General features: G+C 63.9%; 39 protein-coding genes, 1 tRNA gene and 1 rRNA gene. 26 read left to right on the top strand and 15 right to left on the bottom strand.

Annotation, left to right across the window (positions count from 1 at the left end):
* The first annotated feature begins 425 nt into the window (after window positions 1–425).
* The 3 genes from ACIQ3B_RS08660 (at window position 426) to ACIQ3B_RS08670 (ending at window position 2,292) form a co-directional block, all read left to right on the top strand.
* Window positions 426–1,028, top strand: a complete 603-nt coding sequence (locus tag ACIQ3B_RS08660; protein WP_397401609.1) for a hypothetical protein — start codon at window positions 426–428, stop codon at window positions 1,026–1,028.
* A 10-nt stretch (window positions 1,029–1,038) separates the two neighbouring features.
* Window positions 1,039–1,563 (top strand): hypothetical protein, encoded by a 525-nt coding sequence (locus ACIQ3B_RS08665; RefSeq protein ID WP_397401611.1) that lies wholly within the window; start codon window positions 1,039–1,041, stop codon window positions 1,561–1,563.
* Window positions 1,564–1,686: 123 nt separating this feature from the next.
* On the top strand, window positions 1,687–2,292 hold the full coding sequence (locus ACIQ3B_RS08670; protein ID WP_397401613.1) for a hypothetical protein: 606 nt from the start codon (window positions 1,687–1,689) through the stop codon (window positions 2,290–2,292).
* A gap of 137 nt (window positions 2,293–2,429) precedes the next feature.
* Here the strand turns inward: ACIQ3B_RS08670 and ACIQ3B_RS08675 are convergent.
* Window positions 2,430–2,504, bottom strand: a tRNA-Val gene (locus tag ACIQ3B_RS08675).
* Between the two features lie 20 nt (window positions 2,505–2,524).
* On the bottom strand, window positions 2,525–3,238 hold the full coding sequence (gph, locus tag ACIQ3B_RS08680; RefSeq protein WP_397401615.1) for a phosphoglycolate phosphatase: 714 nt from the start codon (window positions 3,236–3,238) through the stop codon (window positions 2,525–2,527).
* Window positions 3,239–3,347: 109 nt separating this feature from the next.
* On the opposite strand from gph, the gene glmU reads away from it, so the two are divergent.
* The 5 genes from glmU (at window position 3,348) to ACIQ3B_RS08705 (ending at window position 9,477) form a co-directional block, all read left to right on the top strand.
* Window positions 3,348–4,703, top strand: coding sequence for a bifunctional UDP-N-acetylglucosamine diphosphorylase/glucosamine-1-phosphate N-acetyltransferase GlmU (glmU, locus tag ACIQ3B_RS08685; RefSeq protein WP_397401617.1), 1,356 nt, complete (start codon window positions 3,348–3,350; stop codon window positions 4,701–4,703).
* Window positions 4,703–5,386 (top strand): ribose-5-phosphate isomerase RpiA, encoded by a 684-nt coding sequence (gene rpiA, locus ACIQ3B_RS08690; protein ID WP_397401684.1) that lies wholly within the window; start codon window positions 4,703–4,705, stop codon window positions 5,384–5,386. The genes glmU and rpiA overlap by 1 nt, the downstream gene beginning before the upstream one ends.
* Window positions 5,387–5,395: 9 nt before the next feature.
* A complete protein-coding gene (gene gor, locus ACIQ3B_RS08695; protein WP_397401619.1) occupies window positions 5,396–6,778 on the top strand; it encodes a glutathione-disulfide reductase in 1,383 nt (460 codons plus the stop codon).
* Window positions 6,779–6,812: 34 nt separating this feature from the next.
* Window positions 6,813–8,009 (top strand): O-antigen ligase family protein, encoded by a 1,197-nt coding sequence (locus tag ACIQ3B_RS08700; RefSeq protein ID WP_397401621.1) that lies wholly within the window; start codon window positions 6,813–6,815, stop codon window positions 8,007–8,009.
* Window positions 8,010–8,091: 82 nt separating this feature from the next.
* A complete protein-coding gene (locus tag ACIQ3B_RS08705) occupies window positions 8,092–9,477 on the top strand; it encodes a class II 3-deoxy-7-phosphoheptulonate synthase (protein ID WP_397401623.1) in 1,386 nt (461 codons plus the stop codon).
* Here ACIQ3B_RS08705 and ACIQ3B_RS08710 read toward each other — a convergent pair.
* Window positions 9,474–9,953: a DUF4188 domain-containing protein gene (locus ACIQ3B_RS08710; RefSeq protein WP_397401625.1), complete on the bottom strand. Its 480-nt coding sequence runs from the start codon at window positions 9,951–9,953 to the stop codon at window positions 9,474–9,476. The genes ACIQ3B_RS08705 and ACIQ3B_RS08710 overlap by 4 nt on opposite strands.
* A 156-nt stretch (window positions 9,954–10,109) precedes the next feature.
* Between ACIQ3B_RS08710 and ACIQ3B_RS08715 the strand changes: the two genes are divergently transcribed.
* The gene (locus tag ACIQ3B_RS08715; protein WP_397401627.1) at window positions 10,110–11,486 is read left to right on the top strand and encodes an MATE family efflux transporter; all 1,377 of its coding nucleotides are present in this window, start codon (window positions 10,110–10,112) and stop codon (window positions 11,484–11,486) included.
* Here ACIQ3B_RS08715 and ACIQ3B_RS08720 read toward each other — a convergent pair.
* Both ACIQ3B_RS08720 and ACIQ3B_RS08725 read right to left on the bottom strand, forming a co-directional pair.
* The gene (locus tag ACIQ3B_RS08720) at window positions 11,483–12,385 is read right to left on the bottom strand and encodes a cobalamin biosynthesis protein CbiG (RefSeq protein ID WP_397401629.1); all 903 of its coding nucleotides are present in this window, start codon (window positions 12,383–12,385) and stop codon (window positions 11,483–11,485) included. The genes ACIQ3B_RS08715 and ACIQ3B_RS08720 overlap by 4 nt on opposite strands.
* A gap of 178 nt (window positions 12,386–12,563) precedes the next feature.
* A complete protein-coding gene (locus ACIQ3B_RS08725) occupies window positions 12,564–13,565 on the bottom strand; it encodes an NADP-dependent oxidoreductase (protein WP_397401631.1) in 1,002 nt (333 codons plus the stop codon).
* 105 nt (window positions 13,566–13,670) lie between these two features.
* Here ACIQ3B_RS08725 and ACIQ3B_RS08730 point away from each other — a divergent pair, with 105 nt between their 5' ends.
* Both ACIQ3B_RS08730 and ACIQ3B_RS08735 read left to right on the top strand, forming a co-directional pair.
* A complete protein-coding gene (locus ACIQ3B_RS08730) occupies window positions 13,671–14,594 on the top strand; it encodes a Gfo/Idh/MocA family protein (protein WP_397401633.1) in 924 nt (307 codons plus the stop codon).
* A 40-nt stretch (window positions 14,595–14,634) separates the two neighbouring features.
* On the top strand, window positions 14,635–15,111 hold the full coding sequence (locus tag ACIQ3B_RS08735) for a glutathione peroxidase (protein ID WP_397401635.1): 477 nt from the start codon (window positions 14,635–14,637) through the stop codon (window positions 15,109–15,111).
* Between the two features lie 9 nt (window positions 15,112–15,120).
* Here the strand turns inward: ACIQ3B_RS08735 and ACIQ3B_RS08740 are convergent, their stop codons facing one another.
* Both ACIQ3B_RS08740 and ACIQ3B_RS08745 read right to left on the bottom strand, forming a co-directional pair.
* Window positions 15,121–16,116 carry an MDR family oxidoreductase gene (locus ACIQ3B_RS08740; RefSeq protein ID WP_397401637.1) on the bottom strand — a complete coding sequence of 332 codons (996 nt, stop codon included), beginning with the start codon at window positions 16,114–16,116 and terminating at the stop codon, window positions 15,121–15,123.
* 3 nt (window positions 16,117–16,119) lie between these two features.
* Window positions 16,120–16,959, bottom strand: a complete 840-nt coding sequence (locus ACIQ3B_RS08745; RefSeq protein ID WP_397401639.1) for an enoyl-CoA hydratase-related protein — start codon at window positions 16,957–16,959, stop codon at window positions 16,120–16,122.
* 68 nt (window positions 16,960–17,027) lie between these two features.
* Here ACIQ3B_RS08745 and ACIQ3B_RS08750 point away from each other — a divergent pair, with 68 nt between their 5' ends.
* On the top strand, window positions 17,028–17,420 hold the full coding sequence (locus ACIQ3B_RS08750; protein WP_397401641.1) for a globin: 393 nt from the start codon (window positions 17,028–17,030) through the stop codon (window positions 17,418–17,420).
* Window positions 17,421–17,481: 61 nt separating this feature from the next.
* On the opposite strand, the gene ACIQ3B_RS08755 is transcribed toward ACIQ3B_RS08750, so the two are convergent.
* Both ACIQ3B_RS08755 and ACIQ3B_RS08760 read right to left on the bottom strand, forming a co-directional pair.
* Entirely contained in the window at window positions 17,482–20,307 is a 2,826-nt protein-coding gene (locus ACIQ3B_RS08755) for a TonB-dependent receptor (protein ID WP_397401643.1), read from the bottom strand.
* 212 nt (window positions 20,308–20,519) lie between these two features.
* Window positions 20,520–23,264 carry a TonB-dependent receptor gene (locus ACIQ3B_RS08760; RefSeq protein WP_397401645.1) on the bottom strand — a complete coding sequence of 915 codons (2,745 nt, stop codon included), beginning with the start codon at window positions 23,262–23,264 and terminating at the stop codon, window positions 20,520–20,522.
* Window positions 23,265–23,770: 506 nt separating this feature from the next.
* On the opposite strand from ACIQ3B_RS08760, the gene ilvD reads away from it, so the two are divergent.
* Both ilvD and ACIQ3B_RS08770 read left to right on the top strand, forming a co-directional pair.
* On the top strand, window positions 23,771–25,513 hold the full coding sequence (gene ilvD / locus ACIQ3B_RS08765) for a dihydroxy-acid dehydratase (RefSeq protein WP_397401647.1): 1,743 nt from the start codon (window positions 23,771–23,773) through the stop codon (window positions 25,511–25,513).
* Entirely contained in the window at window positions 25,513–26,202 is a 690-nt protein-coding gene (locus ACIQ3B_RS08770) for an aspartate/glutamate racemase family protein (protein WP_397401649.1), read from the top strand. The genes ilvD and ACIQ3B_RS08770 overlap by 1 nt, the downstream gene beginning before the upstream one ends.
* On the opposite strand, the gene ACIQ3B_RS08775 is transcribed toward ACIQ3B_RS08770, so the two are convergent.
* From ACIQ3B_RS08775 to ACIQ3B_RS08790, 4 genes are read right to left on the bottom strand one after another with little or no spacing between them, the layout of a single operon-like run.
* On the bottom strand, window positions 26,199–26,891 hold the full coding sequence (locus ACIQ3B_RS08775) for an NnrU family protein (protein WP_397401651.1): 693 nt from the start codon (window positions 26,889–26,891) through the stop codon (window positions 26,199–26,201). The genes ACIQ3B_RS08770 and ACIQ3B_RS08775 overlap by 4 nt on opposite strands.
* Before the next feature lie 45 nt (window positions 26,892–26,936).
* A complete protein-coding gene (locus tag ACIQ3B_RS08780) occupies window positions 26,937–27,617 on the bottom strand; it encodes a hypothetical protein (RefSeq protein WP_397401652.1) in 681 nt (226 codons plus the stop codon).
* A 37-nt stretch (window positions 27,618–27,654) separates the two neighbouring features.
* Complete coding sequence (gene xth, locus ACIQ3B_RS08785; protein WP_397401654.1) at window positions 27,655–28,434, bottom strand: exodeoxyribonuclease III; 780 nt, start codon at window positions 28,432–28,434, stop codon at window positions 27,655–27,657.
* Window positions 28,435–28,460: 26 nt separating this feature from the next.
* Window positions 28,461–28,595, bottom strand: a complete 135-nt coding sequence (locus tag ACIQ3B_RS08790; RefSeq protein WP_397401656.1) for a hypothetical protein — start codon at window positions 28,593–28,595, stop codon at window positions 28,461–28,463.
* On the opposite strand from ACIQ3B_RS08790, the gene ACIQ3B_RS08795 reads away from it, so the two are divergent.
* A complete protein-coding gene (locus tag ACIQ3B_RS08795) occupies window positions 28,594–29,157 on the top strand; it encodes a hypothetical protein (RefSeq protein WP_397401658.1) in 564 nt (187 codons plus the stop codon). The two genes, ACIQ3B_RS08790 and ACIQ3B_RS08795, sit on opposite strands and share 2 nt — an antisense overlap.
* Entirely contained in the window at window positions 29,154–29,846 is a 693-nt protein-coding gene (locus ACIQ3B_RS08800) for a hypothetical protein (protein ID WP_397401660.1), read from the top strand. The genes ACIQ3B_RS08795 and ACIQ3B_RS08800 overlap by 4 nt, the downstream gene beginning before the upstream one ends.
* A gap of 47 nt (window positions 29,847–29,893) precedes the next feature.
* Here the strand turns inward: ACIQ3B_RS08800 and ACIQ3B_RS08805 are convergent, their stop codons facing one another.
* Window positions 29,894–30,658, bottom strand: coding sequence for a PhoH family protein (locus ACIQ3B_RS08805; protein WP_397401662.1), 765 nt, complete (start codon window positions 30,656–30,658; stop codon window positions 29,894–29,896).
* Between the two features lie 325 nt (window positions 30,659–30,983).
* Between ACIQ3B_RS08805 and ACIQ3B_RS08810 the strand changes: the two genes are divergently transcribed.
* From ACIQ3B_RS08810 to ACIQ3B_RS08840, 7 genes are all read left to right on the top strand, one after another.
* Window positions 30,984–31,514 (top strand): gamma carbonic anhydrase family protein, encoded by a 531-nt coding sequence (locus ACIQ3B_RS08810; protein ID WP_397401664.1) that lies wholly within the window; start codon window positions 30,984–30,986, stop codon window positions 31,512–31,514.
* 48 nt (window positions 31,515–31,562) lie between these two features.
* Window positions 31,563–32,345, top strand: a complete 783-nt coding sequence (locus ACIQ3B_RS08815; protein WP_397401666.1) for an enoyl-CoA hydratase-related protein — start codon at window positions 31,563–31,565, stop codon at window positions 32,343–32,345.
* 92 nt (window positions 32,346–32,437) lie between these two features.
* Window positions 32,438–32,989 (top strand): DUF805 domain-containing protein, encoded by a 552-nt coding sequence (locus tag ACIQ3B_RS08820; RefSeq protein ID WP_397401668.1) that lies wholly within the window; start codon window positions 32,438–32,440, stop codon window positions 32,987–32,989.
* Between the two features lie 63 nt (window positions 32,990–33,052).
* Window positions 33,053–34,120 carry a DUF3667 domain-containing protein gene (locus ACIQ3B_RS08825; protein WP_397401670.1) on the top strand — a complete coding sequence of 356 codons (1,068 nt, stop codon included), beginning with the start codon at window positions 33,053–33,055 and terminating at the stop codon, window positions 34,118–34,120.
* Window positions 34,121–34,205: 85 nt separating this feature from the next.
* Window positions 34,206–35,870: a choline dehydrogenase gene (locus ACIQ3B_RS08830; protein ID WP_397401672.1), complete on the top strand. Its 1,665-nt coding sequence runs from the start codon at window positions 34,206–34,208 to the stop codon at window positions 35,868–35,870.
* A gap of 141 nt (window positions 35,871–36,011) precedes the next feature.
* Window positions 36,012–36,449 carry a DUF2141 domain-containing protein gene (locus ACIQ3B_RS08835; RefSeq protein WP_397401674.1) on the top strand — a complete coding sequence of 146 codons (438 nt, stop codon included), beginning with the start codon at window positions 36,012–36,014 and terminating at the stop codon, window positions 36,447–36,449.
* A 14-nt stretch (window positions 36,450–36,463) separates the two neighbouring features.
* The gene (locus ACIQ3B_RS08840) at window positions 36,464–37,939 is read left to right on the top strand and encodes a carotenoid oxygenase family protein (RefSeq protein ID WP_397401676.1); all 1,476 of its coding nucleotides are present in this window, start codon (window positions 36,464–36,466) and stop codon (window positions 37,937–37,939) included.
* On the opposite strand, the gene ACIQ3B_RS08845 is transcribed toward ACIQ3B_RS08840, so the two are convergent.
* Complete coding sequence (locus ACIQ3B_RS08845) at window positions 37,908–40,799, bottom strand: M16 family metallopeptidase (protein ID WP_397401678.1); 2,892 nt, start codon at window positions 40,797–40,799, stop codon at window positions 37,908–37,910. The genes ACIQ3B_RS08840 and ACIQ3B_RS08845 overlap by 32 nt on opposite strands.
* A 120-nt stretch (window positions 40,800–40,919) precedes the next feature.
* Here ACIQ3B_RS08845 and ACIQ3B_RS08850 point away from each other — a divergent pair, with 120 nt between their 5' ends.
* The 3 genes from ACIQ3B_RS08850 to ACIQ3B_RS08860 all read left to right on the top strand — a co-directional run.
* Entirely contained in the window at window positions 40,920–41,630 is a 711-nt protein-coding gene (locus ACIQ3B_RS08850) for a rhomboid family intramembrane serine protease (RefSeq protein WP_397401680.1), read from the top strand.
* Window positions 41,631–41,729: 99 nt separating this feature from the next.
* A complete protein-coding gene (locus ACIQ3B_RS08855) occupies window positions 41,730–42,158 on the top strand; it encodes a CBS domain-containing protein (protein WP_397401682.1) in 429 nt (142 codons plus the stop codon).
* A 779-nt stretch (window positions 42,159–42,937) separates the two neighbouring features.
* Window positions 42,938–43,709, top strand: a 16S ribosomal RNA gene (locus tag ACIQ3B_RS08860); the annotation flags it as partial.

Raw genomic sequence — 43,709 nt, forward strand, 5'->3', positions numbered from 1 at the left:
AATCCTCGACTTCATGACCCCGAACGAAGTCTTCCAACAGCTCATCAACAGCACCAACACCCACGAAAAGCCCGTCGCACTTCAACATTGACACCGCCCACACCATCACCGAAATTCCGGCTCTGAGGCGCTGCTGTGCCAAGCTGCTCTCAACTGGGTTATCTCAGCCCGGAAGAGTAGAACGCAGAGTGGTTTAGTCCCGCCCACATTTCGGGGGGTGGGGGGGATAGGCAGCTCAACAAGTTGGAAAGTCGCCTGCGGAGCGTAGGCCCTGCGCCGTCCAATGGCCTTTGAAGTCTCCGGAGAACGCCCTAGCGTGGCTCCAGGAGGAGCCAATGCCGTCCATAACGCTCGAAGTCCAATCAGCTAAACTGACGTCAAGATTTGGCTCGATCTACGGAGCGCTACACGCGGGAAAGTGGACGTTGAACCTGAAGGTTCGGCTTCCATTCCCTGAAAGCCTCGAACTCGGCACGGGCGAGACGCCGAACGAGCGTGAGATGCACCTGACCATCCGAGAGACGGCGCCAGAGTTCCGAAAATCGATTGCCGAGCGAACCAAAGGAGTCAAAGACTCATTGAAGAGCAAGGATGACCTGCCGTTTGGTATGATGATCTACAGCCCTGAGTGGGCTGATAGCGACGGCTTGCACAGCGGACCTGCCTCGATCTTTTTCGAAGTATACGCGCCCGCCGAGGTGATGGCGTCGCTTGTTCGGTTTGCTGAGAATGGCCTCTTTCCGAAGCGTGTTCAGCTTGAGGTTCGCGGCCTCCATTATGGCTATGGCGGGGACGGCCGCGAGAAGCGTTGGCCCGACAATAAGGACACGTCGATGCTGCCAATCGTCAACATGGACTACGACCTACCGCTGAAAGATGAGCCTGAGGATTTATTACCGGGTGAGCCAACCACGCCGGTCGGAGCCGATCTTGCGCCCATCCTTCAGGAAACGCTCAAGTGGCTTAAAGGCGGAGTGTTGCTGCTCGCCGCAATCGCTGGAGCGGTGGTGTTCGCCAACTGGCGCTGAAGGACGACCTATGATTCGGATGATAGGCGCGGTGGCCCGGGCGGTTTGGAATGGCCCGTTTTTCATCGGCAAATTGACACGACCAGTCTCGCTCGGCGATGTGGCGATGAAGCTGCTTGAGACGACGTGGCGCAGCGTAATCCTGCTGGCCGTAGTCGTCGGAGGCATCGCCGCTGCGGCTGTCGTATGGGAGTCACGTCCGCCGCCGCCGTCCCTGCCTGATCAAATAGCCGGAACCGCTACCCTCGGAAGCCCGGATTGCGACGCGGCTCTTCCCCTGCACGTAGCGTTGAAGAATAACTCCCAGGAGCGGGTCGGGAGCGTCAGTTTCAAAGTGGCGGCGTATGAGCCGGGTAGGACTACCAATCTCGCCGTCTCAGGCTCGGACATGTTCGTCACGGATGTCATCATCCCAGCGACCAAGACGCTGAGCATGTGTTGGCAGGGACCATTGCTGAACGAAGAACGTGCCTTCGCAGGCTTAAGATTTGTGGTGACAGTCACTGACGCTCAGGCGACCAAGCTCGCGCCCTAAATGTCGCCGATTGTTGCCCAGGTATCCGTGGGCGGATCAAGAAGGGCGACCTCGCCGACGCCTGAGTTGACTCCCTGTAGGCAGGGGTGTGACCTTCACCAAGGGAAACGGGACGGGTGGGCGTTGAACGTCAGGCTAGGCTTTGCGCGACTGGCTAGGGTTACGGCCATACTCTATGGCGTCGCGTCTATCGTTGCTGTTGGTACCGTCTTGAAGATGGGATGGGACGAGCGAGAGAAACAACTTCATCCGAAAGTCTATACTGTCACGTCCCCTCGTGGCCTGGTCTTCGTCACCCAAGGGCGCGAAGAATGGGAGGCTATGGCAGCGGTCGTTGCCTACAATAATGACAAGCTGATTGTTAAGCCGGATGAGGAGCCTTCTTCGTACCTCGCGAAATGGACGGACCAACAACTCCTCGCGACCCGGAATGATAGATACGTCGCACAACTCGGTGGAACACTTGTCCCGCTGACCGCCGCTGAGGGGATGATTTCTAGAGAGGGCTTTGCAGGGGATCCGCTGAGGCAGAAGCCTGCCCAGACTCCAATCCGTGCACCTTCAGCAAAGTACGACAACCCAATGAGCCTTGCGACAGCCTTCAGAGCTGGCGTTGCGCTCACTTTGTCGCTCGGAGTTCTGTACGCGGTGCTCTGGGCGATGTTCCGCGGACTTCGCTGGGTGGCGCTCGGGTTTATGGACGCGAAGGCGGCGGAGCCTTCGGACTGACCGTTGTTACCGCCTTCGGCGCGGTCAGGCGAGGTCTTCAGTCGCGCTCTTCCTGAAATGGCGCTGACACTCGCCGCTCACCTGCTTAGACGGTAGCGGCTTGGGGGATGGATAACCCTAAAGGTTTAGGAGAAAAGTGGTGGATGCGACAGGGATTGAACCTGTGACCCCCTCGGTGTGAACGAGGTGCTCTCCCGCTGAGCTACGCATCCGCTGCAGGGCAGGGCGGGGGCTATAGCGTTTCGGCCTTCGGGTCGCAAGCGCCGAGGAGGCGGGCGCAGGCCATGGGCAATTCCTCGAAGTGGTCGATCAGGATGTCGGGGTTGAGCTCGGCGACCGGGATTTCTGTGTAGCCGAAGCTGACCAGGACGAGATGCGCACCGGCGTTGCGCGCCGCGCCGGCGTCGGTGGCGGCGTCGCCGACCATGATGGTGCGGGCCATGTCGCCGCCCACGGCGTCCACGGCGGCCTGGAGATGTCGGGCGTCGGGCTTGATGGCGGGGGCGGCGTCGGCGCCGATGACGGCCTCGAAGCGGCGGGCCAGGCCCAGGGCCTTGAGCAACGCCACAGACAGGTCAGTGCGCTTGTTGGTGCAGACCACGAGCCTTGCGCCCCTGGCCTTCAGGTGATCGAGGGCGGCCTCGCAACCGGGAAACGGCCGGCTCTCATCGGCGATGCGGCTCAGGTAACGGGCGATGAAGCGGTCGAATAGCGCCGGGACGCGGTCCGGGTGCAGCGGCGCACCCGCCGCCTCGAACCCGGTCTCGATCATCCAGCGTGCGCCGCGACCGATGAAGGGTCTGGCCCTGGCGATCGGGAAAGGCGGCAGGCCTTCCTGCTCCAGCAGCACGTTCAGCGTGCCGATGAGATCGGGCGCGGTGTCGACCAGGGTACCGTCGAGGTCGAAGGCGATGGTGGCGCCGGCGAGGGAGGCGCGCGTTGTCATGAATTTCCCCCGGGAACGTAGCGGAGAGGCTAGCTGTTTCTCGCGCGTCGCCACAAGGCTTGCTAAGCCCATATTCCAGAAAGACTCAGTTCGCCCGGGGGAACACCGAATGACCGCACGCGCTGCCGTGATCATGGCCGCCGGCCAGGGCACGCGGATGAAGTCGCCGATCCCCAAGGTCCTGCACAAGGTGGGCGGGCGCAGCTTGCTGGACCGGGTGATCGACACGGTGCAGGCGGCTGGCTGCGACCGGATCCATGTAGTGGTGGGCAACCATAGTCCGGAGGTGCGGGCGCGCGCCGTGGAACGACTGGGTGAAGGCGCGCCTGTGCTGCAGGACCCGCCGCTCGGCACCGGCCATGCGGTGCTGGCGGCGCGCGATGTGCTGGCTGACTTCGAGGGCGATGTCCTGGTGGTGAACGGCGACTGCCCGCTGCTCTCGCCCCAGGACCTGGAATATCTGTTCACGCTTCGCACGAAAGGCGCGGCCCTGGCCATCATGGGCTTCGAGCCGCACGATCCGTTGCTGTATGGCCGGGTGCTGCGGGGTGCGGATGGTCATGTGATCCGGATTGTCGAGCCGAGCCAGGCCACGGAAGAGATCCGCTCGGTCAAGCTTTGCAACGGCGGCATGTATGTCGCTCATGCCAGGGACCTCTTCCGCTGGCTGGGTCGGGTGAAGAACGACAACCCCAAGGGCGAGTACTTCATCACCGATATCGTGTCTGAAGCGACCCACGAGGAGGCCGTGGTTCGGGCCAACATCGCCCCGGAGTCGGCGGTGATGGGGGCCGACACCCAGGCGCAGCTGGCGCAGGCCGAGGCGATCTTCCAGCGCCGGCGCCGCGAGCAGTTTCTGGCGCAGGGCGTGGCCATGCCGGCGCCCGAGACGGTGCATTTTTCCTGGGACACGGATCTGGCGCCCGGCGCCACGGTTGAGCCCTACGTCGTGTTCGCCCCCGGCGTCAGGGTGGAGACCGGTGCGGTGATCCGGGCCTTCAGCCATCTGGAGGGCGCGATCGTGCGCGCGGGCGCGCTGGTCGGCCCCTATGCGCGGCTACGTCCTGGCGCCGACATCGGCGAGGAGGCCCACATCGGCAACTTCGTGGAGGTGAAGAAGGTCACGGTCGGAAAGGGCGCCAAGGCCAATCACCTGAGCTACCTCGGCGACGGGTCGGTGGGGGCGGGCGCCAACATCGGAGCGGGCACCATCTTCTGCAACTACGACGGCTTCTTCAAATATGACACCCATGTGGGGGCCGGGGCCTTTGTGGGCTCCAACACTGCCCTGGTGGCGCCGATCTCTGTGGGCGAGGGCGCCTATATCGGGTCCGGCTCGGTGATCACGAAGGACGTGGCGGCCGACGCCCTGGCGCTGGAACGGGGAACCCAGATCGAGAAGGCCGGCTGGGCGGCGCGTTTCCGGCAGGTGATGGCGGCGAAGAAGAAGGCTGCGGCGAAATGATCGATGTTGACGGCCAGAAGCGCGCCGCAGGCGAAGCGGCCGCCAAACTTGTTGAAGCGGACATGGTGGTGGGTCTGGGCACCGGCTCCACCGCCGCATGGTTCGTACGTGCCCTCGCCGCGCGGAAGCTGGACATCGTGGGCGTGCCCACCTCGCAGGCCACCGCCGATCTGGCGACCAGCCTTGGCATTCGCATCGCCCAGCTGGGCGACACCCGCACCATCGACCTGACCGTTGATGGCGCCGACGAGATCGGGCCGGGCCTGTCGCTGATCAAGGGCGGGGGCGCGGCCCTGCTGCGCGAGAAGCTGGTCTGGGAGGCCTCGAGCCGCTGCGTGGTGATTGCCGACGCCGCCAAGCATGTGAAAACGCTTGGCAAGTTCGCGCTACCCATCGAGGTGGTGGCGTTCGGTCACAAGATCACGGCGTTGAGAATTTGCGACGTCCTCGCCGAGTGCGAGATCGGCATGATGCCGGCGCTGCGACGGCGCGACGGCGAACCGGTCCGCACGGATGGCGGCAATCTGATCTATGATGTGGCGTGCGGGCGCATAGAGGAACCGGCGATGCTGGCGGCGGCGCTGAAGAGCGTCACCGGCGTGGTCGATCACGGCCTGTTTCTCGATCTGGCCGATTGTGCGCTGATCGGCGGCCCCGACGGCGTGTTTGAACTCGAACCCTAGGTAACTGGCATGGCCGACTATGACTATGATCTCTTCGTCATCGGCGCCGGTTCGGGCGGCGTGCGCGCTGCACGTCTGGCTGCGATGTCGGGCGCGCGGGTCGCTGTGGCGGAGGAAAGCCGGGTGGGCGGCACCTGTGTGATCCGCGGCTGTGTGCCCAAGAAGTTCATGGTCTATGCCTCTGAATATTCGAAATCTTTCGATACAGCCCGGGGCTATGGCTGGGAGATCGGAGAGACACGGTTTGACTGGCCGAAGTTCCTGATGGCCAAGGACATCGAGATTGCACGGCTCTCCGGCATCTATGTCCGCAACCTGCAGAACGCCGGCGCCGAGTTGATCCACGGAAAGGCCCGCCTCACCGGCCGCCATACGATCGAAGTCGAAGGCCACGGAACCGTGACGGCCGCCAAGATCCTGGTCGCCACCGGCGGTCGACCCTGGATGCCGACGGACGTTTCCGGCATCGAGCACGCCATAACCTCCAATGAGGCGTTTCACCTGGAGCAGCTTCCAAAGCGCGTTGTGGTGGCGGGCGGAGGCTATATCGCGCTTGAGTTCGCCTGCATCTTCAATGGCCTGGGTGTGGATACGACGGTGGTTCACCGGGGCCCGAACGTACTTCGCGGTTTTGACGACGACATCCGCAGCCACGTGGCCGAGGAGATGGAGGCGCGCGGGATCAAGGTGCGGCTGGGGACACGCATCACCGACATCGAGAAGACCGCGGACGGTCTTGTCAGCCGGTGTTCCGATGGCCACGCCACCACGACGGACGTCGTCATGTTCGCGCTCGGTCGTGAACCCTACACCGAGGGTCTGGGCCTCGACGCCGCGGGCGTCGCCGTGACAGAAAACGGCGCCGTGAAGGTCGACGAATACTCCCGCAGCAGCGTCGACAACATCTGGGCCGTGGGCGACGTCACCGACCGCATCAACCTGACCCCGGTGGCGATCCGGGAGGGTGCAGCCTTCGCCCAGACCGAATTCTTCAACAACCCGACCACCTTCGACCACGAAATGGTTGCCTCGGCCGTCTTCACCCAGCCACAGATAGGGTCGGTTGGTCTGTCCGAGGCGGACGCCCGCCACAAGTACGGAAAGGTCGACATCTACATGTCGAAGTTCCGGCCGATGAAGGAGACCTTCTACGGCGGCCATCAGCGGGCGATGATCAAGCTGGTGGTTGAGCAGGCTGGTGAGCGCATCGTCGGCTGCCATGTGGTCGCCCCCGATGGCCCGGAAATCATCCAGATGGCGGCGATCGCCATGAAGATGGGCGTGACCAAGCCGCAATGGGACGCGACCTGTGCGGTTCACCCGACACTGGCCGAGGAACTGGTGACGATGCGCGACAAGATGGCGCCGCCGTCTCTGGGCGCAGTGTCGTGACCCCGCCTCGCCGGCGCTGTGCCGGGCAGATCTTTTGACGGCGGCCGAAGACCCGGCGCCGGCGCCGCGCGGCGCCCGTGATCGCCTGGCAGTCTGGTGCGGATGGGTGATGGTGGGCGTGGCAGGGCTTACGCCGCTCATGGCGTGGTTGGGACCGTTGGGGTTTGCCGCGTTGATGGCGCTTGCAGGTCTGCTTTGCCTGCCGGCGCTGCGCCTTCGCGAACCGGAGGCGCCGCTGGCAATCATCCTGTTGTTCGGCCTTGCCTGGGCGGCATTGTCCACGCTCTGGACGTTTCATCCCGCTCTGAGCCTGGAGGATAGTGTCGCCCTGAAGCTGGCCGCGCAGCTGCCGCTCTACTATGCGGCCTGGTGTGGCGCGCGGCGCGCTGATCCGGGACTGGCGGCGTTGGCGCTGAGGGTTCTGGCCTGGGGGCTGGCGGCCTATGGCGGCCTGCTGCTGCTGGAGGCCCTGACAAATGGCGGCGTCTATCAGGCGCTTCGCAATCTGATGAATGATCCGATCCGGCCGGACCTGGGTCGCAAGAACCTGGCGCAGGGCGCCTTTGTTCTGGCGCTGCTTTGGCCGGTGGTCGCTGTCGCCGGCGCGCGGGCCGGTGCGCCCCGCTGGCTGGGAGGGCTTATGGTGTTGGGTACGGTGGTGCTGGCCCAGCGTTTCCTGTCCGACGCTCCGGTGCTTGCTGTGGCGCTGGCGATCGCGGTTGGCGCGGCGGTCTGGATCTGGCCCCGCTCTGCGCCGAAAATTCTGGCGATAGTCGCTGCGTTGTTGATGCTGGTGATGCCGGTGCTGATCCTGTTGGTTCGGCTGGGCGGGTTCGGCGCAAACCTCCCGGTCTCCTGGGAACAGCGGATGGGCTATTGGGCCTTTGCCATCGCGCGGATTTCCGAACATCCCTGGCGCGGCTGGGGTCTCGACGCCAGCCGGGCATTCAGCCCTTCGATACAGCTCCACCCGCACAATGGCGCCTTGCAGATCTGGCTTGAGCTGGGGGCTCTGGGGGCTGTGCTCGCCGCGCTAACCTGGGCATTCCTGTTTCGGCGCCTGGTCCGGGAGGATCGTACCCTGCTGGCCGCCGCATCAGCCGGGTCTGCCTCGGTCTATCTATTCTTCGGCTTCGTCAGCTTCGGGGTGTGGCAGGAGTGGTGGCTGGCGCTGGCCGCACTTGTCGCCGTGGTCGTGGCGCTCGCGGCGACCTCCTCGAAAACCGCCTGAAACCAACCCCGTCGACGCCGCCCGACAATGCGCGTAAAACGCCCGGCCCGCCGAAACCCCGGCGGCTTCTGACGTTAGAGCCATGACCGAACACTGGACCCCGGCCTCCTGGAGAGCCAAACCCGCCAAGCACATCCCGGCCGACTATCCGGACCTGGCCGAGCTGACGCGTGTCGAGACAGACCTTCGCCGGATGCCGCCCCTGGTTTTTGCAGGCGAGGCGCGACGCCTGAAGAACAAACTGGCCGATGTTGCGGCGGGCAAGGCGTTCCTGCTGCAGGGCGGCGACTGCGCCGAAAGTTTCAAGGAGTTCCACGCGGACAATATCCGCGACCTGTTCCGGTTGATCCTGCAGATGTCCGTGGTGCTGACCTTCGCCGGCGGCAAGCCGGTCGTCAAGGTGGGCCGCATGGCCGGCCAATTCGGCAAGCCGCGTTCCTCGCCCGTCGAAGTGATCGATGGCGTCGAGCTTCCGTCCTATCGTGGGGACAACATCAACGGCATGGAGTTCACGCCGGAGGCCCGGATTCCTGATCCGCAGCGCCTGATGCAGGCCTATGCCCAGTCTTCGTCAACGCTCAACCTGATCCGCGCCTTCGCCGGCGGCGGCTATGCCGACCTGCACAATATCCATCGCTGGACCCTGGGTTTCGTGGCCGACAGCCCGCAAGGCGCGCGGTACCGCGAATTCGCCGACAAGATCAGCGAGACCCTGCAGTTCATGGAGGCCATCGGCGTCACGCCCGAGAGTCAGCCGACCCTGCGCCAGGTGGAGTTCTTCACCAGCCACGAGGGCCTGCTGCTGGGCTATGAGGAAGCCATGACCCGGGTCGATAGCACCTCGGGCGAATGGTACGACACCTCCGCCCACCTGCTGTGGATCGGCGAGCGCACACGCCAGCTGGATGGGGCGCACGTGGAGTTCTTCCGCGGTATCCGCAATCCGATCGGCATCAAGTGCGGCCCGACCATGGAGGGTGACGACGTATTGCGCTTGATCGACACGCTGAACCCTGCGGACGAAGCCGGACGCATCACGCTTTACGGCCGCTTCGGCTCGGACAAGATCGCCGCGCGGCTGCCGGAACTGCTGCGCGCCACCAAGGCGTCGGGCCGTAATGTTGTCTGGGCCATCGACCCGATGCACGGCAACACGCTCACGGCCAACAACGGCTACAAGACCCGGCCGTTCGACCGCATCCTCTCCGAGGTCAAAAGCTTCATCGAGATCTGCAAGGCAGAGGGTGTCCACCCGGGTGGCGTTCACCTGGAAATGACAGGCCAGAACGTCACCGAGTGCCTGGGCGGCGCGCGGGCTGTGGCCGAGGGTGACCTGGCCGACCGCTACCACACTCACTGCGACCCGAGGCTGAACGGCGAGCAGGCGCTGGAACTGGCGTTCCTGGTTGCGGAGAAGCTGAAGGATGACGCCGGGGTTGTTGCGCAACGGGCGACGGCGGGCGTTTAGGTCCCAGACCTGACCCGCTGCCGCGCCGCCTGTCGGCCACCGACGGCATCGACAATGGTTCCGACGGCGCCCAGACCATAGGGCGGCATGTTGTTGTAGATGTTCTCGTACTGGCCGGGACCGATCACATAGGTCTCGTGCCAGATGCCAACGTCGCCGTTGGACCCGATGGCCTTGTTGAACGCCTGCCAGGCTGGGAGATGAGCGTGATCGCGGGCCTTGGCGTAGGCCTCCAGGGCGTCGAAGTCGCGCCAGTACTGCACGACCATGATGTTCGGGAAGTTGAAGTGAGTGCGTGCATGCAGCAGCCCCAGTTCCGGCTGTCTGGCCAATTCGATCAGCATGCGCGGCATGGCCGCCGCGATCGGTCCCCACTTCCAGAATTTCCACGGCTTGTTGATCCGCATACCTATGAGAAAGAGCACGAAGCCGCCCTCGACTTCCGCACAAACCCTGCGTTCTGTGATGTGCGACACCAGCAACTCCCCCACGTTTCGCGCAGACTGAAGGTCGCCCGGATACGTAGTCCACGCAATGTGCTACAGGCGCGGCGAAACGGGCGGAACCCGGCTTGCCCGGCTCCGCCGGTTGCGCCAGTGTCCGCCACGCTTTGAAAATCCTGGATTCGCGCCATGGACCGCCCAGCGGCCCCTGAGCCCGCCGATTCCGGGGGGCGTCTCGGCCCCGTTCGCACTGACCTGATGTCACTCCTGGGCCTGTCCGGCCCGGTCGTGATCTCGCGTCTTGGCATCATGGCCATGGGGCTGTGCGATACGATCGTCGTGGGGCGATACTCCGCCCAGGAGCTTGGCTATCACGCACTGGCCTGGGCCCCGACCAGCGTGGTGCTGACCTTCGCCATCGGATTGTTGACCGGCGTGAATGTCATGACGGCCCGGCGGATCGGGGAGGGGCGTCGCGACCTGACCGGCGCGGTCTTGCGGCGCGGGCTGGTCTACAGTTTCTGGATCGGGCTGGTCTCGATGATCGTGCTGATCGTGGCCGGGCCGCCGTTCATGCACGCCATCGGACTGGAGCCGGACCTGGCGGCCGGCTCATCGGAAGTCCTGACGATCTTTGCCCTGTCGCTCCCGTTCTACGGTCTGGCGGTGACCGCCAGCATGTGGCTGGAAGGTCAGTCGCGGCCGGGACCCGGCGCATGGGCCATGTGGGCGGCGAATGTGGTGAATCTGGGCCTGCTGCTTTTGCTGGTGCCGGGTACTTTGGGATTGCCAGCGCTGGGCGCGGTAGGCGGGGCCTGGGCCACCACGGGCGCGCGGGCGTTTCTTGTGATCGCCATGCTGGTGTTCATCGCGAGAATGCCGGAGGCGCGGGCGCTGGGCGTGTTCCGTAAGCCTGAGCGCGATCGCGCCGCAGAGGTTGAGCAACGCCAGATCGGCTATGGCGCCGGGGCCTCCAACTTCTTCGAGGTAGCCTCGTTTGCGGGCATGAACATCATTGCCGGCTGGATTGGCGGCCTGGCGGTCGCGGCCTTCGCCATCGCGCTCAATGTCGCCTCGATCGTGTTCATGGTTCCTCTGGGCCTGGCGACGGGCGCCGCCGTACTGGTGGGCAAGGCGTATGGGGCGAGGGACGCCGCGGCGGTGAACCGGGCCGCGGTGGTGGCCTTCAGCGTGGCGGCGGCCTTCGGCCTGCTGGTCTCGGGGATCATCTGGCCCACGGCGGAATTGATCGCCTCGGGCTACACAAAGGACGCTGCCACGATCGCAATGGCCGCCCCTGCGCTGATCATCAGTTGCCTGTTCTTTTTCCCGGATGCGATCCAGGTGGTGGTGGCCCAGTCGCTCCGCGCGCGCGGCGATGTGTGGGTTCCCAGCTATACCCACCTGCTCAGCTACGTGGTGATCATGGCGCCGCTCGCCTGGTGGCTGGCGATCCCGATGGCGCTGGGCATCAACGGCATCATCTGGGCCATCGTGATCGCCACCTTCATTTCGTGTGGGCTGTTGCTGGGCCGGTTCTGGATGCTGAGCCGGCGCGAACTCTAAGCCCCTGCGCCCAGAATCCAGCCTTCCTCGCGTTCGACCTCGGCCACCACTGTAGCGGGCGTGCCCTTGGGCGGCGCGAACAGCGCGCCCAGCTTGTTCGCCTCGTCCAGGCGCGCGAAGTGTTCGGCGGTGGTGCGAACCTGAGCCAGATCCTTCACCTCGCCCGGCGCCACGGCAGGCTTCAGGAGCGACGGATAGACTTCCGCCACCACCACCTCTACGCCCTCGAGGTCTTTCTCGGTGAGCGCCTTGAAGCCGGTCTCGAACGGCCAGGCTCTGAATCCATCGCCACGAGCTACCTTTTGACGACGCACGAACGGGATGCCGAGGATCGCCTGACCGCCCACCGAGCCGTTGTAATAGAGCTTCCAGATCGACGACGCGCCCTTTGCCGCTTCGTCCGCATAACGGAACTCCGGCAGATCATCAGGGCCGTGCGGTCGTGAGCGCTTGGGCTGTAGAGTTGTGAGCGTGTCCTTGGGCGGGCAACCCCAGAACGGAAATGGGCCGCCGGTCATGCGCCGGTTGATCTCGGAGCCGACGCCAAAGCGGTTGTTGAGATTGTCGGGCTTGTCCTTGACCATCTTGTTGAGCTGGTCCCAGACCGCGCGCCAGGGTTCATCGCCGGGCAGGCTCAGCGCGGCTGCGAAGCCACGGGGAAACCCGAGCGGAAAGTCAAAGCCGAGCAGCACGCGTTCGCCGCGCTTCCTGAGGTCATCAAGGATCAGGTTCAGTCGCGTCTCGGCCTCGGCCCGCGTCGACGGGTTGAAACTCTCGAAGGCCATGCGGAAGCGAATGTCGCGCTTGAGCACGCCGATCCAGATGGAATCCGCGCCTGTCGTCGGCTTGGCGGCCGCGCTCCAGTCGACAATCACGTAGGCGCTGAAGAGGCGCGGCACTGAGAGCTCCGATATTTCTGAATCCGACGGGGGCTTTTACGCCCCCGCCCGGTGTGGTCCAGCGCTTAGAGCACGACAGCTTGAAGTGGATACCGGTTCAAGCGCCCGTCGTGCTCTAAACATTTGATAACGAGCCTGTTTATCCGGTTCAGATAATTCCACCTGAACCGGACAGGCTCTAGGCGAGTTTGACCAGCATCTTGCCGAGGTTTTCGCCGGAGAACAGGCCCCGGAACGCGTTTGGCGCCTTTTCGATACCTTCGAAGACAGTCTCTTTCCAGGTGACCTTGCCGTCCTTTACCCAGCCGGACAGGTCGCTGAGGAAGGCCGGCATCATGTCCCATGAGCTGGAGACGATGAAGCCCTCCATCCGCAGTTGCTTGCCCACCATCTGGACCAGGTTGTTCGGACCGGCGGGCATCTCTGTGGCGTTGTACATCGAGATGGCCCCGCACAGGGCGAACCGTGCGAACGGACGGGCGGCGTTCAGGGCGGCGACCAGATGATCTCCGCCGACGTTGTCGAAATAGACGTCAATGCCGTCCGGTGCGGCCTTGGCTAGCGCCGCCGTCAGATCCTTCTCGACCTTGTAGTCGATGGCGTGGTCGACGCCGATGGACTTGAGGTAGGCAATCTTGTCCGCGCCACCAGCCGTGCCGATAACCGTATGGCCCTTGGCCTTGGCGATCTGGGCCACCATGGAGCCTACCGCGCCGGCCGCGCCCGAGACGAACACAACGTCACCGTCCTTCAGCGCTGCGATCTTGAGCAAACCGACATAGGCGGTCAGGCCGGGCATTCCGGCTGCGCCCAGGAATGCCTGTGGCGCCAGGCCCATGGTCTCCAGCTTCTGCACCTGACCGGCGGGAGCGTTGAAGCCCTCGCGCCAGCCAAAGCCTGACTGCACCAGATCACCGACCTTCAGGCCGGGATCTCCGGACGCCACCACCTCGCCGACGGCGCCGCCGTCCATCACCTTTCCGAGCGCGAAGGGCGGGGAGTAGCTCTTTACGTCGTTCATGCGGCCCCGCATGTAGGGGTCGACCGTCATCCAGAGATTCCTGACCTGCACCTCGCCGGCGCCGGGCGCGGGCAGATCGACCGAGGCGATCTCGAAGTTTTCGTCCTTCGGAACACCGACTGGACGGCTCTTGAGGCGGATTTCGCGATAGGTGGTCATGGTCAGTCCCTGCATCCCGTTCTGGTTAGAAGCGGTGTAGGACCCTGCGCGGGTGGCGTCGAGGGCTCAGCGTATGGTAACGCGCGCGCCCAGTCCGGAGTTTCCATGGTTCAGACTTTGCGAGGCGGCGTCATCGGGGCGGGGGTATTCGGCGGTTATCATGCACGCCAGTACGCCGGGATGGCGGGGGTCAGCTTTTCCGGTGTCTTCGACAGCTATCCGGACCGCGCCGCCGCGGTCGCCATGCCGCTGGGCGGACGGGCCTTTGCCGACCTTGAAACCTTCCTGGAGGCCGTGGATGTGGTCACGGTCGCATCGCCCGCGACCTTTCATGTGGAACAGGCGATGGCGGCCATCGCGGCAGGCAAACATGTCTATGTGGAAAAACCCATCGGCGTAGACGTGGCTGACGCAGAACGCCTGCGCGCCGCGGCGGCCAAAAGGGGACTGATCCTTGCGTGTGGACACCAGGAGCGGGTGGTCTTCCAGGCTATGGGACTTCTGGACACAGGGCAGACGCCTTTGCTGCTGGAATCCACGCGCCACGGTCCGCCGTCACCTCGCAGTCAGGACGTATCGGCGGTGCTGGACCTGATGATCCACGATCTGGATCTGCTGCTGACGGTCGCCGGTTCGGATCCGGTGACGGCTGAGGGGGAGGGAGTCCTGGGGCCCAATGGGGTGTGGGATCAGGCCCGCGCCGAGATCACCTTCGAGAGCGGTCTGACCGCCATTCTTGATGTCTCGCGACTGGCCCCGGAACGGCGCCGGACCATGCGGATCGTCTATGCCTCCGGTGAAGTCGAAGTGGATTTTCTGGCGCGCACCTTCCGCAATACGACGCCGTTTGCGCTGAACCCGGACTTCGCGAGTACGGCGGCGGCCACCGATCCCCTTGGCGCCAGTCTGGCCGGCTTTCTGGCCGCTGTGCGAGGCGAGGCCGCCAGGCCGGTGGTAACGGCACAGGAAGCTATTGCCGCCCTTGATCTGGCCCTGGCTGTCGAACAGGCGTTGGAGAACGCCGCGTAAGGGGGCTAGCCTGCGAGCAACCCAGCAGGAGACCCGCGCCATGGCCAATGCCTTCGACTACGAATTCAGCTCGATCAAGGGCGCCCCGTTGCCGCTGTCGACCTTCCGGGACAAGGTCGTGCTGGTGGTCAACACCGCATCGAAGTGCGGCCTTACCCCGCAGTACGATGGCCTCGAGAAACTGTACTCAGACTACAAGGATCAGGGTCTCGTCGTGCTGGGTGTTCCCTGCAACCAGTTCATGGGGCAGGAGCCCGGCACAGAAGCCGACATCGAGACCTTTTGCAGCACCACCTTCGGCATCGACTTTCCGATGACTTCCAAGGTCGATGTGAAGGGCGACGACGCCCATCCATTCTACAAGTGGGCGCAGGCCGCGCTCGGTGAGCCAGCGGTTCCGATCTGGAACTTCCACAAGATCCTGATCGGCAAGGATGGCGCGGCGCTGCAGGCCTTCGGCCCGCGCATCGAGCCTCAGGACGCAGGACTGGTCTCGGCGATCGAGGGCGCGCTCTAGGGTTGGCGACTACCCGTTCACGTCCACGACCACGCGACCCCGCACCTTGCCCTCCATGATATCGGCCGCCAGTCGGGGCAGATCAGTCAGTGTGGCGTCAGTGGTCATGGCGTCGAGTTTAGCCCGGTCCATATCGCGGGCCAGTCGTGTCCAGGCTTCCACCCGGTCCGGCGTCGGTCGCATGACGCTGTCGATCCCGGCCAGGGTCACGCCGCGCAGGATGAACGGCGCAACCGATCCCGGCAGGTCCATCCCCTGGGCCAGACCGCAGGCCGTAACCACGCCGCCATATCGTGTCTGGGCCAGTACATTGGCCAGCGTGTGGCTGCCTACGGAGTCCACGGCGCCTGCCCAACGTTCCTTGGCCAGCGGTCGTCCCGGCGCCGAGAATTCGGCGGCGTCCAGCACCTCGGCCGCGCCGAGGCCCGTGAGGTAGGCGCTCTCACTGTCCTTGCGGCGCGATGAGGCCACGACCCGGTAGCCGAGCTTCGCGAGCAGGGCCACGGCCACGCTGCCGACCCCACCTGCCGCGCCCGTGACCAGGATGTCGCCCTTGTCCGGCGTGACTCCCTGTCGCTCGAGAGCCAGCACGCTCAGCATGGCGGTGTAGCCGGCCGTGCCGATGGCCATGGCCTGTCGGTTGCTGATGTCGTCGGGCAGCTTGACCAGCCAGTCACCCTTGACCCGCGCCTTCTGGGCGTAGCCGCCGTGGTGCGCCTCGCCGACGCCCCAGCCGTTGAGCACAACGCGCTCGCCGGCCCTGAAACCCTGATGCGTCGAGCTCTCGACCACGCCGGCGAAATCGATGCCCGGGATCAGCGGCCAGACCCGGACCACGGGCGACTTGCCCGTCAGCGCCAGGCCGTCCTTGAAGTTGACGGTCGAACACTCGACCCGAACCACCACGTCACCGCCCATCAGATCGTCAAGACTCAGGTCCTCGAACCGGGCGTCCGGAGCCGCGTCGGTCTTGTGCAGGCGCAGGGCGCGGAAGGTATTGCTCATGGGTCAACTCGCTTCTGAGGGTTGGGCGTTGGGCAGGCCAAAGCGCTCACCGCGCCGGCCTCTGACGGCCAGATCAACGGTGTGCAGCCGGCGGGTTCCGGGCGCCTGCATTTCCGTGCCGGGCATCCACATCATGGCTACATAGTCGCCAAGACTGTCTTCCAGCGCCTGGGTGAACCCCTGGGCGTCCTGGGCCTTGTTCATCTGGATCTTGGTCATCCGCAGCGCTTCCGGGCTGTTCTCGGCTACGCGTCGGGCCCAGGCAAAGGTTTCACGCTCCAGGTCGGACCCGGGCAGCACCCGGTTCACGAAGCCATAGCGAGCCGCCTCGCCGGCGCTGATGAACCGGCTTTCGAAGCAGAGTTCCTTGGCCCGCCGAATTCCGATGTCCCAGGGGATCGACATGTACTCCACGAAGCCCGCCAGAAATTCCGCGTCCTCGGCGGCGAACACCACATCCATGGCCGCCGCCAGCATCCAGCCGGCATAGATGCAGTAGCCTTCGACCATGGCGATGGTGGGTTTGGGGAAGTTCCGCCACTTCAGCAGCAGGTCGAGATTGTACCTCTTGAACTGGTCGTAGGTCTCGATGCCAGGCTTTGCCCCAAGGCTGTGGCGGTATTCGAGGGCCTCCGGCGTACCCAGATCGTGACCTGTGGAAAACACTCCGCCCGCGCCGCGCACCAGCACCACGCGAACAGCAGGGTCGGTCAGCGCAAGATCGAAGGCCGCGTCGATCTCGTCGAGCATCCGGTAGCCCTGGGCGTTCCGATAGGCTGGCCGGTTGAGCGTGATAACGCCCACGCCGTCCTCGACCGTGTAGAGGATTTCCCCGAACGCCATTCCGCTCCCCCGCGCTTTGTTGCATTGAGGACTATAGCCAGGCCGGGAGCAGGGGAAGGCGCGATCACATGGGCGAGACAACAATGGATCTGATCGCCAACTCGCTCGACGCGGTAGTCGCACGCGCCGGTGACCCGGCTACGCCGATCTATGCGCGGCTTTTCGCGGAGTTCCCCGAGACCGAGCCGCGATTCATCCGCGATGTCAGCGGCGCCATCCGCGCCGAGATGCTGACCATGGTGTTCGATTGTCTGATGCACGCGGACGGCGGCTATCAGAACAATCTGATCCGCGCTGAGCGGGTCAACCACGATGGATTCGGGACCGACAACCCGACCTTCGACCGGTTTTTCTGGATTGTGCGCGATGTATGCCGTGAGCTCGCCGGACCGGACTGGTCGGCGGATATCGACGCGGCATGGACAGCCAGGATCGATCAAGTCACGGCGACAACAGTCTGACAACGCAAAAGAAAAAGGGCGGCGGACTTCTCCGCCGCCCCTCAGTGTTGTCGGCTAATGACTACCAGCGCTTGGTGATCGAGATCCCGTAGGTGCGGGGCTCGGTGTAGAAGACGTTCTGGAAGAGACCCGAGGAGTCGTCGGTCAGATAGGTGTCGGTGATCGCCTTTTCGTTGGTGGCGTTCTTCATGAAGCCGGCGATCTCGATACCCAGGTCCCTGTTTTCGACAGTGAGGGTCAGGTTGACGTTGTCCCAGCCCTTCACGCGGTCGGACACGCTGTTCCAGATCCGCGTCACCGACTCCGTCTGGTGATAGTAATCGCCGCGCATCGTGGCGCTCCAGTCCCCGAACTCCATGGTGTACTGGGCGCCCAGAGAGATAGTCCAGTGCGGCGCGTTGGGGAGCGGGTTGCCGGCCAGATTGACCGGGACGCCATCCGAGACGAGGCCACCGAAGGCGTTGGTGCCGGTGGCGATAGCGCCGCTGCCGATGTTGGCGCCGGCGCCCGCTGTCGACACCGTGGTGCAGACCGCCGTCAGGGCGAAGGGATTGCCCGTCGCCTTGGCGATGGAGAGGGCAGTCGCCGCCGCCGCCGTGGTGACCACACAGTTTGAGGCCGCGGAGGACTTCACCAGGGTGAGCGCCGGGTTCGACTGGGTGCGGTTGAAGGTATCGATTGAACTGGTGCTCTGGATTTCGGTGTCCAGATAACCGATCGCCGCATTCAGACGCAGGCCATCCAGCGGTTGCCACACCGATTCGAACTCGGCGCCGTTGACCTTGGCGTCGATGTTCTCGTTGGTGGAGGCGCGGTTCACGATCTTGGAGATCTGATAGCCTTTGTAGTCATAGTGGAACGCGCCCAGGTTCAGGGTCATCGTCCCGTCGAGGAGGACGTTCTTGGCGCCGATCTCATAGGAGTTGATGAACTCGGGCTTGAACGTCGGCGGGCCGCAGATCACGCCGGCGCCGCCGCTGCAAGGGGAGTTAAGGCCACCGGCCTTGTAGCCCCGCGAGTAGAAGGCATAGACAAGGGTCTCGTCGGTGAAGGCCAGGTCCGGCTTCCAGTCGAACCCGAAGCGGCCGGTGGGCTCCTTGAAGGACACCTTCAGGTTGGCCGGGGTGCCGGGGAGGGGACCACTGATCCCGGAACCGGGCGTGCCCAGGTTGACCGCGTGGTTCTCGACGTCTTTCTTGTCAACCGTGTAGCGCAGGCCGACCGTCCATTTGAAGTTTTCGCTCATCTGCCAGTAGAGCTCGCCGAACGCGGCGTAGGACGTCAGGTCGTATGGACCATAGGAGTCGTAATAGTTGTGACCTATTCGGGTCGGGTCCTTGTTCGGGTCGATGGCGACGCAGGTGGGGCCGGCCACGCAGTTCGGGCCGCCGTTGCGCGGATCGAGGGCGTTGTTCAGCTGGTAGAAGCCAGTTCCGGTGTTGAACATGACGTAATAGTCGCCGGTGCCCTGGAAGCGGGTGAGAATGCCGCCGACGTTGAAGTTGAACGGTCCGTCGAAATCAGACTGGAAGCGGATCTCGTGACTCCACTGTGTGGTGTAGCCGGAGGAAATGTCGCTGGTCGTGAAACGATTGAAAGGCCCGTTCTGCGGATCGTTGATGACCCCGCCGGGGAACAGCGACGGATAGATAGCTGTGGCGTAGCCGGGCACGGCTGCAAACAAATTGATCGGGTTCGGCGTCGTGTTGAAGGGCACGCTGGGCGTGTAGCGATTGTAGTCCTGGCGGGTCGTCAGCTTGTAGGTGGTGAACGCCGTCAGCCAGTTCATCGTGATGTTGTCGGACACGTCGAATTCGGCGTTGAACTGGTAGATGTCGGTCTTGGATTTGTAGATCGGATCGAACGTCGACTCGATGTCGCGAATGTTGGGGGTCTGCACCTTCCCGGCATAGGCGTCACCGGTCTGGAAGCCGGCGTAGGTGCCGAACAAACCACCCAATGTGGCCTGAGAATTGACCGTTCCAAGCATGCCTGGCGTGTAGAGGCCGACGGCCTGACAACCCTGGCTGAACAGGCCGCGCTCGATCACGCCCGCGCCACCAGCGGAGAAGCCGACGCCGCCCACGGTGTTGGGACCATTGTCTTTTGTGCAGAACTGCTTGCCGATCCGCGAGCGATTGTCGTCCTCTTCAAAGTGGTCCCAGACGACCCAACTGCGGAACCTGTCCGTCGGATTGAAAGCCAGTGAGGCGCGCGTGCCGAAGAGGTCACGGTCGTCCGCGTCATTGCCGGTGACGATATTCTTTCCGAATCCGTCGCGCTTCAGCATGCTGCCCGCGAGCCGCAGCGCGAACTTGTCGCCCAGCGGCAGGTTCACCATGCCCCGCAGCTTCTGGGTATTGTAGTTGCCGTACTCGGCCCTGATGTTGCCCTGGAAGGTGTCGGTGGGCTTGGCGGTGATCAGGTTGACGACGCCGCCCGTGGCGTTACGTCCGTACAGCGTGCCCTGCGGGCCGCGCAGAACCTCGACCCGTTCCACGTCGTAGAACTCGGTCTCGAACAGGTTGTTGGCGATCAAGGGGGCGTTGTTCAGGTGAATGCCGGTGCCAGCGTCGCCTGAACCCGCCACCAGCTTCGAGCCGATGCCGCGGATCTGGAAGTTATAGCCGGTGAAGTTGCCCTTGGAGAAGTTCACGTTGGGCACGGCCAGGACCAAGTTGGGGCCCCCGTCGATCTTGGCCTTCTCGAGCGCGTTCTGGTCGAACGCCGAAACGGCGATCGGAACGTCCTGGAGGCTTTCCTCCTTCTTCTGGGCGGTGACGACCAGTTCTTCGATTGTGTTGGTGGATTGGGCCTGGGCCCCTGTCGCGCTGGCCATGGCCACCATACAGGCGCCAGACATCAGCAAGCTGTGCTTGAGTTTCATATGCAACTGCCTCCCCGCAGCGTTTTGAGTGAGCGCTATTTTTTTGCGCTTCATTTCGAAGCTGAAGCACGCCGGGGAGGCCGTCAATTCTTTTAAGCGCCGGATTCGGAGCGGCGGAGGCCGGACGCTAGGCAGGAAAACACGCGGCCCTAACGCAAGAAGCGCTCCACCTTTCGGTGAAGCGCTTCAAGTTGGCTAGCCGTTTACGCGGATCAGAAGCGGTACTGAATCTCCACGCCGTAGAGGCGCGGCGGGGTGAGTTCGAAGTTCTGGGCGCCGTTGGCGAACCGTTGCGAAGCTATCGCAGGGTTATTGTTACGGTTCGACGCGGCGACAGCGGCGGCATAACCGTCGGTGTCGAACACGTTCTTCACGTAGCCGATCAGGGTGTACTTGCCATCGGTCGGCGCCCAGAAGGCCCGCAGATCAACCTGATCCCAGGACTTCGCGGAGTTGTAGGTGCGCTTGAAGACGTTGGCGTAGGATTCTGAGCGGTAGAGATAGGTGGCGCTGAGCGTGAGTTTGCCCGGGTCCATCTCGAAGGTGTAGGCGCCGTTCAGAGCCAGCTTGTGTTCCGGCGCCTGAGGCAGGTCGTTTCCGACGACGCTGACGGCGCCGGTGTTGATGTTGTCGTTCACATCAACCAGGAGCGCGCTCTCCTTGATTTTCGTGGGGTTGTACCCGTAGTCGAGGGTCAGGCGAACGTTCTGGATCGGTTGCCAGATGCCGCTGACTTCGAGGCCCAGGGACTCCGACTTCGCGATGTTGACGAACTGCGTGACGTTCGTTGCGCCGACCCGGACCGTAACCGGGGCCTGAAGGTTCCGGTAGTCGAGGTAGAAGGCCGACATGTTCAACTGGATGTTCGATCCGAAGTTCTTCTTCAGGCCGACTTCATAGGAATTGACCGTTTCTTCCTTGGCCTTGGGAACCGCCAGGAAGCCGCCGGCCGAGAAGCCGAACGCCTTGTAGCCGCGGCTGTAGCGGGCATAGGCCATGGTGTCGCCATCCGGTTCCCACTGGAGGCCGGCAGTGCCGGTCCAGGCGTCGGACGTATCGCCAAGGTCGCGGCTCGCGATACCGGTCGTCGGGCTGATCACGTACTGACGGCAGACGCCGGCTGTACAGATCGACGGCGATGTCACGCCCTCGATGGCGCCGGCAGTGCTTTTGGGCGCGAGAGCGTCCGTGAGGTCGAAGGCGCCGTTGCCTAGGCCGCCCAGTCCGTTGAGGGCGCCGCCAAGGCCCAGGGCCTGGCCCACAGCCGGGAGGGCCGCCAGATTACCGAGCAGGCTACCCCAGTTCGCTGCCGACCCTGGACCGAAGCCGCTAAGACCCAAAGCGGGATAGAGACCCGCGTAGGCGACGTCCGAGTTCGCGACAATTCGGCGGAACTCCGACCCGAACTTCTTGTCCTTGGTATACCGCAGTCCGGCCGTGAACTTCAGAGTCTCGGTCGCCTGCCAGTCGAGCTGGCCGAACAACGCCTTGCTCTCGGTGGTCAGGTCATAGTTGCCCGTCGACCAGAACTGTTGCGGGTTCGGCGCCGCGCCAAGGATCGGGGTGCGCAGCGTGGAGGGGCCGACGTCGAAGAAGTCAGCCGTGCTGCCGGTGCCCGTATATTTTTCGTTGTAGTAGTAGGCGCCGACAATCCACTGGAGGTTCGAGTCCGTGGTGGATGAAATGTTCAGCTCGTGGCTGTACCACTTCGGATACTCGAAATAGTGATATCCGTTATTCACGTTGGTGGTCAGCGGAGAACAGTTGACCGTCGAGAGGCCGGCGGCGAACAGGGCGCCGATGTTGCCGCAGATCGACCCTGGAGCCAACGGGATCTGATACGACTTGACGCTGGTGCCATCGGTATCGCCGTACAGGTCGTACTTGTACTCCTGAATACCGCCGACGTACCGGATGTCGACGGTAGGCAGGCGGTAAACGAAGTTGGTGGTGAGCGAGTTGACGTCGCGCAGGCGCACCCGCTGAGGGATGTTGGAGTTGAAGGTGCGGTTGTCGCGCAGCGCCGGGTTCGTCGTTGTAGTCGAACCGTTGAACTGTACGAGGCTTCCGGGAACGATACCGTTCACCCCGGTCTCCGGCGAATAGCCGTGGGCGGGGTTGAAGACGACCGAGAAGTTGGGATCGGTCCGGCCGGTCTCATGGGCGTCAGCCAGGTAGCCTGAGCGCGCACCGGGGCCGCCGCGGTTGTGCCAGACGAGGGTCTTGTATGAAATCCAGAAGTCAGCGTTCTCGCCAAGGTCCGCCTCAAGCTGGGCCTGGACCTGATACTCGTCGCGCTTGCTGCCTTCCGAAGGCAGGCCAGGATTGACGTTCGTGAAGTAGCCCTTGCGCTGATCTAGCTTGTAGCCGGAAATCCGGGCGCGCAGTGAACCGCTCTCGTTGAGCGGGCCCGAGACAGCGGCCTGCAGGTTGGTGAAGTCGTAGTTCTCGGCAATGGCCCGCACTTCTGCGTAGAACTCTTCCGTCGGACGAACGGAGATCACATTGACGGTGCCGCCAATGGCATTACGTCCGTACAGGGTGCCCTGGGGACCCCGCAGAATTTCCACGCGATCCACATCCAGCGGCGGGCCGCCGGCCAGAACCGTCGAGGTGGTGAAGAGGCCGTCGATGTAGATGGACACAGCGCCGTCCACCGAGTGGACGTTGGTCAGGCGGCCGATGCCGCGCATGCTGGCCCGGTCGTTGGACGACTGGTAGACGAAGCCAGGTGTGAAGTTGGTGAGGTCCTGCACCGTGCTGATGCCGACCAAGTCCCGCTGTTTGCTCGTAAAGGCCGAGATGGCGACCGGCACATCCTGAAGGCTCTGCTCACGCTTTTCAGCGGTGACGACCAGTTCCTCGATCTCATTCGCGCCCTGTGCCTGGGCGGCGGACGCCCCCAGCATCACGGCCAACATGGCCCCCGACGTCAACAGGCTGTGCTTGAATCTCATGGTAGAACATCTCCCCTCAGGACTTGAACTTGATGCGCGATTTTCGTTTCGTCTCGCGTCGAAGCGAAGAAATCACCGGATAATGGTCGTCCTGTCTAGAGTGGGTGTACGCCTGTAACTAAATGGTGCTCAAGAACAACAAGCGGACTCTCTGTCGCCCCTTGTTGGGAGAGGGGTGTGGTTTCGCGGTAAATCCGACAACATTGGCGAAAACACCCTATTTGTTGGCGCAACGAAGCAGACGACCCCAATATTCCTGCATATTTTGAAAAATCGTCACCTTCGTCGAAATGTGGCCGGCGCGCCCGCTGATCTGCATGAAGCCCTTGTGACGTAAGGGAATCTGAAAATAAATATTTTGGCATTGATGCAGATTTGCCACGGGAGGTTTCGTATTTCCGACACGCTGGCTGCCAGTGAGTCGTCTCAGGGTTCGCGCGGGCCTTCCCCCTTGGCGACCGGCCCTCTACAGAGGTCGCCCGCTAGAGACTCTCAAGGGCGTAGACATGCATCGCAATCCAGACGGTTCGTGGGACAAATCCAGGCTTCCCAGCCGCCACACGACCGAGGGGCCCGCACGTGCGCCCCATCGCTCCTACTACTATGCCATGGGCCTCGGCAGCCGTGAGATTGCCCAGCCGTTCGTGGGTGTAGCCTCGTGCTGGAATGAAGCGGCCCCCTGCAACACCACCCTGATGCGCCAGGGCCATGCCGCAGCGGAGGGCGTAAGGCGAGCCGGCGGCACGCCGCGGGAGTTCTGCACCATCACCGTCACGGATGGCCTGGCCATGGGCCATGAGGGCATGCGTTCGTCCCTGGTCAGCCGCGAGGTGATCGCCGACTCCGTGGAATTGACCATGCGCGGTCACGCCTATGACGCGCTGGTCGGCGTCGCCGGCTGCGACAAGAGCCTGCCGGGCATGATGATGGCGATGCTGCGCCTGAATGTGCCCTCGGCCTTCATCTATGGCGGCTCGATCCTCCCGGGGAACTGGCAAGGGCGCGAGGTGACGGTGCAGGACGTCTTCGAAGGCGTCGGCAAGCATTCCGCCGGCGAGATGAGCCTGGAAGACCTCTGCGACCTCGAACAGCATGCCTGTCCTGGCGACGGCGCCTGCGGTGGTCAGTACACAGCCAACACCATGGCCTGTGTTTCCGAGGCGATCGGGCTGGCCTTGCCGCTCTCGTCGGCGCTGCCGGCGGCCTATCTGGATCGCGATCAGTACGCCATCGCATCGGGCGAGGCGGTAATGGCGCTGCTTGAGCGGAACCTGCGGCCCCGGGACATCTGCACCCGTGAGGCGTTCGAGAACGCGGCGGTGGTGATCGCGGCCACAGGCGGCTCCACCAACGGCGGCCTGCACCTGCCGGCCATGGCGCATGAGGCGGGCATCAGCTTCACCCTGCGCGATGTGTGCGAGATCATGAAGCGCACCCCTTATCTCGCTGATCTGATGCCGGGCGGGCGCTACCCCGCCAAGAAGATGGGGGAGGCGGGTGGCGTGCCGATGCTGCTGCGCACCCTGCTGGACGCCGGATTGATCCACGGGGATTGCATCACCGCTACCGGCAAGACCATCCGGGAAAACCTCGAGGGTGTGGTCTGGCGCGAGGACCAGGACGTGATCCGTCCGGTCTCCAACCCGCTTTCGCCGACAGGCGGGGTTGTCGGTCTCTGGGGCTCGCTGGCCCCCGACGGCGCCATCGTCAAGGTGGCGGGGTCGAACCACACCAAGCATCGCGGCCCTGCGCGGGTGTTCGACGGCGAGGAAGCCGCATTCGCCGCCGTCCAGGCCCGCGACTATAAGGAGAACGACGTCCTGGTGATCCGCTACGAGGGGCCCAAGGGCGGCCCGGGCATGCGTGAGATGCTGTCGACCACGGCGGCGATCTTCGGCCAGGGGATCAGCGACAAGGTCGCGCTGATCACCGATGGTCGCTTCTCCGGCGCTACGCGCGGCCTCTGCATTGGCCATGTGGGTCCGGAGGCGGCTGACGGCGGCCCGATCGGGCTGGTCAAGGACGGGGATATCATCTCGATCGACGCCGACGCCGGTACGATTGAGCTGGAAGTCGATCCGATCGAGATGGAGAACCGCGCCCGCCAACTGGCGAAAGAGGAGCCGCGGCGCACGATCTACACGTCCGGCGCGTTGTGGAAGTTCGCAAGGACAGTGGGGCCGGCTCACCTGGGCGCGGTCACGCACCCGGGCGGTGCGGCCGAGGGCCACATGTACGCGGACATCTGATGAAGACCCTGGGCCTGATCGGCGGGATCAGCGCAGAGAGCACCACTGTCTATTACCAGCAGCTGAACCGGCGGGTCCGCGAACGGCTGGGTGGGTTGCATTCCTGCGAGCTGATCCTGTGGTCTGTGGATTTCGCCCCGATTGCGGCGCTGCAGGCCGTTGAGGACTGGACGGAGACCGGCAGGGTTCTGGCCGACGCAGCGCGGAAACTGGAGGCGGCCGGGGCGGGGGCGATCATCATTTGCGCCAACACCATGCACATCAACGCCCCTCAGGTTGAGGCCGCTGTGGCGATTCCCCTGATCCATATCGCTGACGCCACGGCGGCGGTCCTCTCGGCGAAGGGCGTCTCCCGGCCCTTGTTGCTCGCCACCCGGTTCACGATGGAGAAGCCGTTTTACCGGGATCGCCTGGAGCGGGCAGGGTTCTCTGTGCTGACGCCGAACGCGGGTGACCGGGAGCGCCTGCACGCCATCATTTACGACGAGCTTTGCCAGGGTGTGATCCTGGCCGACTCCCGCGTCGTCGTGACGGACATCATCGAGCGGGGGCTGGCGAACGGGGCTGACAGCATCATCTTCGGCTGCACCGAGATCGGATTGTTGCTGGATGCGGACGCCATGCCTGCGCCAACGGTCGACACAGCGCTGGCGCATGTTGAAGCCGCGTTAGACTTCGCGCTGGGCTAACCCAATGCCGCCACCCCGAACAGCATGGGATGCGCCAGCATCAGGATCGCCCAGACCGCCACGCCAAGCGCGATCCGCCACACGCCGATCTCGGCGAGCTTGAGAGACTGGCGTCCGTTCAGAACCGCAGCGAAGGGTACGTTGGAGGTCTGGGCCATGAAGGCCTCGTAGGATTCGCCCAGCGCCCGCTTGCGTTTGGCGTCTATGCTGGAGGTTCCGGTCACGGCCAGCACCAGCAGGGTCCCGAAGAGCACGATGCTGGCACGGTCGCCGTTCACCAGCAGGTGCCCCAAAGCCCAGATCGCCACGCCCCACAGAAACGGATGGCGGGTAATTCGCAGCATGCCTTGCACCACATCCGGGCGATCCAGGGCGCCTTCCTGCTGCACACTGGTGGGGTTGGCGGTGGCCAACCCCGGAACGATCAGCAGCATGGCCAAAAGTTGGGTCAAAAGCTGAATATGCCGGGTGGCCGCGTTGATACCCCAGTGTGCCGTGTTCCAGACCTCGCCCCGCGCGCCAGCATAGGCGAAGCCCAGCCAGACCAGGCCTGCCACCGAGGCCAGCGAGAACAGCCCCATGTAGGCGTTCTGGCCGATACGTCCGACGACGGCGTCCCTTAGCCGGGTTCCGGAGACACCCAGGTGGATCAGCAGGAAAAAAGCAGCGGCGGCGACAAGGCTGGTCATGGGTCAGATCCTCCATGCACGACTCTGACAGCGTAATTTACATCGTCAAGTTATAGCGCGGGGATCGCCATCGTCCGGATCGTCCCAGGGCGGCTCATCCTCCTCCCGGTCGTCACGCTCAACCGGCGGCAAGGGGCGCACGGCGACCGGCGAGGTCGTTGGCCGGACCGGGATTGTCGTCGGCGCAGCAGGAGCCCGGGCGACCGGCCGGCGCAGCAAGGCCTCCATTCGCGCCATCCAGCGATTGGCCTCTTCCAGGGCCTCGTCTGCGTGACGTCGACCTCTGATGTCGTCGTCGCCCGGCTGCCAGAGGTCCAGGGAGAAGTCCGGGTGAGCCGGATCGTCGAAAACGAAGCGCAGCCGGACACCCTCGGTCGGCGCGGCAAGATGATCCAGCGGTCGCCGTGTCTCGCCCCGAAAGGTGCGCGCCGCGACTTGCCGGTCAACGATCAGGTCCACGCCCATCAATTCATCCAGCCTGTAGTCCAACCGCCAGGCGCCGCGGTCCCATACGACCACAACGCGGTTTGATGGCAGGTCGAACCCGATACCCACACCGCGTCCGCGTACGATCAAGCCTGGTTCTGGCGGGCGGCCAAGGGCATTGGTGAGCGTGCGGCGGATCCGGCGGGTCTCGTCGAGGAACCAGAGCATCCCCGTTCCGGCCAGCGTCAAGGCGCCGCCGACAAGGGCCAGAAGGGTCAGAAGCCGGGCTGCCTCGTCCATCGCAGAAGCCTACGCCGGTTCGACCGAGTCGTCGAAATCACGCATCGAGTTCAACGACCAGCGGCACGTGATCCGATGGTTTTTCCCAGGAGCGCACATCGCGGTGGATTGATACGCCGGTCAGGAGGTCTGCGGCCTGGGGCGACAACAGGGCGTGGTCGATGCGGATGCCGTTGTTCCGTTGCCAGGCGCCGGCCTGATAGTCCCAGAAGGTGTAGGCGCCCGGTGCGCCGCCCGCCTGGAGGAAGGCTTCAGTGAGGCCCAGGTTCTTCAGCGCCCGGAAGGCGGCTCGGCTCTCGGGTTGAAACAGCGCGTCGCCGGCCCAGTTGTCGGGAAACTCTGCGTCACGTCGCTCGGGGATCACATTATAGTCGCCGGTCAGGACAAACGGTTCTTCCAAGGTCAGCAGTTCGCGGGCGTGAGCATTCAGGCGCGCCATCCAGGCCAGTTTGTAATCGAACTTCGGGGTGGACACTGGATTGCCGTTGGGAAGGTAGAGGCAACCCACCCGAACCGGGCGTGGGCCGGAGACCACGGCCTCAATGTAACGCGCCTGTTCGTCCGTATCGTCGCCGGGCAGGCCTCGCCGCACGTCCTCGAGCGGGGTCTTCGATATCAGCGCGACACCGTTGTAGGTCTTCTGACCATGGACGGCGACATTATAGCCCAGTCTTTCAAAGGCTTCGGTCGGGAATTTCTCGTCGATGCATTTGATTTCCTGGAGGCATGCCACGTCCGGCTTCGCCTCCTCGAACCAGCGCAACACCGTCTCGATTCGAGCGTTGACCGAGTTCACATTCCAGGTGGCGATACGCATTGACGTCTCCGGTTTCGCGACGGAGGCTAGAGGGGTGGGGCAGTCGCCTCAAGGCCATGGGTGGTTTGCACGCGCGAAATGAAGTTACCGGCTCTGTCCTTGTTGTTGGCCTTGATGGCTTCGCCCGCAGTGGCGGAGACCTGCGCGCCGGACAAACTCATGAAAATCGTCACACGGTCGGTAGGGCCTGACGTAACACCCGGCAGCTTCCGGGCGGCGCCCGTCACGCTCTACCGACAGGGCTCGCGTTTCCTGCGCAACGAAGAGCCTGCGGATCCGGCCGGGGGACCGCATGTCCTCGCAATTGTCGCCTCGCCGGACGTCTGGATCGTCAATCGTGCTGACAGGACCGGTCGCCACCTGCTGGACCCCGGGCCCATCTATGAAGCCAAGGCGCCGATCGTGGCCGGGCAGGGGGTGCCCCAGGCTTTCACCGAACTGGAGTTCGGCTGCGAGGCGCGCTTCGCCCGCGGCCGGGCCCGTGAAGCCGGGATACGCGATGTCGGGGGGCGTCCAGCGCGGATTCATGCCTTGCAGGAAGGCGACCGGCGACTGGAGATTCTCCTGTACGAGACCGGAACGCCAGCGGAGGTGTCCTATTTCCAGGGCACAACGGCGATCCTGACGCTTGTCTACGATAACTATGATATCGCCTTGCCGGACAATCCGGGCCTGTTCGCAAAACCCGAGGGATACGCAATCTCAGAGGCGCCGTCCCGATGAGGCTTGCCCTGGCGCTAGGGGGGCTATTCCTGTCCGCTTCACCGGTCCTGGCCCAGCCGCCCGTCGCGCCCCGACCTGGTCTCTGCGCGCCGGTCGCGATGACCCGCATGGTGGTGCGTGAGGTGACGCCCGGCCTGGCGGCCGCTGACCCCCGCGCCCAGCCGCGCACGATTCACCGCTTCGGCGCGACTCAGTTGCGGAGCGAGACGCCGCCAGACCTCAGTCGGGGCGGCGCCAGCGACCTGGCCATCGTGTCTGAGCCGGATGTCTGGACCATCGACCTCACCCGCCGGCTCGGCGCTCACGCGGTAGATCCGGGGCCGGAATTTGTTGTTCGAGCGCCCATTTTGCCGATCACGCCGGATATGCCGCCACGTTTCCGAACCCTGGAGTTCGGTTGCGAGGCAAGCTTTGTCGGCGCCAACGCCCCGCAGGCCACCCAGACCCGACCCTGGGGCCTTTCGCAGGTCGCCGCCTTCCAGATTACCGAGGGCGCCTACAGCCTTGCCATGCTCATGGATACGCGCTGGCAGGAGCCGGTGGCCATCCTCTATTCGAAGGCCGGCCAGGTCGTGTTCGCCATGCGCTACGACGACTACCGCAGTGACATGCCTGCAAGCCCTGAGCTGTTCGCCCCGCCACAGGGCGTACAGATCACAACCAGCATGGCTGCAACGCTGAAGCGGTGACGCGACAGCATGTAACGGCCGATTGAGCGGAGCCAGGAGGCAGGGTGCTAAAGCACCCCCAGCATCTCCGCGACCAGCGGGTGGCGCACGATGTCGCGGTCCTTCAGGCGGACGACGGCGATGTTGCTGACGGACTCAAGTTTGTCCGCCACGGGGCCGAGTCCGGAGAAGGTCGGCAGCAGGTCGGACTGGTCGGGATCTCCGGTGACCACCATCGTAGAATGCCAGCCGAGGCGAGTAAGCAGCATCTTGAGTTGCACATAGGTGCAGTTCTGGGCCTCGTCGATCACCACGAAGGCGTTGTTCAGGGTGCGACCACGCATGAAGCCGACGGGGGCGATCTCGATTGCGCCTTCGGCCATCAGGGTGCGCACCCGCTTCATGGACAGCCGATCCGAGAGGGCGTCGTAGAGCGGGCGCAGATAGGGAGCGAGCTTGTCTTCTGCGTCGCCCGGCAGGAAGCCGATGGATTCGCCGGCTTCGACGGCCGGACGCGACAGCACGATACGGCCCACCTTGCCGGCTTCCAGCGCCTCGACGGCCTTGGCGATGGCCAGATAGGTTTTGCCGGTGCCGGCAGGGCCCAGGGCAAGCACCAGATTCTTGGCATCCACGGCGTCGATCAGCGCCTGTTGTCCAACGGACTTGGCCTTGATGGTCTTCAGATAGCCCTGCTCGCGATCGTCGTTGTGATGATTGAGGGGCGACCAGGCCCGTTCGACGGGCAGGCGGCGGATCTTGTCATCACCCTCGAACTGTCCGGCGTCGAACGCGCCTTCGCGCAGCTGTCGCTTCAGGGCTCGCTTGGTCATAAAAAGCCTCCGTGGGGGCAAGAAAAAAGGGCGTCCCGTGAATGGGAGCGCCCTTGGAAAAATGGGTGAGTGCGGCGTTGGCGGCGGAAGAGTCGACCGAGGGGGTGGCCTGGCGGCTCACCGTTTCGTGCGCTTGCGGGCGGTGAAGCCCTTGAGAGCAACAGACCTGGCGTCATACACCCCGTCCAACGCGAGAACACGGGAGCCTAAGCCCCGCGGCCGTTTCTAGAAGGCTGCCGCCCTTTCGAATCGCACCGTTAGACTAACCTTAGCTTGGTTTATGAGTCGTTAAACAGCCGTCAGCGGCAAGAAATGGAGGCCGGCGATGAGTGTCTATTCCTTAGGCAATGTGACACCTGAGCTACCAAATGATGACGAATACTGGATTGCGCCCAATGCTGCGGTGATGGGGCGGGTGATTCTGAAGAAGAACGCCTCGGTCTGGTGGGGTGTGACGCTGCGCGGAGACAACGATCCCATCGTCGTCGGCGAAGGCTCAAACATCCAGGACGGCAGCGTGATCCATACGGATACAGGCTCGCCCTGCACCATCGGGGCGAATGTGACGGTGGGGCATATGGTGATGCTGCACGGCTGTGTAATTGGCGACGGTAGTCTCGTGGGGATCGGCTCGACGGTACTTAATGGTGCGGTGATCGGGAAGAACTGCCTGATCGGGGCTGGATGTCTGATCACCGAGGGCAAGCAAATCCCGGATAACTCGCTGGTTATGGGTGCGCCGGGCAAGGTCGTGCGCGAGCTGAGCCCCGAACAGGCCATGCGCGTGGCCCTGGGCGCGGCGCACTATGTGGAGAACTGGAAGCGATACCGTCGGGAACTGACTGAGATGTCTTGACGAACGTTGCGGCGCCCGCCGACGGTTGAACCAGCAAGGGAGAACGCCATGGCCTATGAATTCATCAAGGTGGATCGCAACGGACCGATCACCACCTTCACCTTGAATCGCCCCGATGTGATGAACGCCATGCACTCGCCGGCGCACTTCGAGATGGACGACGCGGTCAATACGTTCGCGGCCGATCCGGAGCAATGGGTGGGAATCGTGACCGGGGCGGGGGAGCGTGCCTTTTCCGCCGGTAACGACCTCAAGCACCAGGCCACGGGCGGCAAGATGGGAAGTCCGCCGTCAGGCTTCGCCGGACTGACGTCGCGCTATGATCTGACCAAGCCTCTCATCGCGGCGGTGAACGGCGTGGCCATGGGCGGCGGGTTCGAGATCGCGCTGGCTTGTGACATTATCATTGCGTCGGACAAGGCGGTGTTTGCGCTTCCGGAGCCGCGGGTGGGATTGGCGGCGCTGGCCGGGGGCTTGCATCGCCTGCCGCGCGCCATTGGCGTGAAGCGGGCGATGTCGATGATCCTGACAGCTCGGCGGGTATCGGCGGCGGAAGGCAAGGAGCTTGGCTTCGTCGCCGAGGTGACCAGCGCAGAAGACCTGATGCGGGTGGCGAACGAATGGGCCAAGGGAATCTGCGAACTGGGGCCGATGTCGATCCGGGCGTCGAAGGAAGCCGTCTATCGCGGGCTGGATGAGCCCAGTCTGGAAGCGGCCATCAAGGGCCAGAACCGCTATCCGGCAGTGGCGGCGCTGTTCACCTCGGAGGATTTTGTGGAAGGCCCGCTGGCGTTCTCGCAGAAGCGCGCCCCGGCGTGGAAGGGGCGCTGACGGCGGCTTTCGCGCAAACCGGTCGATATTCTTCTACACACGCTTGACGTGTTGAGAACGAAAAGTGATCATCGTCGCTGAAGGCCGTAGACATGACGCGCGAGCCGGTATTCCCGGCGGAGGCGCCTCACTCGTTTGTGGTCGGGTCAAGTCGCAAGCTGCGGGGGATCAGGTTGGAAAGATATCGTCCGTATTTCTCTTTCTCTGGCCGCATAAACCGGCAGCCGTACTGGCTGACCGCGCTGGCGCTCGTTCCTGCTTACCTCGTGGCGTTTCTCCTCGCGGTCTTCATACCCGTCCTGGGCCCACTGGCGGCGGGAATTCTGGTCATCGGCGCCATATGGGTCAGTGCGGCGAATCTGGTCCGCCGCCTGCACGACCGGGGCAAGGGCGCATGGTGGCTCGTCCCGATGTATTTGCCCGTGTTTGTTCTTTCCCTTCTGGCCCTGGCCGCCGAAGGGGCTGGCGAGGCCGATGCCGCGGCAGGGCTTAACGCCTTGACCTTGCCCTTCTCTATCTGGGTCTTTGTAGAACTCGGGTGCCTGCGGGGCACGCTTGGCCCCAACAGATTTGGTCTCGATCCCCTCAATCCTCTCGATACCCTCGATCCCGGCGATCCCTCCCAGGCTGAGGTGTTCGACTAGCGGCAACCTTGTGGGAATGCGGCGACCCCGGCACTGTGCCAAGCACACTCATTTGGGGCGACCATGGATCTGGACGCAATCGGCGGGGCCGCGACAGGCGGGTTGATCGCGTCGGCGATTGAGAAACCTTCCGGCGTGGCAGGCGCGCATCAAAGCCCATGCGCCGACTGCGGGACGAAAACTATTGGGCGCTTCTGTCACAACTGCGGCAATCCCAGCCATGTGCACCGGACTTTGCTGCACCTGGGCGAGGAACTGCTGCACGGGGTGATGCATTTCGACAGCCGCACCTGGCGGACCTTGCCGTTGCTGATATTCCGGCCGGGGCAACTTACCCGTGACTGGGTTATGGGCAAAAGGGCGCGATATGTCTCGCCGCTCGCGTTGTTTCTGTTCACGATCTTCGTGATGTTCATGGCGCTGAGCTATGCGCCAATCGTTCCGGAGACGCGGGTCGATGCGCCCGGGGCCGACGTATCGGGTATGGTGGCGCGAGCACAGGCCAAGGTCTCGGCGGCAGAACAGGCGCTCACTTCCGCGTCGCCACAGGCGCGTCCTGATTTAGCGGCGCGTGTCGCGGCCGCGCGCGCAGAGTTGAAAAGAGCAGTTAATGAGGGCCGCGAGATCGAAGGTTTCGCGAATGCCCCTGGCGGTGACTGGAAGGCCGAGATGGCGGCGCGCGCCAGGTCCAACACGCTGGGAATCGAGACCGGCAACAAATCCCTGGACGAGAAGATCCGGCGCAAGCTCGAGAACCCGGACCTGGCGATCTACAAGCTACAACAGACATTCTACAAATTCTCGTTCCTGCTTGTGCCCATTTCGATCCCCTTCGTGGCGTTGCTTTTCGTCTGGAAGCGGGGGGTGACGCTCTATGACCACGGCGTGTTTGTGCTCTATTCGCTGACCTTTATGTCGGCACTGATTATGGTGGGAGGCGTCGGCGACCGTTTGGGCGTGCAGACCGGGTGGCTGGTGCTGGCGCCGCCGGCGCACATGTTTTTCCAGCTCAAGGGCGCCTATGGGCTGGGATGGTTCTCTGCGCTTTGGCGAACGGTTCTGCTTCAACTGTTCTGCGTGATCGCGCTTGGCCTTTTCATCCTGTCAGTGGTTTGGCTGGGCCTGACCTGAAGTTGACGCAGGAGTCACTCTTGCGACGGGCAACCCGTTAGGCCAGTGTCCCGGCCAACTCAACAGCGGTCCGGGACGGTACGACGTGGACAGGTTCGACTACATCATTATCGGCGCAGGTTCCGCCGGTTGCGTACTGGCCAACCGGCTGACGGCGGATGGAAGCAAGTCCGTCCTGCTGCTGGAAGCTGGCGTCAAGGATGACGCCCTGATGGTGCGCATGCCGGCCGGTGTGGCCCAGCTGATCCCGGACAAAGGGACCTACAACTGGGGCTTCTGGACCGAGACCGAACCGCATCTGGAGGATCGCAAGCTGTTCTGGCCGCGCGGTAAAGGCTGGGGCGGATCATCCTCGATCAACGGCATGATCTACATCCGTGGCCATGCCCGTGACTATGACCAGTGGCGCCAGATGGGCCTGCAGGGATGGGCCTACAAGGATGTGCTGCCCTACTTCAAACGCTCGGAAGGCTTTGAAGGGGGCGGTGATGCCTGGCACGGCGGCGAGGGGCCGCTGAAGGTCACCAGATCCGCCGATCCAAACCCGATCTACAAGGCCACGATCGAGGCGGGCCGGCAGGCAGGGCACAAGGTGACCGCCGACTTCAACGGCTTCCAGCAGGAAGGGTGGGGCCCCTACCAACACACCATCTCGGGCGGCGAACGCTGGAGCGCGGCAAAGGGTTATCTGCATCCGATCCTGACGCGCGCGAACCTCACCTGCGTCACGGGTGCGCGGACGACCCGGCTGATCCTTGAGGACGGTCGCTGCAAAGGCGTTGAATATGCCGACGAGACCACGCGCGAGCGCAAGATCGTCCACGCGAACGCAGAGGTGCTGGTTTGCGCCGGCGCGGTGCAGTCACCGCAGATCCTGCAGCTTTCGGGGATCGGCAATCCGGAGGACCTGGAACCGCACGGCGTGCCGGTGGTCCATACGCTGAGGGGGGTTGGCGCCAATCTGCAGGACCATCTGGATCTGGCGCTGTCATGGGCGTGCCCCCAGCCGATCACCATGTACTCCCAGACCAAGGGCCTGCGCACCCTGCTCATCGGTCTGACCTACATGCTGTTCAAGAAGGGGCCGGGCAGTCGGTTCCCGCTGGAGGCCGGCGCCTTCCTGAAGTCGCGCCCCGATCTCGACCGGCCTGACCTGCAGGTCCATGTGGTGCTGGCCGCCATGCGCAACCACGGCAATCGTGAGGCCGGGCCGGTTCAGCAGGACGGTTTCACCTTCCACATCTGCCAGCTGCGGCCCGAGAGTATCGGTCGGGTGGGGTTGCGGTCGGCGGATCCTTTCGACGATCCCACCATCTTTGCCAACTACCTCGCCGCCGAGGAAGACCGGCGCGCTCTGCGCGAAGGCGTCAAGATGATGCGCCTCGTGGCCGAACAGGCGGCGCTGTCGCCCTTCAACTCGGAGGAACTGTTCCCCGGCAAGGCCGTACAGACCGATGCCGAGATCGACACCTGGATTCGCCAGACCGCCGAGACGATCTACCATCCGGTGGGCACTTGCCGCATGGGCGTGGCAGGCGATCCGATGGCCGTGGTGGACGCCGATTGCCGGGTGATGGGACTGAAGGGCCTGCGGGTCGTGGACGCCTCGGTGATGCCGACCCTGATCGGCGGTAACACCAATGCGCCGACCATGATGATCGCCGAGAAGGTCTCGGACTCGATCCTGGGTAGTCCATTCCTGGCCGCTGACGAGGCGCCGATCGAAGAAGATGAGGTCCGGGCCGCCTGAAGACCGGCGCCGTTCACGCAGCGTGAATGGCGCCGGGTGTCATTCGCGCAAGGGATGCGACGATCTGCGCATCGGCGGATGCGGTGGTCGGGGGGAGTAGGGCAGGGTGGGTCATCGCTCATCCACTCCCTGGAGTTCTTCATGAAGTCGCTTCCCCTCTTCCTTGGCCTAGTTCTAGGTGTTTCGACGCTGGCGTCCGGCGTTCGGGCTCAGGACACGGCCAGTCTCGATGTCACCTTCGCCGGCCTCAAGGCGACGCAGGGCGCCATCATGTTCACCCTGGTGAACAGCGAGGAGGCCTACAACGACAAGGCCAAGCCGGTTGCGGCGGTAATGTTGCCGGTGGCTGCGGCCACGGCGACCCGTACGTTCAGGGGCCTCGCTCCCGGCCTCTATGCCATCAAGGCGTTTCACGATTTGAACGGCGACGGCAAGATGAACGCCAACCCGTTCGGCATCCCCACAGAGCCCTTCGCCTTCTCTAACAACGCGGTGGCCAACATGAGCCCGGCCAAGTGGGCGGCGGCCAGCTTTGAGGTGAAGGCCGGCGCCAACGCCCACGCCATCACCATCGATTGAGCAGGAGCGGACCCATGGACAGACGTCACTTCCTTCAGACGCTGACGGGCGCGGCCGCCACGGCGGTGCTGACCCCCGAACTGGCCCAAGCCGCCGCCCAGCTCCGTCAGGGCGGCGCCGCCGGGATCAACTGGCAGGTCGCTTTCAGCGACGTCGACGCCGACCTGCCGCGTGCGCCGCTCAAGCTGGTGCACGGTCGTGCGCCGAAAGACCTCACCGGCAGCCTCTATCGCAATGGCCCGGGCAAGTTCCATCGCCCTGGCGGGTCGGTGGATCACTGGTTCGACGGCGACGGCCTGATGCGGGCGTTCCGGGTATCGGACGGCGCGGCGACACTGGAGGCGCGTTTCGTTGATACGCCCAAGCGCCGCGTCGAGGCGGCCGCCAACGCCATGGTTCAGCCCGGCTTCGGAACGGCGGGTAAATCGGGGGCCCAGGTTCGAAATGCCGACGACGCCAACCCGGCCAACATCTCGGTGATGTCGATGGGCGGTGAGCTTTGGGCGTTGTGGGAGGCGGGCTCGCCCGTCGTCATGGACCCGATGGATCTGTCCACCAAGGGCATGAAGACCCTGCGGGATGACCTGGTGCACATGCCGTTCCTCGCTCATCCCCGGCGAGACCCCGGCGGCGATGTCTGGAGCCTGGGTCTTTCAGGGGCACAGGCGATTGTCTGGCGCGTCGCCGCCGACGGCACCCTGAAATCCGCAGATATGGTCAGCCTGCCGATGGCCAGCTACGTCCATGACTTCACCGCGACCAAACGCCACCTGATCGTGATCCTGCAGCCGTGGGTTCAGGACCGGATGGTGATGCCCTATGCCGACAGCTTCACCTGGCGGCCCGAAATGGGCACCAAGGTGCTGGTGCTGGACAAGGCCGATCTCACCAAACGTCGCATCTATGAACTGCCGCCGTTCTTCGCCTTCCACTTCGGCTCGGCCTGGGAAGAGGCGGATGGGACATTGCGGTTCGACGGCTGTTTCACGCCAGACGCCCGGTTTGCCACCACAAACGGCAAGGCGTTCATGAAGGGGACTTTCGAACCCGAACCGGACCCGATCCTGACACTGGTGACCCTCAGGCCAAATGGCCGCGCGACGCTGGAACCTACCGGGGTCACCGCCGAGTTCCCGCGCGTTGATGGCCGCAGGTCTGGCGATGCGCGCCGCTATACGATCCACGCCACGGCGACCGCGCCGAACACCCCGCTGTTCCATGGCGTGGCGACCTACGACTGGAAGGCCGGCAAGTCCGACAGTTACGACTTCGGCGCCAGCCATCTGGTGGAGGAGGCGGTCTTCGTCGCCCGTCCCGGCGGCACGGAAGAACTGGACGGCTGGCTGCTGGCGCCCTCGGTCAACACCCTGGCCAGGGCGACCGAGCTCCACGTGTTCGACGCCCGCCGGATCGCGGCGGGGCCAATCTGCACCTGGCGTTCAGAGCATGTGCTGCCGGTCAGTCTGCACGGGGTGTTTGTGGGGGCGTAGGGGCGGCCGGCGCCCCGTTCACCTTCGCTGCCGGCTTTATCTCCACCCGGTAGTCTCGGCCCGGCCTGAACCAGGTCTGGGCGGCGCGTTGAACGTCGGCGGCGGTGATCCGTTCGGTGCCGGTGATCAGCTGGCGGATAACGTCCAGGCGGCGCGGATCGGTCTGCGCGCCCGAAAGCTCGCCTAGCCAGTAGCCGTTGGTCAGCTGCGCCTTCTGCAAGGCCTCGATCCGCGGCGCCTTGGCTCGGGCCAGCTCGTCGGGTGAGACGCCATCCTCCGCCAGTTTCGCGGCGATCTTCATTGTATCGCCGAAGAAGCCCTGAAGTTTTTCGGGTGGTACCTCGACGGTCGCGGCGATGTAGCCCCAACCCGACCATACCAGGCTATGCTGGGAGCTGACCGAAGGAGAGTAGGTGGCGCCCTGATTCTCCCGGAGTTCGTCGGTCAGGCGAAGGTTCATGATCTCGCGAAGCACGGCGGTGTCGCGGGCGCGCTGCGGGTCGGCCCAGTAGTCGCTGGTGGGCCAGGCGATGTAGCCAACCGCCTGATCGGCGCGGCCCTTGTGGGTCAATTCCACTACGCTTCCGCCGCCTTTCGGGAACGGGACAGCGTGCTGCGCGGTCGGCGCCGGGCGCGGGTCGACGCGGCGGGGCAGGGCCGCGAAGGTGGAGGCTGTGGCGGCGATCGCCTGATCCACCGTGATGTCGCCGACGATCACTACATCGACCGGACCCTTCACCAGATCCTGTGCAATTGCAGTCTGGATATCACTTGCCTTGGCCTCGGCGATGTTCTGGCGGCTGGGGAACGTCCAGCGCCGGTCGCCGGAGTGGATCAGGCCAGGCAGGTCCCGGGCCATGACGCCGTCGGTCGTGGATTCGTACTGGTCGTGGGCGGTTCTGTAGGCGGTCTTCACGCGCTGGAACGCCTCATCCCGCCAGGCTGGCTCGCTGAGATAGGCTGCGAGGACTTGTAGTTGCGTCGGCAGGTCACCGGTCCGGGTGCTGCCGGACAGGACCAGGGCGTCGTCCGAGACGCTGAAGCGCGCGCCATACACATTGGCGGCCAGGACGCGTTCCATATCCTCGACGCCAATTCTCTTGAGTCCGCCTTCGATCATGGCGCTGGCGGCCCAGAGCGGGCTCTGTCGATCATTCGGCAGGCCCTTGAGACCCTGGCCGACATTGACCCGGACAAGCACCTCGTCGTCGCGAAAGGCGGTGGGCTTTACGGTAAGGCGGACGCCGTTGGCGAAGCGCACGAAGGTGGTCTTCAGGTCTGCAATCTCGCGCCGTTCCACCACCTTGCCGGCGACCCCGAAACTCTCATATGGCCACTTGGTGGCCGCGGTCTGGACCTTGGGCAGGACGGCCACCTTCTGGGACGTCGTCAGCGCCGCCAGGACAGCGGCCTCGCCACCCTCGATGGGGGTAGGGGAGGCCATGAACACCAGCGGTCCCTGGCCCTGAAATACGGTCTTCAGAACTTCATTGACCGTGGCGGCCTTCAGGCCCGCCACCGAGGCCTCAAACTCGCTCTGATCGTCGATCGGCGCCGTAATCACCGTGTCTTCCGACAGGGTGCCGACCATGTCGTCCGCCAGTTCCGCCTGTCGACGGGTGGCGGCGCCAGCCACTGCGGCCTTCAGACTGGCGCGGATCTCGACAATCTCGCGATCCAGTTCGTCCTGTCGCACACCATACTGGACAAGACGGCGTTGCTCGCGCTCGACCCCGGCCAGGGCCCGGGCCCAGCCACCTGGCTCGGCAGCCACGCCGATGATGGCGATGTCAGCTGCGTTGTCCTGCTCAAACTGACCGGCCCCGGCGCCCAGAAAGGGTGGGTTCGGGCTGCGGGTGATGGCCGAATAGCGACGGTTCAGCACAGCCAGGCCCAGGTTGCGGATCAGGTCGCGCCGGCGAGTCGCCTTGTTATCAGGGGAAAGATCAGGCGGGCTGACCCATACGACCTGCAGGGTCTGGGTGACGCCGGGTTCGATCAACAGCTTCGCCTCGGCGGAGCGTTGGGCCACCGGGCCGTTGTCTGGCGCTGGCGCAGGTGGTTTGCGGGCAGACCAGCCACTGAAGGCGGCTCTGATCTTTCCTTCCATGGCGTCGACATCAAAATCGCCAACGGCGACGAAGACGGCCCGCTCCGGCCGATACCATTGATCGTAGTAGTCGCGGATGGCGCTGGCCGGGGCGGTCTTGAGAACGTCGACCTTGCCGATCGGAATGCGGGTGGGCGGGCGTTGGCCCTTGAGCAGGAAGTTGCTGCGGGCGACGTAGACCCGGTAGCCGGGGGTATCGCGGGAGCGCTCCTCTGACAGCACAACGCCGCGCTCCCGATCGACTGCCGCCGGGTCGATGGTCAGGTTGAACGCGGTTTCCCGAAGGAGCTTCAGAGAAGTATCCACGGTCTCGGCGTCGGTGCGCGGAAGATCGAGCATGTAGATGGTTTCGCCGTAGCCCGTGGAGGCATTGGTGTCGGCGCCGAACGCCAGGCCGAGGCGCTCGAGGATCTTGATCATCTCGCCCTCCTTGACCTCCTTCGATCCGTTGAAGGCCATGTGCTCCAGGAAGTGGGCCAGGCCCTGCTGGGCGTCGGTCTCCATGCGGGAGCCGGTGTCGAACCACAGACGCAGCGCCGCCTGGCCGGGGGGAATCGACTGCTTGCGGATCGCATAGCGCATGCCATTCGGCAGGTTCCCGAAGCGGATGGCCGGGTCGGCTTTCAGATCCGACGTCGCCTGAGCCCACTGGCCGGATGGCGCGGGCGCCTGGGCTTGAATGGAAGACGGCAGGAAGGCCAGGGTGATAGCAGCGGCGAGGGCGGCGCCAGCGCCGGAGTAGCGGGTCATCAGTTTTGCCTGAATGGGTTCGTGAAACGCCCGCGCACCATTGCGAAGCTACGTGGCCACAGCAAGGCCAAGCGTTAGATCACTCGCATAGAGCCGCAACACAGCTTACATATGCCCATAATGACGGCTGTCTTCTTCGAAGTTCCCGCCTCTGGCGGATCGCGTCCCGGCGAACCGGATCCCCCAGGCCAGCGACCGGCGCCGGCGCCTGGGCCGCTGGTCAACGCGCCCTGGCCCGTGGCAGCGCTCGTTGTAACCATTGTGCTGGGGTATCTGCTCCAGAGTCGGTTCCCGCTCGAAAGCGTAACCCAATGGCTTGCGTTCTCGCCGGCACTGCTGCTGGAAGGCCATCCAGAGCGGATGATCACGTCCGTGTTCGTGCACGGCAACTGGGCGCACGCCCTCATGAATGCCGCCTTCATCCTCGCATTCGGGGCGCCGGTGGCGCGGTTCTTCGGGCCAAATGTCGGTGGCGCGCTGGATTTCTTCCTTTTCTATCTGTTCTGCGGGGTGCTGGCCTGCGGGGGGTTTGCGGCCCTTCACTGGGGGCAGAATGTTTCCCTGATCGGGGCGTCTGGCGCGGCGTCGGGCCTGATGGGCGGCGCAGCTCGGCTGATAGGGGGCAACGGACGAGTCGGGCCCATCTTCTCCCGCGCGGTCACGGGGATGGGCCTGGGCTGGCTGATCGTCAACATCATCATGGCGTTTGCCGGGGGCCTGCTTGTGCCCGATGGAAGTTCGGCTGCCGTAGGTTGGGAGGCTCATCTAGCCGGGTTTGTCGTCGGTGTATTGCTGATCGGACCGTTTGGTTGGGTAGCTCAACGTCGCTAACGGACCGGCCCGGTCACGCGTGAGTGACTGCCGTGCGCATTGTGTCCGCTCTGAAACTGAGCGAAGGTGCGGTCCCATCAAGAGATCAAGGGGGACCCAATGCTGGTCTCGCAGATTCTCCGGACCAAGGGCGATCAAGTCTTCACGATCTCGCCTGAGGACATTGTCGGCGTCGTCGCCGAACTTCTTCACGCCAAGGGCATCGGCGCGCTCATCGTTCTGGCGAGCGACCGCGTGGTCGGCATCGTGTCTGAGCGCGACATCGTCCGCGCCGTGGCGTCGCACGGGCCGGGCGCGCTCAGGAAACCGGTCTCCGACTATATGACGAGCAATGTGCTGTTCGCCGATCCCGGCGAGACGGTTGATTCACTGCTCAGTCGGATGACCGACCGGAGAATCCGCCATTTGCCCGTGTGCAAGGCTGAACGGTTGGTCGGCATTGTCTCGATCGGGGATCTGGTGAAGCACAAAATTTCCGAGGTCGAAGCCGAAGCGGATGGCCTGAAGGCATATATCGCGGCCAGCTGAGGCGCCCCGCCGGTTGCGGTTCGCTTTATGAGGCGGTCTCGAAAGCTCGCGCCTCAATCAGGTAAGCCGCCTCAAAGCCTTGCGTTTCGCAAGACCGAGTCGGGCTTTGGCCGGCCCCTGCGCGGCGGCCGCGCACGAGTCGCGGACGGGGCAGGGCGGGGCCCGACCAGGTGACCGGGCTGCTGCCCCCCCAGAGCTGCCAGATTCTTTTGCAAACGCTGTTGACGCATCGGTCCCCCACGAATAGATACCCGCCTCCCGCTCGGGCCTCGAACCACTTCGAGACTTACGGCAGGCGCCCAGAAGGTGCTTGATGTTCGTCTCGAAATGAGTATAGTCCCCAGCTCCAATCGAATCGCTACGGACTTTAGAGGGAAGCCCCTCGGCGGCCCGAAGTGATTTTTGCGGCCTGGTCCAAGAGGTTCTTGGATTTGTCGTAAAAGCTGAAAAGCCCGGTTGACACCAAAGAGGCCGGTCACTAGATAGCCGCCTCCGCCGACCACCGGCGCTAAACAGTGGGGCAGGCGAAAGCCGGTCAGGGTCTTTGACATCGTTGAATTGGAAAGAGAAACGCAGGCGGCGACGTCCTAGCGATAGGGGTAACCACCCTATCTCGACGTTGACTGTGACTGCGGTCTCTTGAAGACACCATGAATATGGATACCTGGGAGCTTAGGTTCTCAGGCATCGATGTGAATGGGAACTCGTCAAGAAATTAAGCAGACTATAGCCAGCCGATCTCAAGTAGATCGGGGAAGCCGAAAGTCAGAACGTCAACTCAACCTGAGAGTTTGATCCTGGCTCAGAGCGAACGCTGGCGGCAGGCCTAATACATGCAAGTCGAACGGTCTCTTCGGAGGCAGTGGCGGACGGGTGAGTAACGCGTGGGAATATGCCCTTTGGTACGGAACAACTGAGGGAAACTTCAGCTAATACCGTATGTGCCCTTCGGGGGAAAGATTTATCGCCATTGGAGTAGCCCGCGTTGGATTAGGTAGTTGGTGGGGTAAAGGCCTACCAAGCCTACGATCCATAGCTGGTCTGAGATGATGATCAGCCACACTGGGACTGAGACACGGCCCAGACTCCTACGGGAGGCAGCAGTAGGGAATCTTGCGCAATGGGCGAAAGCCTGACGCAGCCATGCCGCGTGAATGATGAAGGTCTTAGGATTGTAAAATTCTTTCACCGGGGAAGATAATGACGGTACCCGGAGAAGAAGCCCCGGCTAACTTCGTGCCAGCAGCCGCGGTAATACGAAGGGGGCTAGCGTTGCTCGGAATTACTGGGCGTAAAGGGCGCGTAGGCGGATAGTTTAGTCAGAGGTGAAAGCCCAGGGCTCAACCTTGGAACTGCCTTTGATACTGGCTATCTTGAGTTCGGGAGAGGTGAGTGGAATGCCGAGTGTAGAGGTGAAATTCGTAGATATTCGGCGGAACACCAGTGGCGAAGGCGACTCACTGGCCCGATACTGACGCTGAGGCGCGAAAGCGTGGGGAGCAAACAGGATTAGATACCCTGGTAGTCCACGCTGTAAACGATGAGTGCTAG

The sequence above is a fragment of the Phenylobacterium sp. genome (assembly GCF_044358365.1).
Taxonomy (GTDB): Bacteria; Pseudomonadota; Alphaproteobacteria; order Caulobacterales; family Caulobacteraceae; genus Phenylobacterium.

What these genes read in the sequence shown, in the direction of transcription:
- ACIQ3B_RS08665 (WP_397401611.1), top strand. Translation starts at nt 1,039, where the DNA reads ATGATTCGGATGATAGGCGCGGTGGCCCGGGCGGTTTGGAATGGCCCG.
- gph (WP_397401615.1), bottom strand. Translation starts at nt 3,238, where the DNA reads ATGACAACGCGCGCCTCCCTCGCCGGCGCCACCATCGCCTTCGACCTC.
- glmU (WP_397401617.1), top strand. Translation starts at nt 3,348, where the DNA reads ATGACCGCACGCGCTGCCGTGATCATGGCCGCCGGCCAGGGCACGCGG.
- gor (WP_397401619.1), top strand. Translation starts at nt 5,396, where the DNA reads ATGGCCGACTATGACTATGATCTCTTCGTCATCGGCGCCGGTTCGGGC.
- ACIQ3B_RS08705 (WP_397401623.1), top strand. Translation starts at nt 8,092, where the DNA reads ATGACCGAACACTGGACCCCGGCCTCCTGGAGAGCCAAACCCGCCAAG.
- ACIQ3B_RS08715 (WP_397401627.1), top strand. Translation starts at nt 10,110, where the DNA reads ATGGACCGCCCAGCGGCCCCTGAGCCCGCCGATTCCGGGGGGCGTCTC.
- ACIQ3B_RS08725 (WP_397401631.1), bottom strand. Translation starts at nt 13,565, where the DNA reads ATGACCACCTATCGCGAAATCCGCCTCAAGAGCCGTCCAGTCGGTGTT.
- ACIQ3B_RS08730 (WP_397401633.1), top strand. Translation starts at nt 13,671, where the DNA reads ATGGTTCAGACTTTGCGAGGCGGCGTCATCGGGGCGGGGGTATTCGGC.
- ACIQ3B_RS08735 (WP_397401635.1), top strand. Translation starts at nt 14,635, where the DNA reads ATGGCCAATGCCTTCGACTACGAATTCAGCTCGATCAAGGGCGCCCCG.
- ACIQ3B_RS08740 (WP_397401637.1), bottom strand. Translation starts at nt 16,116, where the DNA reads ATGAGCAATACCTTCCGCGCCCTGCGCCTGCACAAGACCGACGCGGCT.
- ACIQ3B_RS08745 (WP_397401639.1), bottom strand. Translation starts at nt 16,959, where the DNA reads ATGGCGTTCGGGGAAATCCTCTACACGGTCGAGGACGGCGTGGGCGTT.
- ACIQ3B_RS08750 (WP_397401641.1), top strand. Translation starts at nt 17,028, where the DNA reads ATGGGCGAGACAACAATGGATCTGATCGCCAACTCGCTCGACGCGGTA.
- ACIQ3B_RS08755 (WP_397401643.1), bottom strand. Translation starts at nt 20,307, where the DNA reads ATGAAACTCAAGCACAGCTTGCTGATGTCTGGCGCCTGTATGGTGGCC.
- ACIQ3B_RS08760 (WP_397401645.1), bottom strand. Translation starts at nt 23,264, where the DNA reads ATGAGATTCAAGCACAGCCTGTTGACGTCGGGGGCCATGTTGGCCGTG.
- ilvD (WP_397401647.1), top strand. Translation starts at nt 23,771, where the DNA reads ATGCATCGCAATCCAGACGGTTCGTGGGACAAATCCAGGCTTCCCAGC.
- ACIQ3B_RS08770 (WP_397401649.1), top strand. Translation starts at nt 25,513, where the DNA reads ATGAAGACCCTGGGCCTGATCGGCGGGATCAGCGCAGAGAGCACCACT.
- ACIQ3B_RS08775 (WP_397401651.1), bottom strand. Translation starts at nt 26,891, where the DNA reads ATGACCAGCCTTGTCGCCGCCGCTGCTTTTTTCCTGCTGATCCACCTG.
- ACIQ3B_RS08780 (WP_397401652.1), bottom strand. Translation starts at nt 27,617, where the DNA reads ATGGACGAGGCAGCCCGGCTTCTGACCCTTCTGGCCCTTGTCGGCGGC.
- xth (WP_397401654.1), bottom strand. Translation starts at nt 28,434, where the DNA reads ATGCGTATCGCCACCTGGAATGTGAACTCGGTCAACGCTCGAATCGAG.
- ACIQ3B_RS08795 (WP_397401658.1), top strand. Translation starts at nt 28,594, where the DNA reads ATGAAAATCGTCACACGGTCGGTAGGGCCTGACGTAACACCCGGCAGC.
- ACIQ3B_RS08790 (WP_397401656.1), bottom strand. Translation starts at nt 28,595, where the DNA reads ATGAGTTTGTCCGGCGCGCAGGTCTCCGCCACTGCGGGCGAAGCCATC.
- ACIQ3B_RS08800 (WP_397401660.1), top strand. Translation starts at nt 29,154, where the DNA reads ATGAGGCTTGCCCTGGCGCTAGGGGGGCTATTCCTGTCCGCTTCACCG.
- ACIQ3B_RS08805 (WP_397401662.1), bottom strand. Translation starts at nt 30,658, where the DNA reads ATGACCAAGCGAGCCCTGAAGCGACAGCTGCGCGAAGGCGCGTTCGAC.
- ACIQ3B_RS08810 (WP_397401664.1), top strand. Translation starts at nt 30,984, where the DNA reads ATGAGTGTCTATTCCTTAGGCAATGTGACACCTGAGCTACCAAATGAT.
- ACIQ3B_RS08815 (WP_397401666.1), top strand. Translation starts at nt 31,563, where the DNA reads ATGGCCTATGAATTCATCAAGGTGGATCGCAACGGACCGATCACCACC.
- ACIQ3B_RS08820 (WP_397401668.1), top strand. Translation starts at nt 32,438, where the DNA reads ATGACGCGCGAGCCGGTATTCCCGGCGGAGGCGCCTCACTCGTTTGTG.
- ACIQ3B_RS08825 (WP_397401670.1), top strand. Translation starts at nt 33,053, where the DNA reads ATGGATCTGGACGCAATCGGCGGGGCCGCGACAGGCGGGTTGATCGCG.
- ACIQ3B_RS08835 (WP_397401674.1), top strand. Translation starts at nt 36,012, where the DNA reads ATGAAGTCGCTTCCCCTCTTCCTTGGCCTAGTTCTAGGTGTTTCGACG.
- ACIQ3B_RS08840 (WP_397401676.1), top strand. Translation starts at nt 36,464, where the DNA reads ATGGACAGACGTCACTTCCTTCAGACGCTGACGGGCGCGGCCGCCACG.
- ACIQ3B_RS08845 (WP_397401678.1), bottom strand. Translation starts at nt 40,799, where the DNA reads ATGACCCGCTACTCCGGCGCTGGCGCCGCCCTCGCCGCTGCTATCACC.
- ACIQ3B_RS08850 (WP_397401680.1), top strand. Translation starts at nt 40,920, where the DNA reads ATGACGGCTGTCTTCTTCGAAGTTCCCGCCTCTGGCGGATCGCGTCCC.
- ACIQ3B_RS08855 (WP_397401682.1), top strand. Translation starts at nt 41,730, where the DNA reads ATGCTGGTCTCGCAGATTCTCCGGACCAAGGGCGATCAAGTCTTCACG.